59 protein-coding genes (2 of these 59 only partly in view) are annotated in these 54,715 nt (G+C 64.7%); 34 read left to right on the plus strand and 25 right to left on the minus strand.

Translation table 11 applies throughout. From position 1 onward, the window contains the following. The 4 genes from ACODSD_RS07845 to ACODSD_RS07860 all read left to right on the plus strand — a co-directional run. Positions 1–1,249, plus strand: the end of a protein-coding gene (locus ACODSD_RS07845) for a valine--tRNA ligase (RefSeq protein ID WP_488877116.1). 1,583 nt of this gene lie to the left of the window's left edge; 1,249 of the gene's 2,832 nt are visible here — the last part of the coding sequence; its start codon lies off the left edge, out of view; it ends in the stop codon at positions 1,247–1,249. Positions 1,250–1,426: 177 nt separating this feature from the next. Continuing rightward, complete coding sequence (locus ACODSD_RS07850) at positions 1,427–2,668, plus strand: AAA family ATPase (RefSeq protein WP_488877117.1); 1,242 nt, start codon at positions 1,427–1,429, stop codon at positions 2,666–2,668. Further along, positions 2,665–3,168 (plus strand): hypothetical protein, encoded by a 504-nt coding sequence (locus tag ACODSD_RS07855; protein ID WP_488877118.1) that lies wholly within the window; start codon positions 2,665–2,667, stop codon positions 3,166–3,168. The genes ACODSD_RS07850 and ACODSD_RS07855 overlap by 4 nt, the downstream gene beginning before the upstream one ends. A gap of 427 nt (positions 3,169–3,595) precedes the next feature. Next, a complete protein-coding gene (locus ACODSD_RS07860) occupies positions 3,596–4,108 on the plus strand; it encodes a hypothetical protein (RefSeq protein ID WP_488877119.1) in 513 nt (170 codons plus the stop codon). 211 nt (positions 4,109–4,319) lie between these two features. Here the strand turns inward: ACODSD_RS07860 and ACODSD_RS07865 are convergent, their stop codons facing one another. Then, a complete protein-coding gene (locus ACODSD_RS07865; protein WP_488877120.1) occupies positions 4,320–5,432 on the minus strand; it encodes a polyamine ABC transporter substrate-binding protein in 1,113 nt (370 codons plus the stop codon). 15 nt (positions 5,433–5,447) lie between these two features. Beyond that, positions 5,448–6,746, minus strand: coding sequence for an NAD(P)/FAD-dependent oxidoreductase (locus ACODSD_RS07870; RefSeq protein ID WP_488877121.1), 1,299 nt, complete (start codon positions 6,744–6,746; stop codon positions 5,448–5,450). A gap of 136 nt (positions 6,747–6,882) precedes the next feature. Between ACODSD_RS07870 and ACODSD_RS07875 the strand changes: the two genes are divergently transcribed. Next, entirely contained in the window at positions 6,883–7,740 is an 858-nt protein-coding gene (locus tag ACODSD_RS07875) for a LysR family transcriptional regulator (RefSeq protein ID WP_488877122.1), read from the plus strand. A 234-nt stretch (positions 7,741–7,974) separates the two neighbouring features. On the opposite strand, the gene ACODSD_RS07880 is transcribed toward ACODSD_RS07875, so the two are convergent. Beyond that, a complete protein-coding gene (locus ACODSD_RS07880; RefSeq protein ID WP_488877123.1) occupies positions 7,975–9,048 on the minus strand; it encodes an alkene reductase in 1,074 nt (357 codons plus the stop codon). A 102-nt stretch (positions 9,049–9,150) separates the two neighbouring features. Here ACODSD_RS07880 and ACODSD_RS07885 point away from each other — a divergent pair, with 102 nt between their 5' ends. Beyond that, positions 9,151–10,020, plus strand: a complete 870-nt coding sequence (locus ACODSD_RS07885) for a LysR family transcriptional regulator (protein ID WP_233246673.1) — start codon at positions 9,151–9,153, stop codon at positions 10,018–10,020. Here the strand turns inward: ACODSD_RS07885 and ACODSD_RS07890 are convergent. Both ACODSD_RS07890 and ACODSD_RS07895 read right to left on the minus strand, forming a co-directional pair. Then, positions 9,989–10,513, minus strand: a complete 525-nt coding sequence (locus ACODSD_RS07890) for a hypothetical protein (protein ID WP_488877124.1) — start codon at positions 10,511–10,513, stop codon at positions 9,989–9,991. The genes ACODSD_RS07885 and ACODSD_RS07890 overlap by 32 nt on opposite strands. Further along, the gene (locus tag ACODSD_RS07895) at positions 10,510–10,986 is read right to left on the minus strand and encodes a MarR family winged helix-turn-helix transcriptional regulator (protein ID WP_253315462.1); all 477 of its coding nucleotides are present in this window, start codon (positions 10,984–10,986) and stop codon (positions 10,510–10,512) included. The genes ACODSD_RS07890 and ACODSD_RS07895 overlap by 4 nt, the downstream gene beginning before the upstream one ends. A gap of 263 nt (positions 10,987–11,249) precedes the next feature. Between ACODSD_RS07895 and ACODSD_RS07900 the strand changes: the two genes are divergently transcribed. Together ACODSD_RS07900 and ACODSD_RS07905 are read left to right on the plus strand one after the other, a co-directional pair. Next, on the plus strand, positions 11,250–11,924 hold the full coding sequence (locus ACODSD_RS07900) for a hypothetical protein (protein WP_253315461.1): 675 nt from the start codon (positions 11,250–11,252) through the stop codon (positions 11,922–11,924). A 447-nt stretch (positions 11,925–12,371) separates the two neighbouring features. Beyond that, the gene (locus ACODSD_RS07905; protein WP_107801776.1) at positions 12,372–12,647 is read left to right on the plus strand and encodes a hypothetical protein; all 276 of its coding nucleotides are present in this window, start codon (positions 12,372–12,374) and stop codon (positions 12,645–12,647) included. Between the two features lie 4 nt (positions 12,648–12,651). Here ACODSD_RS07905 and ACODSD_RS07910 read toward each other — a convergent pair whose 3' ends face one another. Beyond that, positions 12,652–13,557 (minus strand): LysR substrate-binding domain-containing protein, encoded by a 906-nt coding sequence (locus ACODSD_RS07910; protein ID WP_253315460.1) that lies wholly within the window; start codon positions 13,555–13,557, stop codon positions 12,652–12,654. A 120-nt stretch (positions 13,558–13,677) separates the two neighbouring features. On the opposite strand from ACODSD_RS07910, the gene ACODSD_RS07915 reads away from it, so the two are divergent. After that, on the plus strand, positions 13,678–14,604 hold the full coding sequence (locus ACODSD_RS07915) for a DMT family transporter (protein WP_107799322.1): 927 nt from the start codon (positions 13,678–13,680) through the stop codon (positions 14,602–14,604). Between the two features lie 18 nt (positions 14,605–14,622). Here ACODSD_RS07915 and ACODSD_RS07920 read toward each other — a convergent pair whose 3' ends face one another. Both ACODSD_RS07920 and ACODSD_RS07925 read right to left on the minus strand, forming a co-directional pair. Then, entirely contained in the window at positions 14,623–15,171 is a 549-nt protein-coding gene (locus tag ACODSD_RS07920; protein WP_107799321.1) for a disulfide bond formation protein B, read from the minus strand. A gap of 10 nt (positions 15,172–15,181) precedes the next feature. Continuing rightward, the gene (locus ACODSD_RS07925; RefSeq protein ID WP_158274275.1) at positions 15,182–15,337 is read right to left on the minus strand and encodes a DUF5993 family protein; all 156 of its coding nucleotides are present in this window, start codon (positions 15,335–15,337) and stop codon (positions 15,182–15,184) included. Between the two features lie 266 nt (positions 15,338–15,603). Between ACODSD_RS07925 and ACODSD_RS07930 the strand changes: the two genes are divergently transcribed. The 15 genes from ACODSD_RS07930 (at position 15,604) to ACODSD_RS08000 (ending at position 31,150) form a co-directional block, all read left to right on the plus strand. Then, complete coding sequence (locus tag ACODSD_RS07930) at positions 15,604–18,945, plus strand: ATP-binding protein (RefSeq protein ID WP_488877125.1); 3,342 nt, start codon at positions 15,604–15,606, stop codon at positions 18,943–18,945. Next, positions 18,921–19,835 (plus strand): response regulator, encoded by a 915-nt coding sequence (locus ACODSD_RS07935; RefSeq protein WP_488877126.1) that lies wholly within the window; start codon positions 18,921–18,923, stop codon positions 19,833–19,835. Before ACODSD_RS07930 ends, ACODSD_RS07935 begins: the two co-directional genes overlap by 25 nt. 130 nt (positions 19,836–19,965) lie before the next feature. Further along, the gene (gene urtA, locus ACODSD_RS07940) at positions 19,966–21,231 is read left to right on the plus strand and encodes an urea ABC transporter substrate-binding protein (RefSeq protein WP_488877127.1); all 1,266 of its coding nucleotides are present in this window, start codon (positions 19,966–19,968) and stop codon (positions 21,229–21,231) included. Between the two features lie 18 nt (positions 21,232–21,249). After that, complete coding sequence (urtB, locus tag ACODSD_RS07945; RefSeq protein WP_488877128.1) at positions 21,250–22,830, plus strand: urea ABC transporter permease subunit UrtB; 1,581 nt, start codon at positions 21,250–21,252, stop codon at positions 22,828–22,830. An 8-nt stretch (positions 22,831–22,838) separates the two neighbouring features. After that, entirely contained in the window at positions 22,839–23,939 is a 1,101-nt protein-coding gene (gene urtC / locus ACODSD_RS07950; protein WP_488877129.1) for an urea ABC transporter permease subunit UrtC, read from the plus strand. Positions 23,940–23,976: 37 nt separating this feature from the next. Next, positions 23,977–24,810: an urea ABC transporter ATP-binding protein UrtD gene (gene urtD, locus ACODSD_RS07955; RefSeq protein ID WP_488877130.1), complete on the plus strand. Its 834-nt coding sequence runs from the start codon at positions 23,977–23,979 to the stop codon at positions 24,808–24,810. 1 nt (position 24,811) lies between these two features. Continuing rightward, positions 24,812–25,510 (plus strand): urea ABC transporter ATP-binding subunit UrtE, encoded by a 699-nt coding sequence (gene urtE / locus ACODSD_RS07960; protein ID WP_488877131.1) that lies wholly within the window; start codon positions 24,812–24,814, stop codon positions 25,508–25,510. A 3-nt stretch (positions 25,511–25,513) separates the two neighbouring features. Then, the gene (locus ACODSD_RS07965) at positions 25,514–26,356 is read left to right on the plus strand and encodes an urease accessory protein UreD (protein WP_488877132.1); all 843 of its coding nucleotides are present in this window, start codon (positions 25,514–25,516) and stop codon (positions 26,354–26,356) included. A 27-nt stretch (positions 26,357–26,383) separates the two neighbouring features. After that, entirely contained in the window at positions 26,384–26,686 is a 303-nt protein-coding gene (gene ureA / locus ACODSD_RS07970; protein WP_107799313.1) for an urease subunit gamma, read from the plus strand. A 10-nt stretch (positions 26,687–26,696) separates the two neighbouring features. Further along, complete coding sequence (locus ACODSD_RS07975; RefSeq protein WP_488877133.1) at positions 26,697–27,002, plus strand: urease subunit beta; 306 nt, start codon at positions 26,697–26,699, stop codon at positions 27,000–27,002. Next, on the plus strand, positions 26,999–28,699 hold the full coding sequence (ureC, locus tag ACODSD_RS07980) for an urease subunit alpha (protein ID WP_107799311.1): 1,701 nt from the start codon (positions 26,999–27,001) through the stop codon (positions 28,697–28,699). Before ACODSD_RS07975 ends, ureC begins: the two co-directional genes overlap by 4 nt. A 9-nt stretch (positions 28,700–28,708) precedes the next feature. After that, entirely contained in the window at positions 28,709–29,203 is a 495-nt protein-coding gene (gene ureE / locus ACODSD_RS07985; protein WP_486637097.1) for an urease accessory protein UreE, read from the plus strand. Further along, positions 29,200–29,880 carry an urease accessory protein UreF gene (locus ACODSD_RS07990; RefSeq protein WP_107799309.1) on the plus strand — a complete coding sequence of 227 codons (681 nt, stop codon included), beginning with the start codon at positions 29,200–29,202 and terminating at the stop codon, positions 29,878–29,880. The genes ureE and ACODSD_RS07990 overlap by 4 nt, the downstream gene beginning before the upstream one ends. 30 nt (positions 29,881–29,910) lie before the next feature. Then, a complete protein-coding gene (gene ureG / locus ACODSD_RS07995; protein WP_235088850.1) occupies positions 29,911–30,576 on the plus strand; it encodes an urease accessory protein UreG in 666 nt (221 codons plus the stop codon). After that, positions 30,560–31,150: a HupE/UreJ family protein gene (locus tag ACODSD_RS08000; protein WP_488877134.1), complete on the plus strand. Its 591-nt coding sequence runs from the start codon at positions 30,560–30,562 to the stop codon at positions 31,148–31,150. Before ureG ends, ACODSD_RS08000 begins: the two co-directional genes overlap by 17 nt. A 144-nt stretch (positions 31,151–31,294) precedes the next feature. Here the strand turns inward: ACODSD_RS08000 and ACODSD_RS08005 are convergent, their stop codons facing one another. From ACODSD_RS08005 to ACODSD_RS08020, 4 genes are all read right to left on the minus strand, one after another. Beyond that, positions 31,295–31,537 (minus strand): hypothetical protein, encoded by a 243-nt coding sequence (locus tag ACODSD_RS08005; RefSeq protein ID WP_488877135.1) that lies wholly within the window; start codon positions 31,535–31,537, stop codon positions 31,295–31,297. 8 nt (positions 31,538–31,545) lie between these two features. Then, positions 31,546–31,818, minus strand: coding sequence for a hypothetical protein (locus ACODSD_RS08010; RefSeq protein ID WP_107799305.1), 273 nt, complete (start codon positions 31,816–31,818; stop codon positions 31,546–31,548). Positions 31,819–31,938: 120 nt separating this feature from the next. Beyond that, entirely contained in the window at positions 31,939–32,385 is a 447-nt protein-coding gene (locus ACODSD_RS08015; RefSeq protein ID WP_107799304.1) for a hypothetical protein, read from the minus strand. Between the two features lie 166 nt (positions 32,386–32,551). Beyond that, complete coding sequence (locus ACODSD_RS08020; protein WP_107799303.1) at positions 32,552–33,076, minus strand: P-loop nucleotide/nucleoside kinase family protein; 525 nt, start codon at positions 33,074–33,076, stop codon at positions 32,552–32,554. Between the two features lie 227 nt (positions 33,077–33,303). Between ACODSD_RS08020 and ACODSD_RS08025 the strand changes: the two genes are divergently transcribed. Continuing rightward, positions 33,304–33,993, plus strand: a complete 690-nt coding sequence (locus tag ACODSD_RS08025) for an SOS response-associated peptidase (RefSeq protein WP_488877136.1) — start codon at positions 33,304–33,306, stop codon at positions 33,991–33,993. Positions 33,994–34,188: 195 nt separating this feature from the next. Here the strand turns inward: ACODSD_RS08025 and fumC are convergent, their stop codons facing one another. After that, positions 34,189–35,568, minus strand: coding sequence for a class II fumarate hydratase (fumC, locus tag ACODSD_RS08030; protein WP_488877137.1), 1,380 nt, complete (start codon positions 35,566–35,568; stop codon positions 34,189–34,191). 323 nt (positions 35,569–35,891) lie between these two features. Between fumC and acnA the strand changes: the two genes are divergently transcribed. Continuing rightward, positions 35,892–38,564 carry an aconitate hydratase AcnA gene (acnA, locus tag ACODSD_RS08035; RefSeq protein ID WP_235088844.1) on the plus strand — a complete coding sequence of 891 codons (2,673 nt, stop codon included), beginning with the start codon at positions 35,892–35,894 and terminating at the stop codon, positions 38,562–38,564. A gap of 77 nt (positions 38,565–38,641) precedes the next feature. Here acnA and ACODSD_RS08040 read toward each other — a convergent pair whose 3' ends face one another. After that, entirely contained in the window at positions 38,642–39,730 is a 1,089-nt protein-coding gene (locus ACODSD_RS08040; protein ID WP_107799299.1) for a polyamine ABC transporter substrate-binding protein, read from the minus strand. Between the two features lie 378 nt (positions 39,731–40,108). Here ACODSD_RS08040 and ACODSD_RS08045 point away from each other — a divergent pair, with 378 nt between their 5' ends. Continuing rightward, the gene (locus tag ACODSD_RS08045; RefSeq protein ID WP_253314659.1) at positions 40,109–41,659 is read left to right on the plus strand and encodes an APC family permease; all 1,551 of its coding nucleotides are present in this window, start codon (positions 40,109–40,111) and stop codon (positions 41,657–41,659) included. A 114-nt stretch (positions 41,660–41,773) separates the two neighbouring features. Here the strand turns inward: ACODSD_RS08045 and ACODSD_RS08050 are convergent, their stop codons facing one another. The 9 genes from ACODSD_RS08050 to ACODSD_RS08090 form a co-directional block, all read right to left on the minus strand. Then, complete coding sequence (locus ACODSD_RS08050; protein ID WP_227108124.1) at positions 41,774–43,405, minus strand: methyl-accepting chemotaxis protein; 1,632 nt, start codon at positions 43,403–43,405, stop codon at positions 41,774–41,776. A 255-nt stretch (positions 43,406–43,660) separates the two neighbouring features. Then, on the minus strand, positions 43,661–44,443 hold the full coding sequence (locus ACODSD_RS08055; protein WP_107799296.1) for a peptidylprolyl isomerase: 783 nt from the start codon (positions 44,441–44,443) through the stop codon (positions 43,661–43,663). A gap of 26 nt (positions 44,444–44,469) precedes the next feature. After that, on the minus strand, positions 44,470–45,258 hold the full coding sequence (locus ACODSD_RS08060) for a peptidylprolyl isomerase (protein ID WP_107799295.1): 789 nt from the start codon (positions 45,256–45,258) through the stop codon (positions 44,470–44,472). A gap of 29 nt (positions 45,259–45,287) precedes the next feature. Further along, entirely contained in the window at positions 45,288–45,554 is a 267-nt protein-coding gene (locus ACODSD_RS08065; RefSeq protein WP_081544784.1) for a BolA family protein, read from the minus strand. Then, positions 45,551–45,853 carry a YciI family protein gene (locus ACODSD_RS08070; RefSeq protein WP_488877138.1) on the minus strand — a complete coding sequence of 101 codons (303 nt, stop codon included), beginning with the start codon at positions 45,851–45,853 and terminating at the stop codon, positions 45,551–45,553. Before ACODSD_RS08070 ends, ACODSD_RS08065 begins: the two co-directional genes overlap by 4 nt. Further along, positions 45,853–46,386 carry a septation protein A gene (locus tag ACODSD_RS08075; RefSeq protein WP_107799293.1) on the minus strand — a complete coding sequence of 178 codons (534 nt, stop codon included), beginning with the start codon at positions 46,384–46,386 and terminating at the stop codon, positions 45,853–45,855. Before ACODSD_RS08075 ends, ACODSD_RS08070 begins: the two co-directional genes overlap by 1 nt. 115 nt (positions 46,387–46,501) lie before the next feature. Then, positions 46,502–47,452: an SPFH domain-containing protein gene (locus ACODSD_RS08080; RefSeq protein ID WP_488877139.1), complete on the minus strand. Its 951-nt coding sequence runs from the start codon at positions 47,450–47,452 to the stop codon at positions 46,502–46,504. A gap of 5 nt (positions 47,453–47,457) precedes the next feature. Then, positions 47,458–47,892, minus strand: coding sequence for an NfeD family protein (locus ACODSD_RS08085; RefSeq protein ID WP_107799291.1), 435 nt, complete (start codon positions 47,890–47,892; stop codon positions 47,458–47,460). Between the two features lie 147 nt (positions 47,893–48,039). After that, the gene (locus ACODSD_RS08090; RefSeq protein ID WP_255411645.1) at positions 48,040–48,168 is read right to left on the minus strand and encodes a hypothetical protein; all 129 of its coding nucleotides are present in this window, start codon (positions 48,166–48,168) and stop codon (positions 48,040–48,042) included. 116 nt (positions 48,169–48,284) lie between these two features. Here ACODSD_RS08090 and ACODSD_RS08095 point away from each other — a divergent pair, with 116 nt between their 5' ends. Together ACODSD_RS08095 and ACODSD_RS08100 are read left to right on the plus strand one after the other, a co-directional pair. Beyond that, positions 48,285–48,872 (plus strand): IMPACT family protein, encoded by a 588-nt coding sequence (locus ACODSD_RS08095; RefSeq protein WP_227108130.1) that lies wholly within the window; start codon positions 48,285–48,287, stop codon positions 48,870–48,872. Positions 48,873–48,930: 58 nt separating this feature from the next. Further along, entirely contained in the window at positions 48,931–49,860 is a 930-nt protein-coding gene (locus ACODSD_RS08100) for a DHH family phosphoesterase (RefSeq protein ID WP_107799289.1), read from the plus strand. 90 nt (positions 49,861–49,950) lie between these two features. On the opposite strand, the gene ACODSD_RS08105 is transcribed toward ACODSD_RS08100, so the two are convergent. After that, the gene (locus ACODSD_RS08105) at positions 49,951–50,613 is read right to left on the minus strand and encodes an HAD family hydrolase (protein WP_107799288.1); all 663 of its coding nucleotides are present in this window, start codon (positions 50,611–50,613) and stop codon (positions 49,951–49,953) included. 103 nt (positions 50,614–50,716) lie between these two features. Between ACODSD_RS08105 and ACODSD_RS08110 the strand changes: the two genes are divergently transcribed. Together ACODSD_RS08110 and ACODSD_RS08115 are read left to right on the plus strand one after the other, a co-directional pair. After that, positions 50,717–51,364, plus strand: a complete 648-nt coding sequence (locus ACODSD_RS08110; RefSeq protein WP_227108134.1) for a ParA family protein — start codon at positions 50,717–50,719, stop codon at positions 51,362–51,364. Between the two features lie 187 nt (positions 51,365–51,551). Next, entirely contained in the window at positions 51,552–52,502 is a 951-nt protein-coding gene (locus ACODSD_RS08115; protein ID WP_227108136.1) for a GMP reductase, read from the plus strand. 15 nt (positions 52,503–52,517) lie between these two features. Here the strand turns inward: ACODSD_RS08115 and ACODSD_RS08120 are convergent, their stop codons facing one another. Further along, the gene (locus ACODSD_RS08120) at positions 52,518–53,006 is read right to left on the minus strand and encodes a MaoC family dehydratase (protein WP_227108138.1); all 489 of its coding nucleotides are present in this window, start codon (positions 53,004–53,006) and stop codon (positions 52,518–52,520) included. Between the two features lie 97 nt (positions 53,007–53,103). On the opposite strand from ACODSD_RS08120, the gene ACODSD_RS08125 reads away from it, so the two are divergent. The 3 genes from ACODSD_RS08125 to ACODSD_RS08135 form a co-directional block, all read left to right on the plus strand. After that, positions 53,104–53,856: a copper homeostasis protein CutC gene (locus tag ACODSD_RS08125; protein WP_488877140.1), complete on the plus strand. Its 753-nt coding sequence runs from the start codon at positions 53,104–53,106 to the stop codon at positions 53,854–53,856. Between the two features lie 177 nt (positions 53,857–54,033). After that, positions 54,034–54,555: a cupin domain-containing protein gene (locus tag ACODSD_RS08130; RefSeq protein WP_253314655.1), complete on the plus strand. Its 522-nt coding sequence runs from the start codon at positions 54,034–54,036 to the stop codon at positions 54,553–54,555. A gap of 64 nt (positions 54,556–54,619) precedes the next feature. Beyond that, on the plus strand, positions 54,620–54,715 hold the start of the coding sequence (locus tag ACODSD_RS08135; RefSeq protein ID WP_227108141.1) for a type 2 periplasmic-binding domain-containing protein. It continues 708 nt past the right edge of the window; only the first 96 of its 804 coding nucleotides appear in the window; its start codon is at positions 54,620–54,622; its stop codon lies off the right edge, out of view.

The following is a 54,715-nucleotide window of genomic DNA, read 5'->3' on the forward strand; positions in this document are numbered from 1 at the left end:
CAAGCACTTCACCGGCAAGGTCCCGTTCCGCGACGTCTACATCCACGGCATGGTGCGCGACCACGAAGGCAAGAAGATGTCCAAGTCCGAGGGCAACGTCATCGACCCGGTGGACCTGATCGACGGCATCGCGCTGGAACCGCTGGTGGCCAAGCGCACCACCGGCCTGCGCCGCCCGGAAAAAGCCCCGGCCATCGCCAAGGCCACGGAAAAGCTGTTCCCGGAAGGCATCCCGGCTTACGGCACCGACGCGCTGCGCTTCACCATGGCCAGCTACGCCACTCTGGGCCGCAGCGTCAACTTCGACTTCAAACGCGCCGAAGGCTACCGCAACTTCTGCAACAAGCTGTGGAACGCCACCCGCTTCGTGATGATGAACGTGGAAGGCAAGGACTGTGGTCAGGACGAAAGCCTGCCGCTGGAATACTCCTTTGTTGACCAGTGGATCATCGGCCGCCTGCAACAGGCCGAGATCGACGTCACCAACGCGCTGGAAACCTACCGCTTCGACATCGCCGCCCAGACCATCTACGAATTCATCTGGAACGAATACTGCGACTGGTACGTGGAACTGGCCAAGGTGCAGCTGCAAACCGGCAACGAAGCCCAGCAGCGCGCCACCCGCCGCACCATCGTCCGCGTGCTGGAAGTGGCGCTGCGCCTGACCCACCCGCTGATGCCCTTCATCACCGAAGAGCTGTGGCAGACCGTGGCCCCGCTGGCCAACGCCAAGACCACCCCGTCCATCATGCTGGCCCCGTGGCCGGTGGCGGACGCCGGCAAGATCAACGCCGCCGCCAACGCCCGGATGGACGCGTTCAAGGACATGGTCAACGCGGTGCGCAATCTGCGCGGCGAAATGGGCATCGGCCCGGCCGTCAAAGCGCCGCTGTTCATCGAAACCGGCGACGCCACGGTGGCGGACTTCGTGCCCTACCTGAAACTGCTGGCGCGGCTGACCGAAGGTTCCATCGTTGCCGCGCTGCCGGAAGACGACGCCCCGGTGGCCATCTCCGGCGACGCCCGCCTGATGCTGAAGGTGGAAGTGGACAAGGCGGCGGAAACCGCGCGCCTGACGAAGGAGCAGGGCAAGGCGGAAGCCGAACTGGCCAAGCTCACCGCCAAGCTGGAAAAGCCGGGCTATGTCGACAAAGCCCCGGCCCACCTGGTGGAGCGAGACAAGGCGCAGTTGGCCGAGTTGAACGACAAGCTGGACAAGATCAAGGTGCAGTTGGCCAAGCTGGGATGACCGGTTAGATTAATCAAAAATGCCCACCGTTAGGTGGGCATTTTTAGTATCCTGGTTATGTGGTTTTTGAGTGGCATCAGTTTTGTTGTTTACGATGAAAAAGTGGATAATGTTTTGTTGGTGTTTTCTTAATTTGGCCTTGCTGTAGGGTTTGTTAATTTAATTAAGGGGGTCTTAATGCTAAAAGAGCTTCGATTGGAGAGTTGGAAGAGTTTTAAGAGCTCCTCAATATTTATAGATAAAATTACAACCTTAATTGGAACCAACTCAAGTGGAAAATCCAATTGTTTAGATGCTATTTCTTTTTTAAATAGAATAGCTCAGGGCATGTCCTTAACCTCGGCACTTAAGGGTGAGGGGGCTATTGCAGGTGTGCGAGGAGGGCTTGAGTGGGCTCCGTTGCAGCCAAATAATAAATTTACTATTACAGTGGTGTGTGAAAGTCCTGCAGATGTCAGGACGGACTATGTGTACAGTATTGAGGCAATGGTTGCTGATAATAAGTGTGAGCTGGTTCGCGAGAGTCTGAAAAGAATAAAGTATAGGCCTACAACGAGGAATAATCCTTACGAAATAAATTTATATTGGACTGACCCTTGCCAGGAAGATGATCCTTTTATTAATGCTAGATTATATAATGAAAAAAGTGGATCTTTAAAAAAAGTAGGAAAATCTAGTTCTATTCTTTCTCAGCTGGCTCAACAGGTGACACGCCAGGAGATAAATGAAGGTATTAGCATAGTTCAAGATTGCTTGATGAGTGTTTTTGTTTTGGATCCAATTCCGTCTCATATGAGAGGGTTTTCTGCATTGTCAGATAAGCTTGAAAATGATGCGTCCAATATTGCGGGAGTTATCGCCGCATTGCCTGATAAGGCGGATGTCGAAAAAAAACTATCCGAGTATTTGAGGGAACTGCCTGAAAAAGATATCTCTAGGATTTATGCGGAGACAGTTGGGAAGTTTAATGCTGATGCGATGTTGTATTGTGAGGAAGCGTGGAATTCTAGCGGTCAGTCGCATACCGTGGATGCAAGAGGTATGTCTGATGGAACTCTACGTTTTTTGGCTATTGCAACTGCTTTACTTACTCGGCCAAGAGGAAGCCTGTTAATTGTAGAAGAGATTGATAATGGATTGCATCCATCTCGAGCTGGCTTGTTGGTGAAAATGCTTCAGCAAATTGGGGGTGAGAACGAAGTAGATGTTCTGTTTACTACGCATAACCCTGCCTTGTTAGATGCTATTGGCCCAACGGGGATACCATATATTATGGTTGCTCATCGGGATAACTCCTCGTATAGCAAAATTACACCCTTAGAAGAGCTTGAGCCTCTTGCGAAGATGATCTCATCTGGTTCAATTGGAAAGTTGTCGGCATCTGGGATGATAGAGAAAATGCTGAGGGGTGGGAATTGAAAAAGGTTATTGTTTTTGATACGTCAATATTGTGTTGTTGGCTAAGAGTCTCGGGTAAAGAGACATGCGGTCCTCTTGGGGATGTGTGGAATAAAGAACGTATAGATGTATATCTTGAGGAGTGCGCTGGGGCAACCTTTGTTTTGCCGCTGGCTGCAATTATAGAGACAGGTAATCATATAAGCCAAGCACCAAACCATCGTTATGAATGTGCTGTGGAGTTCTGTACTCTTATTTCTAAGTCGGTGAATGAGAATGAGCCTTGGGCTGCATTTAGGCAGCAAGACGTGCTGTGGGGTGAGGACAAGTTGTTGGAGCTTGCTGCGTCTTGGCCAGAGAAGGCTGCGGGAAAAGTTAGTCTTGGTGATGCGATGATTATTGATGTGGCTAATTATTATGCAAATATTGGTTATGAAGTAAAGCTATTGACAGGGGATGAAGGGCTTAAGGCCTATCAGCCAATTATTCCGCTTCAACCGCCGAGAAGGCGTCGAAAATAGCTTTGATATTTATTTGTAATTCTAGGATAAGTGCATTCATAAGGGTGTTGCTTTCTTTAGGTTTTGTGAATTAAATGTGTGGGGTTTTATTTGAGCCTGTGCTGTTCAATTAGAGCCAGGTTGCGTTAGAGGGAAACTTCTCTTGTTGTACCGCCCCCGCTTGACTCCCCCCGCCATCTAGCCAACAATGGTCCCCGCGCTGCCACACAAACAGCGCCGGGACTGGTCTCCTGAGTTTGTATCTTGGCGGACACGCCGCGAAAGCGGCATTTTCGTGTCCGGTTGCTATTGCTTTGCCTAAAATCTGGGCGGGCCATGGCAGGGGTGCCCCATGGGCGCGCCGGACCAAGATACCGGTGAGACCAGCCTTGTCATGTGCCCGCCTTGCCGCGTCTATCGGCCAGGCCCTTCATTCAAGGAGGTTGCAATGGCGAAGTCAGTCCGTCCGATGCCCAACATCGAATCCACTCCATCCCATTCCAAGGATCCCGCCGTCCAGCAGGACAGCGTTCCCCCGCAACAGCCGGCGCTGCGGCGCTCGCAGTACCGCTGTGTTTCCGTGGAAACCAAGGCAACCCGCCTGCCTTTTGTCCGCTTCATTCCGGGCCGCAATCATCCGCATTACTGGCAACCAGCCGAACCCGAGGATTACGCCGAGGCCTGCATGCTGGGCCGCCAGTACGCCGCGCACCTGGCGCTGTGGCTGAAAAGCAATGAGCTGGACGCCGGCCGCGGCCTGCTGCTGCGCATTGCCAGGGATATGGATCACAGCGACCGCAGCCACCGCAACGGCTTGCGCCGCGGCTTTTTCAACTATCTGGAGATCTTGCTGGGCGTGGCCGGGCGGCAGTTGAACCTGTACCGCCACGTGGAGGCGATGCACCAGTTGCAGCGCAGCCGGGATCTGATGGCGTGGCTGGAGGGCAAGCGCAAGCCCTGAGCCGCCGGAAGCTTGAGTGAAGAAACCCGCCGCGAGGCGGGTTTCTGCTTAGAACGTGTTTACGATCTCGCGAGCTAAGGTGAGACAAGGCGAAAACCGCTGAGAAAGCGGAGTGTACACACGGTATATGAGCATTTCGAAGGGGTACTCACCGTGTAACGTTCCACAACGCGCAGCAGATCGTAAACAGGTTCTTAGGTCTTTGTCAGGCTTACTTGTTGATCTTAAGCCGTGACCACAGCCGGCTTTGCAAGCTCATGATGGATTGGGGCAGCGGCTTGATCAGGGTCATATTCTTCAGTTCGGCTTCCGGCGGGTAAAGGATGGGGTCGTTGAGCAGGGCCGGGTTCACGTATTTGCGCGCCGCCTTATTGGCCGTCGGGTAGAAGGTTTCATTGGTGATCGCCGCGTTCACCTTGGGGTCCTCGATATAATTGACCCACTTCATCGCCAGCGCGGGATTCTTGGCGTCCTTGGGGATGGCCATCACGTCAAAGGCGAGCAAGCCGCCTTCCTTGACGTTGGCGAAGCGGATCGAATAGGGCTTTTTGGCCTCGCTGGCCCGCTTGCTGGCGATATAGACATCGCCGGAAAACCCCAGGGCCACGCAGATATCGCCGTTGGCGAGGTCATTGATGTAGCCGGAGGTGTTGAAGCGGGAGATATAGGGCCTGACCTTTTTGAGCAGCGCGTAGGCGTCCTCGTAATCCTTGGGGTTGGCGCTGCTCGGGTCTCGGCCCAGGTATTGCAAGGCGGCGGCGAAGACGTTGACCGGCCCGTCGACCACCGACAAGCCGCATTTCGACACCTTGGCCGCCAATTGCGGGTTGAACAGAACCGCCCAGGAGTTCATCTTGACGTCGCTGCCCAGCGCCTGGCTGACTTTCTGCTGGTTGTAACCGATGCCGACGGTCACATAAGCCCAGGGCACGCCGTAGAGGTTGCCGGGATCGGCGCCTTCAATCAGCTTCATCAGCACCGGGTCCAGATGCTTCAGATTGCCTATCTTGCTCTTGTCCAGCTTCTGGTAGATGCCGGTCTTGATTTGCCGCGCGAGAAAATTGGAGGTGGGCACCACCACATCGTATCCGGCGTTGCCCAGCAATAATTTGGCTTCCAAGGTGGTATTGCTGTCGTAATTGTCGTAGCGCACCTTGGCGTTCTGCAGTTTTTCAAAATTGGCGATGGTGTCCTTGGCGATGTAGTCCGACCAGTTGTAGACGTTCAGGATTTCGCCTGCATGAACGGGCGCGGCCAGCAAGCCGCTCAGCAGCAGGCCGGCGCGGGCGAGGGCGGTTCTTGATCGTGTTGTCCATTTCTCCATGATGCGTCTCCTTGCTTAGATTTCACTGCTGGACTTAAAGCGTTCGTAAGCGATTTTCAGGCTGGCGCCGATGTCCAGAAACGGCCTGGGCGGCAGCCAGCCCGGCGAACCGTGGGCGAGGACGTGGGTCAGCATCTCGCTGGAAACGCCCGAGGCGTATTCGGCCAGCAGCTTGCCCCAGAGCGTGCCGCGCGCCAGGCCGGAGCCATTGCAGCCGGACACGGCGAACAGATTGGGGGCCATTTGTTTGAACAAGGGCCTGCCGCCGCGCGTGCCGCCGAGGTGGCCGGACCAGCTAAAGGCGATGGCCTGCTCGTCCAGCCAGGGAAAGCGCCGCTGCAAGCCGGATAGATGGCGCTGGCGTCGGGCGTGCAAGTCCGCCGCGGCCAGATCCCGGCGACGGAATTCCAGGGTGTTGCGTATCATCAAGCGCTTGTCCCGCGTCAGCCTGACGGTGGCGCCGGTCAGAGCCGCGGACAGCATGCCCCAGGGGCGAGGGTTGCCGATGGCGGCCAGTTCCGGCGGGCTCAAGGGCCGGGTCAAGGAGGCGCTGAGCTCCAGCGGCAGCACGTGCGCGCCTTGGAGGCCGGCTCTGCCGGCGAAGGCGCCGGCGCAAACAATGATATGGTCGGCGCGGATGACCCGCCCGTTGCCATGGGCCTCCAGCGCGCCAAGCGACCCGCTCCGAATTTGGCTGACGTTGAACTGCTCATACACCTCCACTTGGGCGGGCAAGGCGGCCAACAGGCCCTGGACATATTTGGCGGGTTGAATCAGGGCGTTGCCGCCTGCGCAGTGTATGGCCAGCTGGTAAAAGTCCGTGCCCAAGGCATGGGCGAGCGATGCGCCCTGGCATAGCGTGGCTTGCGCGCCCACGGCTTCCAGCGTTTCCAGGAGGCGCGCGGGGCTGGACATTTTTCTGATATCGCTCACGCCAATGTAATAACCGGCGGCGTCGTAATCGCAGTCTATGTGGAATTGTTCAATGTATTGGGCAAGGAGTTGGCTGGCGGCCATGCCGAAGCGGGTTTCATGCCGGTAGTTTTCAAACCCGGCTTGTCGCCAATATTCGCCGTCGTCGGGTTTTTCATGGCAGACGACAAAGCCGGAGTTGCGCGAGGAGGCCCCTTGTCCCAATAATTGACGCTCCACGAGGGTGATGTGGGCGGAGGGGTTTAGCGTGGCCAGATTGATGGCGCAAGAAATGCCCGAGATTCCGCCGCCGATAATCAGGAAATGGGTTTTTAGGTTTTTGTTCAAGCTGGGGAAGGTCTTGCTTGATTCCGTGGTTTCAATCCAGCCGCATTGATTCATTGCTTGCCCTGCTTATGGGGTATTGCCGATTTTTCTAGTGTAAGCAGCGGTTTGCGGCCATGACCAACAATTTGTTTTCATCCTATCATTCCGGGATTTCATGCTCATGATCATTCGTCCGCCCAATATTCAGTCCTTGCAAACCTTTCTGGTGTTGAGCGAGTGCAGCTCGTTCACGGCGGCGGCGGAGCGGCTTCATCTGACCCAAAGCGCGGTCAGCCGGCAGATTCAATTGCTTGAAGAACATTATGGCGTGACTTTGTTCAAGCGGAGCGCGCGCAAGATCGAGCTGACCGCGGAGGGCGTGGGGCTGCTGCATTCGGCGGAATTGATTTTTCGCGAGCTGGGCAATGTGGAGAAGCGCTATTCCAAAAAAATCAGGCCGTTTCGTTTGAAGATCTACGCTTCATTGGCCATGAGGCTGTTTATCCCGCTGCTGAATCAATTTGCCGCGGATAACCCTGGGATGAGTTTGGCGGTGGAGACGGAAACCGATTTGATTTATGGCGACTTGGCGCAATACGACGCCTTTGTCAGTTATAAGGACGCCGCGGCAATCACGCAGGAGGATTGGCTCTTATTCGCCGAATCCCTGATTCCGGTCTGTCATCCGCAATCCGTGTGCGCCAAGCCCTTGCCGACCCGGCTTGAGCAATTGCCGGACTATACGCTGCTGCACGGTTCGATGAACGGCATGGATTGGGAGCGCTGGTCTTTAAGCAAGAATCTGTGGCTGGACCCATCGCAGGCGCAAATCTTTTTCAATCTGGATGAATTGGCGATTGAAGCCGCCTTGCAAGGGGCGGGCATTGCCATGACGGATCAGCGGCTGGTGCAAGGGCTGCTGGAAGACGGTTCGCTCTGCTCCCCGTTTCCGAGCGCTTTGCAAACCGATAACGCCTATGTGTTGACCTTCAAAAAAGGCGGAGACGCCCATCCCAACGCCGCCGTGGTAAAGCGCTGGTTGCAGCGGCACTTGTGCGCGGATCATTAAAGCCATCCGGAGAGCCATCCGGCTTGGAGCGCGAACCGCTTCCATGGCCCGCCGTCACGGAACGCAGAGCGCGCCGGCGGGTATCGCCTACGGCGTCTCCCTCCCTGGAAGCGGCCGCTCGCCATGGGTAGGGTGGGAGGAGCGCAGCGATACCCACGCGGAAGGCTGTTGATGGGCCTTGGGGCGCTTTGGATGCGCGGCTTTCAAGGCCGCATCGTCCTATTGAAACAGGCTCTAAGCCGGCTGCGCGTCGCTCAGGGCGGGGTAGTCGGTATAACCCTGCTCGTTCCCGCCGTAGAAGCTGTTCTTGTCGGCCTCGTTCAGCGGCGCATTCCGCTTGAGCCGTTCCACAAAGTCCGGATTGGCCAACACCATGGCGCCGTAGGATTCCAGCTCCGCCAGGCCGGCGGCGATATCGGCGCCGATCTGCTCGCGCGGGCGGCCCGGGCGGTTGAGGATCAGCGCGCCTTGCCAGCGTTGGCGCAGATCGGCCAGCAAGGCCTCGTCGCCCAGGTGCATCAGGTGCAGGTAGGCCAGTCCCAGCTTGTTCAGTTCGCTCACCAGATAGCGGTATAGCGCCGGGCCTTGTTCGCCTTCATCTATGCCCCAGATGCTCAGGCCGGGCGATAGACGGATGGCGGTTCTGTCCGGGCCGATTTCCTCGGCGATGGCGGTGGCCACTTCGATGGCGAAACGGGCGCGGTTTTCCAGGGAGCCGCCGTATTCGTCGTCGCGGGTGTTGGCGCTGGGCGCGAGGAATTGCTGGACCAGGTAGGCGTTGGCGCCGTGGATTTCCACGCCGTCGGCGCCGGCTTCAATGGCGCGGCGGGCGGCGTGGCGGAAGTCCTGCACCGTCTGGCGCACTTGTTCGGTGCTCAGCGCGCGCGGGCTGGGAATCGGCTGCATCCCCGTGGCGGTGAACATGCCGGCGCCCGGGGCGATGGCGGAGGGCGCGACGCCCAGCTCATGGCGCGGGGTGTTGTCCGGGTGGCTCATGCGGCCGGCGTGCATCAGCTGGATGAAGATACGCCCGCCCTGGGCATGGACGGCGTCCGTGGTGTGTTTCCAGCCGGCGACGTGGGCGTCGGTGTAGATGCCGGGGGTGGCGAGGTAGCCTTGGCCTTCGTCGGACGGCTGGGTGCCTTCGCTGATGATCAGGCCGAGGCCGGCGCGCTGGGCGTAATAACGGGCGGCCAGCGGGCTCGGGCTACCGTCCGCCTGGGCGCGGGAACGGGTCATCGGGGCCATGACCAGGCGGTTGCTCAGGGTGAGGCCGGCGAGGCGGGCGGGGTCGAATACGGTGTTCATTGCGCTTTCTCCTATTGGTGGGGTGCTCTCATCATCGCCGGCTTTATTTGTGAGATAAATAGGGTATTTTGGATAATACTGATCCATTTTTGGAGCAATGATGTGGAATTGCTAAACGATATGGCTTTGTTCGTCGAGGTGGTCAAGGCCAAGGGCTTCCGCAATGCGGCGGAGGCGATCGGGGTGCCGAACTCCACGCTGTCGCGGCGGATTGCCGCGCTGGAGAAGTCGATAGGGCTGCGCTTGCTGCACCGCACCACTCGCCGGATAGAGCTGACCGAGGCTGGGCTGCTTTACTACGAGCGCTGCCGGCGCATCGTCGACGAGGCCCGGCTGGCGCACGAGCAATTGGGCGAGATGCTGGCCCAGCCCAGCGGGGTGTTGCGCGCCTCGCTACCGGTAGATTTCGCCGTGACCTATCTGGCGCCGATGATCGCCGAGTTTGCGCGGCTCCATCCCGGCATCGATTTCGATTTGGACCTGACTCCCCGGCGCGTCGATCTGGTGAGCGAGCCTTTCGACGTGGCGGTGCGCATGGGGACGCCGGAAAGTTCGCAATTGATCGCGCGGACCTTGGGCGCGCTGACGCCCGGGCTGTACGCCTCGCCCGGCTATCTGGCCCGCGCGGGCGAGCCGGCAAGCCCGGCGGAGCTGGCGGGGCATCAGTGCCTGAGCGTGCTGAAGCCCGACGCCTGGACCTTCCACGGCGAAGGGCGGGAGCTCGCCGTTGCGGCGGGCGGGCGCTTCGCCTTGAACAGCATAGGCCTGGCCAAGCGGCTGGCGACGCTGGACATGGGCATTGTGCTGATGCCGGCGGAGATTGTCGCGGACGAGGTGGCCAGCGGCGGCCTGCGCCGGATCATGCCCGGCTGGCACGGCACGCCGGTGCCGGTGTACGCGCTGACGGAAACCCGTTTGCTGCCGGCCAAGACCCAGCGCTTCATCGAGTTTTTACAGCAGCGCCTGCGTTGACGCCATGGCCGTCCGCCGTGAAGCGGCCGCGAGCGCCGGGTCGCCAAACGCCGACGGCGGCGGTGATCACGATCAGCAGGATGTTGAGCCCGCCGCCTATCGCCTCGCGCAGGGTGGCGGCCTGAAAGTCCGCGCCCAGCTCGCCGCCCGCACCCTCAAGCAGCGCGGCTTGGGCCAGTTGATTGGCCATGTCCACCGCCGGCACCACCACGAAGCTGGCGTTGAGCAGGATCAGCAGCGTCAGGCCCAGCTTGAGCTGAAAGAAGCGGTTGCGCGGGCCGTAACGCCGGTAGCCCAGCAGCAGGCCGCTGATCAACATCAGCCACAGGCCGGGCACGGTCAGCGCCCAGGTGCCGATATGGATGTACTGTCGCGTCTGCGCCAGCAGGGCCGGGGCGGCCGGGGCGGTTTCGGACAGCACGATCCAGGCCAGAATGCTGCCCAGGAACAGGGCCAGCGCGATGAAGTGGATGAGTTTGAGGAAGCGGTTCATTTCTCTTCTCCAATGGGCGGGCTGAGCGTCTCCAGCACGCGCAGCAGTTGTTGCAGGGTTTGGCGGGCGGCGTCGAAGTCCGCGTCGGGCAGCTGTTGCGCCAGTTGCGCGGTCCACCGCGCCTGGCAATCTTGGGTGCCGGCCACGGTGCGTTCGCCCTTGGCGCTCAGTCGGTACAGCGGAGAGCGGGCGTGTTGGGGGTTGGGCAGCACGTCGAAATAGCCTTCCTCCACCAGCTTGTACAGCTGTTTTTGCGCGCCTTGGCGGCTGATGCCCATGCGGGCGGCGATTTGCGGCGCGGTTTGCGGGCCGTCGGCCAGGCCCACCGCGCCGAGCACCTGCCAGCGCGCGCTATTGATGCCCAGGTGGGCCACCAGTTGGTCGCCTCTTTCCAGCAGGGCGCCGTTCAGGCGGAAGATCAGCAACATCAGCTCGGTGATGTCTTGAGGGCGATGGTTTTGTTGGGTGGACATGGGGTTTCTCTATTTGACAACCGGTTGCCATTATTGACAACTAGTTGTCAGACTGCAAGCTCATTTTGGTCTAGGCATGAATACGGTTGCTTGGAGGCGGCGAGGCAGGGCGGGGGCTTCAGGCCGGGCGGGCGCGTTCATTGGGCGGCAATGGATGATGAATGCGTATGTACTTGTAAATACAGTCAAAAATGAAAATGTAATTTCTATGTTAGCATCGTCGGCTTCCTAAAAAGCTCTGTTCAAAGCCAATGAAAAAATGCTTGCCCTTCTTGATGTTGCTCAGCCTGCACGCCCATGCCGATGATGAGGCGCTGCGCCAGATGTTCAATTGCGACGGCAGTTTCTTTCGCTACATCGCCCAGCCCGGCAAGGCTGTTCCCGGCCTGCCGGTGACGGTGGAAAACGGCCGCGCCGCGTTGCGGATGCAGCCTGTCCGCGATCAGGCGCTGGAGATGGAGGAGGACGTCAGCGGCGCGTCCGAAGGCTTGACGTCGCTGCTGCGCCATTCCGCCATCGATCAGCCGGTGGCGTTGACGCCGCAGTGGGCCTTGCGCGATTACGTGGAAGAACACTTCCACAACACCAATGGTCCGATGGACGTCAACGGGGTGTTGGAGTCCTATAACTGGGGTTTCCGCTTGCTGGGGCAGCGGGATATGACGCTCCAGCAATTCGTCGCCCAGCGGCCGGATCTGACATTCAGCTGCGACAAGGAAAAGGGCGGCGTCTGTACGTTGTACCGCCAATGGGACAAGGGCGCGTGGAAAACCATCAAGCCCGAGCAGCAGTACGCGGACGTGCCGCGTTTGTTGTTGACGGCCTCCAAGTCCGACCCCCGGCATTTCTCGCTGGAGTGTTCCTTGCTGGTGGAGGGCGAGCGTCTGCCGCCGGGCTTGATCAAGGCCTTGCAACCGGATTGGGCTTTGAATTTCTGAGAACCTGTTTACGATTTGCTGCGCGTCGTGAGGCGCGGCACGGCGAGTAGCGCTTCGAAATGCTCATATGCCGTGTGTACATTCCGCTTTCTCAGCGGTTTTCGCCTTGGCTCGCCTTAGCTCGCGAGATCGTAAACACGTTCTGAGAGCCGCTTTACGCTGCGCGTCTGTCCGTATGCTGACGCGATGCCCATGATGAATCCAGCCCCCGCGCGGGGCTTTTTTCATATGAGCGCGGCTTGGCCGGCGACGCCGAGCGGCTGGCCAAAGTCTGTTTGGCGATATGAAAATGATAAATGGGAATTTAGTTTGAAATATGAATTACGTAGTAATAACTAAAGCCTTGCCCTGGCGCGGAAGCCCTTGCTATACCGGCATTGGGCGGGGCAAGCGAAGCGGGCTCCGTGTTGTTTCCAGTGTTGGATAACTCATTACGGGAGCATGATCATGTCTGAACAATTGCTGGGTGGTTGGTCCGGTTTCCAGCCGGTGGATGAAAAAGACCGCAAGGTTTTCCATCAGGCCACGGAAGGTTTGCTGGGCGTGAAATACGTGCCGCTGGCGGTGTCCACGCAAGTGGTGGCCGGAGAGAACTATATTTTCCTGGCCAGCGCGGAGGTGGTGTATCCCGGCGCGCAGCCGCATCTGGTGGCGGTGTACATCTACCAGCCGCTGGGCGGCAAGCCGCCGCATGTGACCCGCATCGAGAACGTGCGTCTGTAAGCCCTTAGCCAAGACGCTGTTGCGCAACAAGCCCGCCGTCCGGCGGGCTTTTGTTTTGGGTCGCCGCGGCTTGTTCCAGCAGCCATTGTTTGAAGACGCCCATTTCCGGGTCGCGCATGAGATCCGGACGGTGTATCAGGTAATAAGCGAGGGCGCTGCGCAGCGGCGGCGCCGGCAGTTCCCGCAGCCGGCCGGCGGCCAGTTCGGCTTGCAGCAAGGAGCGCCGCGCCAGCGCGTAGCCGCGGCCGGCCAGCGCGGCCTCTATGGCGGCGTTGGAGTCCACGCAGACCACGCCTTGTTCGCAGTCCAGTTCCAGGCCGGCGGCGCGGCTCCACAGCCGCCAGTCGCCGCGGTGTTCGTCGTGCAGCAGCCGCTCGCCGCCGAGGGCGTCCAGCCGCGCCGGCAGCGCGGGCGCGCATACCGGCGTCAGTTCGTCGTCCAGCAGCTTGCAGGCGCTGAGGCCGGGGTAATCGCCCAGGCCGTGGCGCACGGCGAAGTGGATGTTTTCGGCGGCGAGGTCGACCACGCGGTTGCCGGTGCTGACGTGGACGTCGATCCGCGGGTGCTCGCGCATGAAGCCCTGCAGCCGGGGCAGCAGCCATTGCGCGCCAAACGAGGGGGTGCAGCTGAGCAGGATTACGCGGCGGGCGCCGGTCAGCCGCGCGGTGGCGTGGTCTATCAGGTCCAGCGCTTGCCGGCAGGCGGCCAGGTAGTCGCGGCCGGCGGCGTTGAGCGTCAGGCCGCGCGCGCGGCGCTCGAACAGCGGCTGGCCCAGGCAGTCTTCCAGCTTGCGCAGTTGCTGGGAGACCGCGCCGGGGGTGACGTGCAGTTCTTCGGCGGCCAGCTTGACGCTGAGCCGGCGCGCGGCGGCTTCGAAGAAGCGCAGGGATTCCAGCGGCGGTTTGGGCATATGAGTTTAGATTTTCTAAATTGTCAGGCAGGAAAAATCGTTTGTTTGCGGCATCTATGCGGTTGATGATTTCAGTATCTGGTTTAGCAAAGTTAAATACAAGGCGAAGGGAGAGGCATCATGGGAATGGCGAGCTTGAGTCGTTTGCTGTTGTTGGCGGCCTTGTGGGGCGGCAGCTTTTTGTTCATGCGCATCGCCGCGCCGGCGCTGGGCGCCTTGCCGACGGCGTTTGGCCGGGTGGCGCTGGGGGCGGCGGGCCTGCTGGGGCTGATCGCCTTGTTGCGGGTGGGGCTGTCCTTCAAGGGCAAGCTGGCCGCCACCTTGCTGCTGGGGGTGATCAATTCCGGCTTGCCCTTTCTCTTGTTCGCGCTGGCGGCCCGGGTGTTGCCGGCCGGCTATAGCGCGATCCTGAACGCCAGCACGCCGCTGATGGGGGTGTTGATCGGCGCGGCGGCGTTTGGGGAGCGCATTAGCGCCAACAAGCTGGCCGGCGTGCTGATCGGTCTGGCCGGCGTGGCGGTGCTGACGCAGACGGGCCCGCTGGCGACGGGAACGGCGGCTTTGTGGGGCGTGGCGGCCTGCCTGGCGGCCACCGCCTGTTACGGCCTGGCCGGTTTTCTGACCAAGCGCTGGATTGCGGACCGCGGCGGGCTGGACAGCCGCGTGGTGGCTCTGGGCAGCCAGTTGGGCGCGGTCTTGCTGCTATTGCCCTTGATGGCCTGGCAGGCGAGCTCCCAGCCGCTGGGGTGGCCGGAGGCGGGGGCGGAGGTGTGGCTGGCGATGCTGGCCTTGGGCCTGCTGTGCACGTCGCTGGCCTATGTCTTGTATTTCCGACTGATCGCCGACGTCGGCCCGCTGAAGGCGCTGACGGTGACGTTTCTGATTCCGCCTTTCGGCATTTTCTGGAGCTGGCTGGCGCTGGGAGAGACGGCGACGCTGTCCCAGGCGCTGGGCGGCGCCTTGATCGCGCTGGCGCTGTGGCTGGTGCTGCGGCCGGAAGCGCCGGCGGCGCGCGCCGCCGCGCCGGACGAGGATTGGTCGATCTAGCGGCGGCGCGGCGCGGGCTTAATTGAGCAGCAGATAGCTGATCGGGCTTTCTCCGCAAGCCGCCAGCCCGCATTCCAGGAATACGGACAGGGCGTTGCCCAGCAGCAGGGCCATGGTCAGGGCGACGCCGGCCTTGGCCAGCCGGCCCAGCTGCGCCGGGGGCTGACGGTCGAAGCTGTGTTCGCGCTGGCACTGCATCAGCAGCAGGCCGCAGCCGATGAAGACGGCGAAAAAGGCGATGGCGGCCCAGGTGTAGAAATGCAGGCCCAGGATGGGCGGGCCGAAGCCGGCGTCGCCGGGGGCGATGTGCAGCAGCACTTGACGGCCGGCCACGGCGAAGCCGGCGGCGGCGGCCAGCAGCATCATGCCGTAATGGCCGGGCTTGTCGCCCAGCAGCACATTGGCGGCCAGCGCCACCGCGATGGCGCACAAGGCCACGCGTTGCAGCAGGCAGAGCGGGCAGGGCAGCTCATGCTGGGCGAACTGGAAGTAGAAGGCGACCAGCAGCATCAGGTTGATCAGCAGCAGGCCCAGTTGGTTCAACTTGTCGGTGAGGTTGTGCGTCATGTCGGGCTCCTCACAGCGAAATGGGCAGACTGCTGGTGGCGTGGAACTTGAACCAGTACAGCGTGAGCGCGAAGGCCAGGCCCCAGCAGGCGTAGGCCCATTGGCGCTTGCGCAGGATCAAGGCCAGCAATGAGGCGGCCAATAGCAGAAACAGCAGGGTATCCATCGGGAATTCCTTAATGTGGCGGGCCGGCGGAGCCGGCCTGGGTGGTGGTTGCCAATCAATATTAGCGCTTGCTTAATGTTGTGTGAATAGCTTGTTTGCAGGCGGCGGCGCGAAATTCTCCACTGAATCAGTACATTCGCCATTCGTATCGTATAAAACGGCGCGCAGGGAGGCGATGGGAAGCGGCGGCCTTTTGCCGCGCGCGGCGGCGCTTGGCAGGCTTTTTGCATTAAAGCAGTTGTTAGCATCACCTCAAGGCCGCCGCCATGTCCGCTTCCCATCCCGCGCCGCTTTACGCGGTGAAAGTTCGCCGCGATTACAACAGTTGGGTGGCGCGCGAGTCGCTGGAAGACTATGCCTTGCGCTATACCCCGCAGAGCTTTCGGCGCTGGTCGCCGTGGCGGGTGGCGCACACCGCGCTGGGCGGCGCCGCCGCTTTTCTGGTGTTGGAGGCGGTGGGCGCGGCGATGCTGACGGCGGGCGGCTTCGTCAATGCGGCCTGGGCCATTCTGGCGGTGGGGCTGGTGATTCTGCTGGCCGGCCTGCCTATCAGCGTCTACGCCGCCCGCTACGGCGTGGACATGGATCTGCTGACCCGCGGCGCCGGCTTCGGCTATCTGGGTTCCGCCGTCACCTCTTTGCTGTACGCGGCCTTCACCTTTATTTTCTTCGCGCTGGAAGCGGCCATCATGGCCTATGCGCTGGAGTTGGGCTTTGGCCTGCCGCCGGCCTGGGGCTATGTGCTGTGCACCGTGGCGGTGCTGCCGCTGGTGGCCCACGGCGTCACCGCCATCAGCCGGCTGCAAGTCTGGACCCAGCCGCTGTGGCTGGGCTTGTTGTTGCTGCCCTATGGTTTCGTGCTGGCGCGCCAGCCGGAGGCCTTGAGCGGCTTTTGGCACTACGCCGGGGCGGAAGGCGGTGCGGGCGGCTTTGATCTGCGTCGTTTTGGTGCGGCTTTCGGCATCGGCATCGCCTTGATCGCGCAGATGGGGGAGCAGGCGGACTATCTGCGCTTCATGCCGCCGCCCGCCACCGGCCAGCGCCGCCGCTGGTGGCTGGCCTGCCTGGCCGGCGGCCCGGGCTGGGTATTGCCCGGCATGCTGAAGATGCTGGGCGGCGCGCTGCTGGCCTGGCTGGTTCTGGACCATGGTCAGGCCGGCGGGCCGGCGCCGGATCCGGCGCGCCTGTATTGGTTCGGCTACGCCCGGATCTGGGGCGACGGCCGGCTGGCGCTGGCGGCGACGGTGCTGTTCGTGCTGCTGTCGCAGCTGAAGATCAATGTCACCAACGCCTACGCCGGTTCGCTGGCCTGGTCCAATTTCTTCGCGCGGCTGACCCATAGCCATCCGGGGCGGGTGGTGTGGGTGGCTTTCAATCTCTTGATCGCGCTCTTGCTGATGGAGCTGGAGATTTTCCAGGCGCTGGCGCACGTGCTGGCGCTGTTCGCCAATCTGGCCATTGCCTGGATGGTGACTGTGGCGGCGGATTTGGCCATCAACAAGCCGCTGGGGCTGAGCCCGCCGGGCATTGAGTTCCGCCGCGGCTATCTTTACGACGTCAATCCGGTGGGGCTGGGTTCGCTGCTCCTGGCCTCGGCGGTTTCGGTGTCGGCGCACCTGGGGGCGCTGGGCGAGCAGATGCAGCCGCTGGCCCCCTTCCTGTCCTTGCTGACCGCCTTGCTGGCCACGCCGGCGCTGGCCTGGCTCAGCGGCGGCCGTTATTACCTGGCGCGACAGCCGGCGTCGCCGCCGGCTCCGCCGCAGCGCTGCGCATTGTGCCGCCGCCTGTACGAGCCGCCGGACATGGTCAGTTGCCCGGCGTATCGCGGCTGGATCTGCTCCCTGTGCTGCACGCTGGACGCGCGCTGCGAGGACCGCTGCAAGCCCAAGGCGCGGCTGGACAAGCAGTGGCGCGCCTGGCTGAGCCGGCTGCTGCCGCGGGGCTGCCGGCCGTATCTGCAACGCGGCCTGGCCGATTATCTGCTGCTGATGACGCCCATGCTGGCGGGGCTGGGCCTGCTTATGGCCGGCTTGTCCTTTTGGGCGCGGAGCCGCCCGGCCTTGGAGGGGCTGGCGGCGCGGCTGCCGCAATTGGGCGCGGGCCTGCTGCTGGGTTGCAGCGTGCTGGCCTGGTGGCTGGTCTTGTTGCGGCAGAGCCGGCAGGTGGCGCAGCAGGAATCCAAGCGGCAGACCCAGCGCTTATTGCGCGAGATCGCTTCCCACCGCCGCACCGACGCCTTGCTGCAAAAGGCGCGCCGCGACGCGGAGCAGGCCAATCAGGCCAAGAGCCGCTACGTGAGCACGCTCAGTCATGAGCTGCGCACGCCGCTGAACAGCATGCTGGGCTATGCGCAGATCCTGGACGGGGACCCGGAGATTCCGCCGTCGAAACGGCCGGCGCTGGCGGTGATCCGCCGCAGCGGGGATCACCTGCTGTCGGTGATCGAGGGCACGCTGGATCTGGCGCGGATAGAAAGCGGCCGGCTCAGCCTGGAGCCGCGGCCGCTAGACTTCGCCGCGCTGATCGGCCAATTGACGGCGATGTTCCAGCTGCAGGCGCGGGACAAGGGCCTAGGCTTCCGCTTCCTGCCGCAAGGCGAGTGGCCGGCGCTGGTGCGCGCCGACGAACGGCGGCTGCGGCAGATTCTGATCAATTTGCTGGGCAACGCGGTCAAGTTCACCGCGCATGGCGAGGTCAGCCTGGGCCTGCGTTATCAGGGCGAGGTGGCGTGTTTTGACATTGCCGACACCGGGCCCGGCATCGCGCCGGAGGAGGCCGAGCGCGTGTTCGAGCCGTTTGAGCGCGGCGGCGGGGCCGCCGGCCAGAGCGGCAGCGGGCTGGGCCTGACCATTGCGGGCATGCTGACCTCGCTGATGGGCGGGGAGCTGAGGCTGGACAGCCGGCCGGGCGGGGGCTGCGTGTTCACGCTGCGCCTGTTCCTGCCGCGGCTGGGCGCCGCGCCGGCGGCGCCCTTGTCGGCGCGCGTCGGCTACCAGGGCCGGCGGCGGCGGGTGCTGCTGGTGGACAACCATGAGCAGGACCGGGAGATGCTGGCCAGCGCCTTGCGGCCTTTGGGTTTCGAGGTGGAGCAGGCGGCCGGCGGCCAGGCTTGCCTGGACTGGCTGGAGCAGGCGCGGACGTTGCCGGATCTGGTGTGCATGGATCTGGCGATGCCGGGCCTGGACGGCTGGGAAACCCTGCGGCGCATCCGTCGCCGGCACGGCGACGCGCCTGCGCTGGCGGTGATTTCCGCCAACGCCTTCGAGCGAGGGCAGGACAACGACGCGGGCATCCGCGCCGAGGATTTCTTCGTCAAGCCCATCCGCGTCGAGCAGCTGCTGGACTGGATAGGCCGACGCTTGCAGCTGGAGTGGCTGAGCGGGGAGGAGCCGGCGCTGCGCTGGCCGCCGGAGGAGGCGCTGGACGAGTTGCGGCAGGCTTTGCGGCGCGGCTATCTGCGCGGCGCGCGCGCCGCCCTGCTGCGCTTGGAGGTGGGCGCGCTGGGGGCGGACCCGGCTTACGGACCGTTTCTGGCGCGGGCGCGGAGCCTGCTGGACGGCTGCCGGCTGGACGAGTTGCTGCGATGGCTGCCGGGAGCGCCGGCGTGAGCGCGCCGCGGCCGGAGCGGGCGACGGCGCTGATCGTGGACGATCAGCCGGAAAACCTGGCCTTGCTGCACGATGCGCTGGACCTGGCCGGCTACCGGGTCTTGCTGGCCACGGACGGCGCGGCGGCCTTGGGCCGCGCCGCCGAGTGCCGGCCGGACATCATTCTGCTGGACGCGTTGATGCCGGGCATGGACGGTTTCGAGACGGCGCGGCGCTTGAAGGCGGGGGCGGAAACGCAGGCGATTCCCATCGTGTTCATGACCGGGCTCAGCGACAGCGAGCACGTGCTGGCGGCGTTTGCCGCCGGCGGCGCGGATTACGTGATCAAGCCGCTGCGGCCGGCGGAGGTGCTGGCGCGGCTGGCCGCCCATATCGGCAGCGCGCGCCAGCTGTGCCGGGCGCGGCAGGCGCTGGAGGCTTCGGGGCAGGCCTTGCTGGCGGCGGACCCGGCCAGCGGCCGGCCGCTGTGGCTGACCGAGCGAGCGCGCGGCCTGCTGCAAGCCCACGGCTGGTCCGAGGCGGCGCTGGCGGCGCGTTGGCGGCCCTGGCTGGCCCAGGCCGCGGCGGGGGCCAGCCTGACCTTGGAGGAAGGCGACGGCGCGGCCTTGCTGGCGCGGCGGCTGGCCGGGGACGAGTGCCTGCTGGCCTTGAGCGAGGCGGGAGACGGCGCGGCGCCGCGGCGCCTGATGCGGGCGCTGGGGCTGACTCCGCGCCAGGCCGAGGTGCTGCATTGGCTGAGCCTGGGCAAGACCAACCGCGATATCGGCGACATCCTCGGCATGAGTCCGCGCACCGTCAACAAGCATCTGGAGCATGTGTTCGCCCGCCTGGGGGTGGAAACCCGCACCTCGGCCGCGGCGCTGGCCTTGCGCAACGCCGGCGGCGGGTGACGGGGCATACGTCATGTAACGTATTCCGGCCGGGCGGGCCGGGGCTTAGTCTGATCCTGCAGTGCAACAATTCCTCGCCGGGCCGGCCGGACGGCCTCCCGGCGCTTCAGGATCGCCCCAGGAGCTTCCCATGTTGATTCGCCCTCATGTCTTGTCTTCCCTTGCGCTGAGCCTGGCGCTGAGCGGCTTCGGCGCCGCGCCGGCTCTCGCCGCCGACACCATCAAGGTGGGGGTGCTGCACTCCCTGTCCGGCACCATGGCCATTTCCGAAACCTCGCTCAAGAATATGGCGCTGTTCGCCATCGACCAGATCAACGCCGAAGGCGGGGTCTTGGGCAAGAAGCTGGAGCCGGTGGTGGTGGACCCGGCGTCCAACTGGCCGCTGTTCGCGGAGAAGGCGCGCCAATTGCTGAGCCGCGACAAGGTGGCGGCGACCTTCGGTTGTTGGACTTCGGTGTCGCGCAAATCGGTGTTGCCGGTGTTCGAGGAACTGAACGGCCTGCTGTTCTACCCGGTGCAGTACGAGGGCGAGGAAATGTCGCCCAATGTGTTCTACACCGGCGCCGCGCCCAATCAGCAGGCGATCCCGGCGGTGGAATACCTGATGAGCAAGGAGGGCGGCGGCGCGCGGCGCTTCTTCCTGTTAGGCACGGATTACGTCTATCCGCGCACCACCAACAAGATTCTGCGCGCCTTCCTCAAAACCAAGGGGGTCAAGGACGCGGACATCCAGGAGGCCTACACCCCGTTTGGCCATAACGATTACCAGACCATCGTCGCCAACATCAAGAAGTTCGCCGCCGGCGGCAAGACCGCGGTGGTGTCCACCATCAACGGCGACTCCAATGTGCCGTTCTACAAGGAGCTGGGCAATCAGGGCCTGAAGGCGGCCGAGGTACCGGTGATGGCGTTCTCGGTGGGCGAGGAGGAGCTGAAGGGCATCGACGCCAAACCGCTGGCCGGCCATCTGGCGGCCTGGAATTACTTCATGAGCGTGAGAAATCCGGTCAACGCCAAGTGGGTGGCGGACTATCGCGCCTGGGCGCGCAAGAAGGGCGTTGCCGGGGCAGACAAGCTGGTGACCAACGATCCGATGGAGGCGACCTATGTAGGGGTCCGGCTGTGGGCGCAGGCTGTGCGCAAGGCCGGCGGCACCGATACGGCCGCGGTGAGCAAGGCCCTGGCCGGGCTGCGGATGGACGCGCCGTCCGGCTTCAAGCTGGAAATGGACGCCCGCAACCATCATTTGCGCAAGCCGGTGATGATTGGCGAGATTCAGCCCAACGGGCAGTTCTCGGTGGTGTGGAAGAGCCGGAGCGTGGTGCGCGCCCAGCCGTGGAGCCCGTATCTGCCCGGCAACGACAAGCGGCCGGACACCCCGGTGAAAAGCAAGTGAGCCGGAAAGGAGCCCGCCATGTCCTGGAGTAAAGCCCTGCCTTGGGCGCTGGCGCTGTGGTGCGCCGCGGCCGGCGCCGGCCCCTTGGCCGAGCTGGCCGGCGCCGATCCGGCCGAACGCGCCGGCTTGATTGAAAGCTGGGCGCCGCGCCCGGACGCCGAGCGCCGCGCGGCGGTGGCCGCCTTGGAGCAGGGCCGGCTATTGCAGTCCGCCGACGGTATGCGCGTGCTGTGGCAGCGGCCGGACGGCGCGCTTGGCGACGCGGTGTCCGGCCAGCCGGCGGCGGGCGACGCCGCCAGCCTGGAACCGCTGCCGTTGAACAACCGGCTGCGCGGCGCCCTGGCGGTGTTTCACGCGGTCGACGAACTGGCCGCGGCGGACCCCGGGCGGCGGCTGGCCGCGGTCCGCGCGCTGGGCGACAGCGGGAACCCGGCGCTGCTGCCCTTGCTAAGGGAACGCTTGGCGCGGGAGGGCGACGCCGAGCTGCGGCGCGCGCTGGAACGGGCCGGCGCCCGCCTGTCGCTGAGCAGTCCGGACCCGGCGCAGCGGCGGGCCGCCGCCATGGCGCTGGCGGACAGCGGCGATCCGGCGGCCTTGGCCTTGCTGGCGCCCTTGACCGACGCCGCCGCGGAAAACGATGCCGAAGTGCGCGCCGCCGCGATGAGGGCGCAAGCGGCCATCCGCGCCAGCGTGCGGATAGACAATCTGCTGGGCGCGGCCTTCGCCGGCCTCAGCCTGGGTTCGGTGCTGCTGCTGGCGGCCTTGGGCCTGGCCGTCACTTACGGCCTGCTGGGCGTGATCAATATGGCGCACGGCGAGATGCTGATGCTGGGGGCCTATGTCGCCTACGCGGCGCAAAGCCTGTTCCACAGCCGCTGGCCGGCCGCCGCCGACGCCTATCTGGCGCTGGCCCTGCCGGCGGCCTTCCTGCTGACCGCCGCCGTGGGCATGGCGCTGGAGAGGCTGGTGATCCGCCACCTCTACGGCCGCCCGCTGGAAACGCTGCTGGCCACTTGGGGCATCAGCCTGGTGTTGATGCAGCTGGTGCGGACCTTGTTCGGCGCGCAAAACGTGGCGGTGGCCAACCCCGGCTGGCTGAACGGCGGCTGGGCCTTGAGCCCGGCGCTGACGCTGCCCTACAACCGCATCGCCGTCATTCTGTTCTCCGCGCTGACGCTGGGCCTGGTCTGGCTGGCGCTGAACCGCAGCCGGCTGGGCCTGTTCGTGCGCGCGGTGACTCAGAACCGGCGCATGGCGGACAGCCTGGGCGTGGCCACCGGGCGGGTGGACATGTTGGCCTTCGGCCTGGGCAGCGGCATCGCCGGCCTGGGCGGGGTGGCGCTGAGCCAGATCGGCAATGTCGGCCCGGACCTGGGTCAGGGCTATATCGTCGACAGCTTCATGGTGGTGGTGCTGGGCGGCGTGGGTCAGCTGGCCGGCGCGGCATGGGGCGCGCTGGGCCTGGGCGTGGCCAACAAGCTGTTGGAGCCGGCGCTGGGCGCGGTGCTGGGCAAGATTCTGATCCTGGCCGGCATCATTCTGTTCATCCAAAAACGTCCGCAAGGCCTGTTCGCCCTCAAGGGCCGGGCCGTGGATTAGGAGCCGCCATGCATCTTCCTTACTCTTTGCGGCTCTTGTCCGGCCTGGGCCGACGGCGCTGGGGCGCGGCGGCGCTGGTGCTGGTCTGGCTCGGTCTGCTGGCCTTGCCCTTGCTGCATGTGTTCGCGCCGGCGGACAGCGGCTGGCGGGTGTCGGCCTATGTTCTGACGCTGGCGGGCAAGATTCTGTGCTACGCGGTGCTGGCCTTGGCCTTGGACCTGGTCTGGGGCTATGCCGGCTTGCTCAGCCTGGGCCACGGCCTGTTCTTCGCGCTGGGCGGCTACGGCATGGGCATGTATCTGATGCGTCAGATCGGCGGCGATGGCGTCTACCAGAGCGCGCTGCCGGATTTCATGGTGTCGCTGGACTGGCGGACGCTGCCGTGGTTCTGGCAGGGCAGCGAACACCTGGCCTGGGCCCTGTGCCTGGCGGTGGGCGCGCCTGGATTGTTGGCGCTGGGCTTTGGCTGGCTGGCTTTCCGTTCCCGCATCCGCGGCGTGTATTTTTCCATCATCACCCAGGCGCTGACCTATGCGGCGATGCTGCTGTTCTTCCGCAACGAAACCGGCTTTGGCGGCAATAACGGCTTTACCGGCTTCAAGCGCATCCTGGGCTTCGGCATCGCCGAGCCGGCCACCCGCGCCTGGCTGTTCGTCCTCAGCGCGCTCCTGCTGTCGCTGGCTTTGCTGGGGGCGTTCCGGCTGACGCGCGGCAAGTTCGGCCGTGTGCTCACCGCGGTGCGCGACGCCGAGTCGCGGCTGATGTTCTGCGGCTACCGGCCGCAAGACTACAAGCTGGCGGTATGGGTGTTGTCCGCCATGCTCTGCGGCCTGGCCGGGGCCTTGTACGTGCCGCAGGCCGGCATCATCAATCCGGGCGAGATGTCGCCGGGCAATTCGATCGAGGCCGCCGTCTGGGTGGCGGTGGGCGGCCGTGGCACCTTGATCGGACCGGTGCTGGGCGCCGTCTTGGTCAATGCCGCCAAGAGCTGGTTCACCGTGGCCTTTCCGGAGTACTGGCTGTTCTTTCTGGGCGGGCTGTTCATCGCCGGCACCCTGTTGCTGCCGCGCGGCTTGATGGGCTGGCTGGCGCGGGGGCGCGGCGCTTGAGGCGGCCGCGCGTTTATTGATTTCCCGGATATGCGACATGAATACAACAAGGGAGAATCCCGTTCCGCGCGGACAGTGGGAGGGCGAGGCGGTGGGCTTGTCCCGGCCATTGACGCCGGGGCTGGACATTCGGCATGGACAGATATTATATCTTGACGATGTCATAGTTGATTTCGACGGTTACCGCGCGCTGAACCGTTTGACGCTGTCGATCGCCGTCGGCGAATTGCGCGTGGTGATCGGCCCCAACGGCGCCGGCAAGACCACGATGATGGATGTGATCACCGGCAAGACCCGGCCGGACGCCGGCAGCGTGTTCTTCGGCCAGACCCTGGACCTGCGCAGATACGACGAGGCCGAGATCGCCCAACTGGGCATAGGGCGCAAATTCCAGAAGCCCACGGTGTTCGAGGCGATGACGGTGGCGGACAACCTGGAGCTGGCGCTGGCCGGAGACCGCTCGGTGCGCGCCAGCCTGCGCGCGCGGCTGGGCGCGGCTCAGCGCCGCCGCGTCGACGAACTGCTGGAACGGGTGCGGCTGCAGGAGCAGCGCGGCCGGCTGGCCGGCCTGCTGTCGCACGGCCAAAAGCAATGGCTGGAGATTGGCATGCTGCTTGCTCAGCAACCCAAGCTGCTCTTGCTGGACGAGCCGGTGGCCGGCATGAGCGACGCCGAAACCGAACAGACCGCGGAGCTGCTGCTGAGCCTGAAGGGCGAGCACTCCCTGATGGTGGTGGAACACGATATGGATTTCGTCGCCAGCCTGGGCGGCCGGGTGACGGTGCTGGCCGAAGGCGCGGTGCTGGCGGAGGGGACGCTGCGGCAGGTGCAGGCGGACGAGCGGGTGATCGAAGTGTATCTGGGGCGCTGACATGCTGGAAATCGACGGACTGGAACAGTATTACGGCGGCAGCCGCATCCTGCGCGGGATCAGCCTGCGCGCCGAGACGGGGCGGATCTCCTGCCTGCTGGGGCGCAACGGCGCGGGCAAGAGCACGCTGCTCAAATGCCTGAGCGGGCAATTGCCGATACGCGGCGGGCGCATGCGCTGGCGCGGCGAGGACGTCGCGGCGCTGGCGCCGCATCAGCGCGCGGCGCGCGGCATCGCCTATGTGCCGCAGGGGCGCGAAATCTTTCCGCGGCTGACGGTGGAGGAAAATCTGCGCCTGGGTCTGGCGCGCTTCTCCGGCGCGGCCGGCCGCCGCTTGCCGGACAGCGTGTTCGAGATGTTTCCGGTGCTGTACGAGATGCGCGGCCGCCGCGGCGGCGACCTGTCCGGCGGCCAGCAGCAGCAATTGGCGATTGGCCGCGCCTTGGCCGGGCGGCCGTCGCTGCTGATGTTGGACGAGCCGACCGAAGGCATTCAGCCCTCCGTCATCAAGCAGATCGGCGCGGCGATCCGCCAATTGGCGGCCGGGGGCGAGATGACCATCCTGCTGGTGGAACAGTATTACGACTTCGCCGAGGCGCTGGCGGACCGCTACCTGGTGATGGCGCGCGGCGAAGTGGTGCAAAGCGGCCTGGGCGGGGACATGCGGGCGGACGGCGTGCGCGGGCTGCTGGCGATCTGAGCGATGCGACGCGATGCCGCCGCCGTCGGCCTGCCGCCGCCCTGGGCCGCCGAACTGGAGCTGAGCTACCGGCGCCGCGACGGACGCACCATTCCGGTGCGGCGGCGGCATTGCGGCCCCTTGCGGGTGCAGCGCCACTTCACCGACGACGCCGGCCAGTGCCAGCACATCATCGTGCATCCGCCGGGGGGCATGGCCGGCGGCGACAGCCTGAGCCTGACGGTGACTTTGGAGGAGGGCGCGGAGGTGTTGCTGACCAGCCCCGGCGCCGCCAAGTGGTACGACGGTTTCGGCCGCCCGGCCAGCCAGCGGCTGGAGCTGTCTTTGGCCGCCGGCGCGCGGTTGGAATGGCTGCCGCTGGAAACCATTCTGTTCGCCGGCGCCGAGGTGAGCTTGCAAGGCCGCGTCCAGCTGCTGGGCGACGCCGCGCTGCTGTATGGCGACGTGCTCTGCCTGGGGCGGCCGGCCTGCGGCGAGCGCTTCGACCGCGGTCTCTGGCGTCAAAGCCTGGACATAGAACGCGACGGTCGCTTGATCTGGTGCGAGCGCGCCGCCTTGGCCGGCGGCGACCGCATGCTGGACGCGGCGGTCGGAATGGGCGGCCAGACCGCGGTCGGCCTGCTGCTGTGGGCCGGGCCGGCGCTGCCGGAGGCCTTGCATCAGGCGGTATTGGCGCTGCCGCTGGCGGGCCGCGCCGCCGCCAGCCAACTGCCCGACGTCTGGCTGGCGCGCTTCATCGGCGACAGCGCCGAAGCCGCCCATCATTGGCTGCGGCGGGCGCGGCGCTTGCTTTACCCGTTCACCCACGGCCGCGCGGCGCAGGAGCCGCGCATCTGGGCGACTTGACCCTTCAATGAGAAATGGGACTTCACGATGGAATTGACGCCCAGAGAAAAAGACAAGCTCTTGATCTTCACCGCCGGCCTGCTGGCGGAACGCCGCCGCGCGCGCGGCCTGAAGCTGAATTATCCGGAGGCGGTGGCCTATATCAGCGCCGCCGTCATGGAGGGCGCGCGCGACGGGCGCAGCGTGGCGGAGCTGATGCATTACGGCGCCACCTTGCTGGGCCGCGAGGACGTGATGGACGGCGTGGCCGAGATGATCGCCGACATCCAGGTGGAAGCCACTTTTCCGGACGGCACCAAGCTGGTCACCGTCCACCAGCCCATTGTATGAGGAGGCCGCGATGATTCCCGGACAGATCCAGGCCGCCGAGGGCGAGATCGAGCTCAACGCCGGCCGCCGCACCCTGACGCTGACGGTGGCCAATACCGGCGACAGGCCGATCCAGGTGGGCTCGCATTATCACTTCGCCGAAACCAACGACGCCTTGCAGTTTGACCGCGAGGCCGCCCGCGGTTGCCGGCTGAACATCGCCGCGGGCACCGCGGTGCGCTTCGAGCCCGGGCAGGTCCGCAGCGTGGAGCTGGTGGAGCTGGCCGGCCGGCGCCGGGTGTACGGCTTTCAGGGCAAGGTGATGGGGGCCTTATGAAAATCAGCAGACAGGCGTACGCCGAGATGTTCGGCCCCACCGTCGGCGACCGGGTGCGCTTGGCCGATACCGAATTGTGGGTGGAAGTGGAGCGCGACTACACCGTGTACGGCGAGGAGGTGAAGTTCGGTGGCGGCAAGGTGATACGCGACGGCATGGGCCAGGGCCAGGGCCTGGCGGCGGAGGTGGCCGACACGGTGCTGACCAATGCGCTGATCCTGGATCACTGGGGCATCGTCAAGGCCGACATCGGCCTCAAGGACGGCCGCATCGCCGCCATCGGCAAGGCCGGCAATCCGGACATCCAGCCCGGCGTCGACATCGCCATCGGCGCCGCCACCGAAATCATCGCCGCCGAAGGCATGATCGTCACTGCCGGCGGCATCGACAGCCATATCCATTTCATCTGCCCGCAGCAGATCGAAGACGCCCTGATGTCCGGCGTCACCACCATGATAGGCGGCGGCACCGGGCCGGCCACCGGCAGCAAGGCCACCACCTGCACGCCGGGGCCGTGGCATCTGGCGCGGATGCTGGAAGCGGCGGAAGCCTTTCCGATGAATCTGGGCTTCACCGGCAAGGGCAACGCCAGCCTGCCGGAGCCGCTGCGCGAGCAAGTGCGCGCCGGCGCCATCGGCCTCAAGCTGCACGAAGACTGGGGCAGCACCCCGGCGGCGATAGACAACTGTCTGACGGTGGCGGACGAGATGGACGTGCAAGTGGCCATCCACACCGACACCCTGAACGAATCCGGCTTCGTCGAGGCCACGCTGGCCGCGTTCAAGGGCCGCGCCATCCACACCTATCACACCGAGGGCGCCGGCGGCGGCCACGCGCCGGACATCATCAAGGCCTGCGGCCACGCCAATGTGCTGCCCAGCTCCACCAATCCCACCCGGCCGTTCACGGTCAACACCATAGACGAGCACCTGGACATGTTGATGGTCTGCCATCACCTGGACCCGGGCATCGCCGAGGACGTGGCCTTCGCCGAAAGCCGCATCCGGCGCGAAACCATCGCCGCCGAGGACATCCTGCACGATCTGGGCGCCTTCGCGATGATGTCCTCGGACAGCCAGGCGATGGGGCGGGTGGGGGAAACCATACTGCGCTGCTGGCAGACGGCGGACAAGATGCGGCGCCAGCGCGGCCCCTTGCCGGGCGACGGCCCCGGCCACAGCAATTTCCGGGTCAAGCGCTACCTGGCCAAGTACACCATCAACCCGGCCCTGACCCACGGCATCGCCCACGAGGTGGGCAGCGTCGAAGCCGGCAAGCTGGCCGATCTGGTGCTGTGGCGGCCGGCCTTCTTCGCGGTCAAACCCAGCCTGATCCTCAAGGGCGGCGTCATCGCCGCCGCCGCGATGGGCGATCCCAACGCCAGCATTCCGACGCCGCAGCCGGTGCATTACCGGCCGATGTTCGGCAGCTGCGGCGCGGCGGTGGCGCGCGGCAGCGTCACCTTTGTGTCGCAGGCGGCGCTGCAGGCCGGCGTCGGCGCGGAACTGGGCCTGCGCAAGCGGCTGGTGGCGGTGCGGGGCTGCCGTCAGCTGAGCAAGGCCGATCTGATCCACAACGATTATCTGCCGCATATCGAGGTGGACCCGCAAAACTACCAGGTGCGCGCCGACGGCGAATTGCTGTGGTGCGAACCGGCCGAGCGTCTGCCGCTGGCGCAGCGTTATTTCTTGTTTTGAGAGGATGCCATGTTGTTGTTGACACGCCGCGCCGACGATGCGAGCGCCTGGGACGATGAGTTGCTGATGAGTTACGAACTGCGCGGCAAGCGCCGGCTGCGCACCCGCAGCGCCGCCGGCGAAGACTGCGGCCTGTTTCTGGAACCGGGGCCGCCGCTGGCCGACGGTGAGGTGTTGCAGGCCGAGGATGGCCGCCGGGTGCGGGTGGCGGCCGCGGCGGAGGCCTTGCTGCATGTCTGTTGCGCCGACGCCGTCGCGCTGACCCGCGCCGCCTACCACCTGGGCAACCGCCATGTGCATCTGCAAGTGGGCGAGGGCTGGCTGCGGCTGCTGGACGACGAGGTGCTGGCGCGGATGCTGGAGCAGATGGGCGCGCAGGTGCGAAAAATCGACGCGCCGTTCCAGCCGGAGTCCGGCGCTTACGGCGGCGGCCACCATCACTCCCACGGCAAGGAGGCGGCCTTCCAGTATCCGCCGCGGCTGCATCAGTACGGCGCGGCATGAGCGCGCTGGCGCGGCTGCAACTGATGCGGCTGGCCAGCCCCGGCCTGCCTATCGGCGCGTATAGCTATTCGCAAGGGCTGGAGAGCGCGCTGGAGCTGGGCCTAGTGCATGATGCCGCCAGCGCCGCCGCCTGGCTGGGCGATGCGCTGCAAGGACCGCTGTCTCGTTTCGAAGCCGCGCTGCTGGCCCAGGCCTGGCGCGCGCTGGCCGCCGACGAGCAGCCGGCGCTGACGCGGATCAATCAGCAATTGCTGGCCAGCCGCGACAGCCGCGAACTGAGGCAGGAAACCGTGCAGATGGGGTATTCGCTGCGCCGCCTGCTGCAAGCGTTGCCGGAATGCGCCGGTTTGCCGTGGCCGGCCGGGCTGGAGCAGCCGGAGCTGGCGCTGCCGGCGGTTTGGGCGCAGGCGGCGCGCGCCTTGGGCGTGGACGAGGCCGGCGCGGTGGACGCGTATCTATGGGGCTGGCTGGAGAACCAGGTCACGGTTCTGCTCAAGGCGATGCCGATGGGGCAGACGGCCGGCCAGCAATTATTGTCGGCCTTGTTGCCGGCGGCGGCGGCCGCCGGCGCCGAGGCGCGGCGGCTGCCGGCGGACCAACTGAGCAATTTCGCCCCCGGCCTCGCCTGGGCGGCGATGAAGCATGAAACCCAGTACAGCAGGCTGTTCCGGTCTTGAGCCGGCGGCCGCTATCTCAAGGAGAAAGCAATGAACACGACAGGACTCGCCCAGGGGCGCGGGCCGTTGCGGGTGGGCATAGGCGGGCCGGTGGGCTCGGGCAAGACCCACCTGACCTGGGCGCTGTGCGCGGCGCTGCGCGACAAATACAATGTCGCCGCCGTCACCAACGACATCTACACCCAGGAAGACGCGCAATTCCTGGTCCAGCACCAGGCGCTGGCGGCGGATCGCATCATCGGCGTCGAGACCGGAGGCTGCCCGCACACCGCCATCCGCGAAGACGCGTCCATCAATCTGGAGGCGGTGGCGCGGCTGAACGCGCGCCATCCCGGCCTGGACCTGATCTTCATTGAAAGCGGCGGCGACAATCTGGCCGCCACCTTCAGCCCGGAGCTGTCCGATCTGACGCTGTACGTGATCGACGTGTCCGCCGGCGACAAGATTCCGCGCAAGGGCGGGCCGGGCATCTGCAAGTCGGACCTGCTGGTGATCAACAAGATTGATCTGGCGCCGCTGGTGGGGGCCTCGCTGGAGGTGATGGCGCGCGACGCCGGCCGCATGCGCGGCGAACGGCCCTTCGTGTTCTCCAATCTCAAGCTTGGCCAGGGGCTGAACGACATCATCGCCTTCATCGAAACCCAGGGCATGCTGCAACTTGAGGTCTCGGGAGCTGAAAATGACCTTTCTGCGTAAATTCACGCCGGGCGCGCTGGCGCTATTGCTGGCCAGCGGACTGGCCCAGGCCCACCCCGGCCACGCCGTCGCCGGCTTTTCCAGCGGCCTCGCGCATCCGCTTGGCGGGTTGGACCATTTGCTGGCCATGCTGGCGGTGGGTTTGTGGTCGTGGCGGCTGGGCGGCGCGGCTCGCTGGCAAGGGCCCTTGACCTTCATGGCCATGTTGGCCGCGGGCGGCGTGTTGGGCTGGCTGGGCGTGAGCGTGGCGGCGCTGGAAAGCGGCATCGCCGCCAGCGTGATCGCGCTGGGCCTGCTGCTGACCTTCGCCTTGCAGCCGCGGCGCGGCCTGGCCTTGGCGGCGATCACCGGCTTCGCCTTGCTGCACGGCGTCGCCCACGGCCAGGAAATGCCGCACGACGCCTCCGGCCTGGCTTACGCCGCCGGTTTCGTGCTGGCCTCCGGCCTGCTGCACGCGGCCGGCTTGCTGCTGGGACGGACGGAAACGCGCCTTGCCTTGGGCGAGCGGCTGGGGCGCGTCGCCGGCGGCGGCATCGCCGCGTGCGGAGTGTTGATGCTGGGCGGCTGGGTTTAAGCGGCTTCGTAAGCCGCTTCTAAGAACGTGTTTACGATCTCGCGAGCAAGAGCGAGACAAGGCGAAAACCGCTGAGAAATGAGTATTTCGAAGTGCTACTCGCCGCGCCCAGTTTCACGAAGCGCAGCAGATCGTAAACAGGTTCTAAGCGCGCGTCGCGGCGTCGCGGCCGGCCTGGGCCGCCCGCTCCCGGATCAGATCCAGCTCATTGTGGGCGTCCTGCGCCATCTCCGCCGCCAGCCGGCAGAGTTGGGCGATGTGCTCGCGCGTTTGAGAGTCAGCCGTTTCGTTCAGGCGTTCGATCGCGCGCATCAGCGAGGCCAGCGATTGCAGCGTGTCCATGGCGCTGGCGGCGACGGCGCGTTCCGCTTGAGTGGATAAGGGCATGGCGGCGTTCAAACGCTGAGCGCTTGCGGGCACACCTGGAGGCGCAGATTGGTGTGGCGCAGGCTGTAGCCGGTTTCCGCGCAGTAAAGCGCGCCGGTGTGGCGGTCCGCCCACAATCTCCGGCGCTGGATGCTGACCGCGCAGACCCGGCGCGGCAGCACGCCCTTGGGGGTGTGCAGCGCGGCCTTGACCACGGGCAGGGGTTTGAGCAGGCGCAGGCTCTCCACGGCGATGCAGCTGCCGTAGTCGGTAAGCCGGGGGCGAAGCGGCGGGAAGGTCATGCCAATCTCCATTCCTCACAAGGCGATCAGCATAGCCTATCAATAAAGATATTAAGCAACAATAACCACTAGGTTATCTACAGCGGAGTGTTGCGTATCGGCCCATGGCCGCGCGCCGGCTCATTCCGCCGCGCCGCCCGCCCAAGCGTCCGCCGGCTGTGGCTGAGGGGGCTCCTGAGTCAGCGCTTCCACCATGCCGCGCAGGCTGATCAGCGCTTTGCGGCTGAGAGTCTGCCCGCGCACGCCGCGATGCAGATCGTCGATCAACAACTGCAGCAAGGCGCGTTCCGACAGCGCGGCCTCGAACTCCGCCACCCGCGCGTGCAGCGGCGGCAGGGCGTCGATGTCGCCTTCCTGATCCAGCCAGTAGCGGGGCAGGTTCAGCCGGTTTTCGATGTGGCGGGCCAGGTGTTCTCCCATGCCGCGGCCGCTGGGGGCGTCCGAGAACAGGCGGTAGATTTGCGGAGGGCGGCGATCGATCAGCTCCGCGAGTCGGGAAACGGTTCCGTCAAAATCGCGTTCGATCAACAGGCCCAGCTTGTGGCGGCGGATTTCGGTGGTGTTCATGTTTGCTATTCAAGCCTAAATATATCCGGCTGGTAAGCTGTCATATGGTTATTGATTTATATATCCGACAGGCCATGCCTGGGGCGGAGGAGCGATCGCCGCCGCTTGCGCGGCCATGAAAAAACGCCGGCAAGCCGGCGTTTTTCGCAGGGGCGGCAGGCGCGTTTCAAGCCTCGGCGCTGAGATGGGCCACGACGTTGAAGCCTTCCTGCGGGCTGGGCGGCACGAAGTAGCGGGTGATGTGGTCGAACTCCGCTTCGCTGACGCTGAACGGGTGGGAGCCCTTGGCGTTGCGCTGGCGCAAGCGCGCCTTGCAGGCCTCGTCGCTGACGTCCAGATGGTGCAGCTGGTGGGCGGCGCCGCTGGACTCGATCAGCTCGCGCATCCAGCGACGGCTGTCCAGGGTGTTGGCCGGCATGTCCAGCACCACGGACAGGCCCTGCCGCAGCAGGGCGGAAACATGGGGCGCCAGCGCGTCTTTCAGCGACTGCGAGCGGCGCACATAGTCGGTCAGCGTGCGGATCTCGCCGGGATAGAGCTTGGCCAGCCAGTCGTCTTCGCTGATCAGCACGGTGCGGGGCTGATCGGACAGGCGGCGGGTCAGCGTGGACTTGCCCGCCGCGATTTTGCCGCAAACCAAGTGCAGTGTCGCCTCAGTGGCCGTATCTTTGAATTGTTCATTGCTTGGCATGACAGTCTCCTTGGGAGAGGGGCATATATGAAAAAACCCGCCGGTTGGGGCGGGTTGCCGGGCTTCGTCTGGCCGCGCGCCAACCCGCCTCAAAAAAAGGCGTCAATCCAATCTTGGCTGGAGAAGGGGGCGAAACGGCGCATAGTGGCCTTATGGTGGCCGCTTGGGCCGGCCTTGTCAAACCGCTGAGGCGGGCCGGCCGGCGCGATATCCGGTAGACTGGACCGATGTGCGTCAATTATCTATGTCCCCATCCGGATCAACTGCCGTTGTTCGGCGTGGAGGCCGGCGAGCTGCTTTGGCAAGAAGAGGCCTGGCAGGATTACGCCGCGCCCTTCATCGTGGCCGGCCGCCGGGGCCTGGAGCCGCGGCTGGGCAATTATGGCCTGGTGCCCAAGCGTCATCAGCCGGACGGCATGCGGCTGTCCACCACCAACGCGCGTTCGGAAACCGTGGCCGAACTGAAAAACTTCCGCTACCCGTGGCGGGCCGGCCAGCGTTGCCTGGTGCCGATGCGGGCCTTTTTCGAACCCTCGTATGAAAGCGGCCGCGCGGTGCGCTGGCGCATCGGCCTGGCCGACGACGCGCCGTTCGCGGTGGCCGGGCTGTGGCGGGCCTGGTCGGAACCGGACGGTTCGATCAGCCACGCTTTCACCCAATTGACGGTCAACGCCGAGGCGCACGCGCTGATGCGCCGCACCCACAAGCCGGAGGATGAGAAGCGTTCGCTGGTGATTGTGCGGCCGGAGGATTACCAGGCCTGGCTGACGGCGCGGAGGCCGGAGGACGCGCACCGCTTGCTGCGGCTGTATCCGGCGGAGGAGATGCGCGCCGAGGACGCGCCGCTGGCGCCGCGCCAGGGCGCGCCCAAGCCGGCGCCTCAGCCGCTGCCGCGAACCTTGGGTTTGTTCGACTGAACGCCGTATGAGCAAAGCCGCGAATGCTGGCGGGTATCGCTTATGGCTCCACCCACCCTACGCGCGGTGGTTTGCCATGGGTAGGGTGGGTGGAGCGTAGCGATATCCGCGCGGAGGACTGTCGCAGAAGCCTGGGGCAGCCAGGATGCGCGGTTTTCTGTGCGCCAAGCCAGGTTCAGCGCACTGAAAAAGAGCTTAGATCATCGCCTTCGGATCCACCCACTGATCAAACTGCTCCGCCGTCACATAACCCAGCTCCAGCGCCGCCTGCTTGAGGGTGCCGCCGTTGGCGTGGGCCAGCTTGGCGATGGCGGCGGCCTTGTCGTAGCCGATGTGCGGGTTGAGCGCGGTGACCAGCATCAGCGATTGCTCCAGCAATTGCTCGATGCGCGGGCGGTTGGCCAGCATGCCGCGCACGCAATGATGGTTGAGGCTGTCCATGCCGTCTGACAGCAGGCGCGCGCTTTGCAGGAAGTTGTGGACGATCAGCGGCTTGAACACGTTCAATTCGAAATTGCCGGAGGCTGCGCCGATGGACAGCGCCACGTCGTTGCCCAGCACCTGGCAGCACAACATGGTCATCGCCTCGCACTGAGTGGGGTTGACCTTGCCCGGCATGATGGAGCTGCCCGGCTCGTTTTCCGGGATCAGCAATTCGCCCAGGCCGCTGCGCGGGCCGGAGGCCAGCCAGCGGATGTCGTTGGCGATCTTGATCAGCGCCGTGGCCAGTTGCTTGAGCGCGCCGTGGGAGTGCACCAGCGCGTCGTGGCCGGCCAGCGCGGCGAACTTGTTGCCGGCGCTGGCGAAGGGCAGGCCGCAGGCGCGATTGAGCTCCGCGGCCACGCGCGGGCCGAACTCCGGATGGGTGTTGAGGCCGGTGCCGACGGCGGTGCCGCCCACGGCCAGCTGGTAGAGGCCGGGCAGCGCGGCGCGGACGGCGTGTTCGGCTTGCTCCAGCTGGTCCACCCAGCCGGACAGCTCCTGGCCCAGGGTCAGCGGAGTGGCGTCCTGCAAATGGGTGCGGCCTATCTTGACGATGTCGGCGAAGGCGGCCGCCTTGTCCGTCAGCGCGGCGCGCAGCCGGCCCAGCGCCGGCAGCAGCCTGTCGTGCACCGCGCGCGCGGCGGCCACGTGCATGGCGGTGGGGTAGATATCGTTGGAGGACTGGCCGCGGTTGACGTCGTCGTTGGGGTGGACGAGCCGGCCCGGGCCGCGCTCGCCGCCCAGCAGTTCGGACGCGCGGTTGGCCAGCACCTCGTTCATATTCATATTGCTCTGAGTGCCGGAGCCGGTTTGCCAGACCGACAGCGGGAAGGCGTCCGGATGTTTGCCGGCCAGGACTTCGTCGGCGGCGGCGACGACGGCGTCGGCCTTGTTCGCCGGCAGTTTGCCCAGTTCGCGGTTGGCCAGCGCGGCGGCGCGTTTGACCTGGGCCAGCGCCAGGATCAGTTCCGGCGGCATGGTTTCGCTGGAGATGGCGAAGTGGCCGAGCGAGCGCTGGGTCTGCGCGCCCCACAGCGCGTTGGCGGGGACTTCGATGTCGCCGAAGGAATCGTGTTCTATTCTGTGTGTCATGGCATGCCTTTCGCACGGGAATGAGGTTTCGATTGTATGCTAAATGCAAGTTAAGGGCTGAACCATTGACCCTTTTCCCGGTCTGAACATGAGGCGGAGCGCCTCGGACAGACCGCTTGTCGAGGCGCTCCCATGGTTTTCGCCCTTGAGTGCGTGTTTACGATCTCGCGAGACCAGGCGAAAACCGCTGAGAAAGCAAATGCGCAGGTGGCGCATGAGCGTTTCGAAGCGGGTTTCAAGGCCTTTGTCTAACATCCCGCCGCGGCGCGGCGGGTCGTAAACAGGTTCTTAGCTTGCATCTTGGCTTTCAACAGGAGTCCTTCATGTCGCTTCGTTCCGAATCCACTTTGCGTTCCTTTACCCTGGCCTCGGGCCAGTCCTGTCAATTCCATTCGCTGCCGGCGCTGGCGGAGCTGGGCGTCGGCGATGTCGGCCGGCTGCCGGTGTCGCTGCGCATCGTGCTGGAGTCTTTGCTGCGCCACCTGGACGGCCAGCGCGTAGCCGAGGAGCATGTGCGGCAGTTGGCCGGCTGGCGGCCGCAGGCGCCGCGCAGCGAGGAGATCCCCTTCGTGGTGGCGCGCATCGTGCTGCAGGATTTCACCGGCGTGCCGCTGCTGTGCGATCTGGCGGCGATGCGTTCGGTGGCCGAGCGCTTCGGCAAGCCGCCCAAGCGCATCGAACCGCTGGTGCCGGTGGACCTGGTGGTGGACCACTCGGTGCAGATCGACCACTTCCGCGAGAACAACGCCTTGGACCTTAACATGAAACTGGAATTCCGCCGCAACGCGGAACGCTACCGTTTCATCAAATGGGGGATGCAGGCCTTCGACACCTTCAAGGTGGTGCCGCCGGGCATCGGCATTGTGCACCAGGTGAACCTGGAGTATCTGGCGCGCGGAGTGTTGAGCAAGGGCGGGGTCTATTACCCGGACAGCCTGGTGGGCACGGATTCGCACACCACCATGATCAACGGCCTGGGCGTGGTGGGCTGGGGCGTGGGCGGCATCGAGGCGGAGGCCGGCATGTTGGGCCAGCCGGTGTATTTCCTGACGCCGGACGTGGTGGGCGTGCATTTGAAGGGCCGGCTGCGCGAGGGCGTGACCGCCACCGATCTGGTGCTGACCGTGACCGAGATGCTGCGCAAGGCGCAGGTGGTGGGCAAGTTCGTGGAGTTCTACGGCGCCGGCGCGGCCTCGCTGACTCTGCAGGATCGCGCCACGCTGGCGAACATGGCGCCGGAGTACGGCGCCACCATGGGCTTCTTCCCGCCGGACGAGCAGACCGCCGCCTATCTGACCGCCACCGGCCGCAGCGAGGCGGAAGTGGACGCGTTCCGCCGCTATTTCCAGGCGCAGCAAATGTTCGGCATGCCGCAGGAGGGCGAAATCGATTACAGCAGCGTGCTGGAGCTGGATCTGGCCACGGTCGCGCCCAGCGTGGCCGGCCCGCGCCGGCCGCAGGACCGCATCGCCCTGCCGGACTTGAAGACGCGTTTCAACGAGCTCTTGCACCAGCCGGCCAAAACCGGCGGTTACGGCAAGGAGGGCGCCGGCGGCTTCAGCGGCAAGCTGCGTCACGGTTCGGTGCTGATCGCGGCGATTACCTCTTGCACCAACACCTCCAACCCCGGGGTGATGCTGGCCGCCGGCCTGCTGGCGCAGAAGGCGGTGGCCAGCGGCCTGAGCGTGGCCGGTCACATCAAGACCTCGCTGGCCCCCGGCTCGCGGGTGGTGACCGACTACTTGGGCAAGGCGCATTTGCTGGCGCCGCTGGAGCAGCTGGGTTTCCGCGTAGCCGCCTACGGCTGCACCACCTGCATCGGCAACGCCGGCCCGCTGGAGCCGCAGCTGGAGAGCGAGGTCAGCGGGCAGGATTTGATCTGCGCGTCGGTGCTGTCCGGCAACCGCAATTTCGAGGCGCGCATTCATCCGGCGATCAAGGCCAACTTCCTGATGAGTCCGCCGCTGGTGGTGGCCTTCGCCATCGCCGGCCGGGTGGACATCGATCTGGAGCATGAGCCCTTGGGCGTCGGCGTGGACGGCAAGCCGGTGTATCTGCGCGATGTCTGGCCCAGCCAGCAGGAGGTGGGCGCCGCCTTGCTGCAAGCGACGGACGCGACCACGTATCGCCGCTTGTACCAGGATTTCGCCAGCGGCAACCCGCTGTGGAACGATATCGCCGCCAGCGCGGGCGAGGTCTACGGCTGGGAGGCGTCCAGCTATATCGCCGAACCGCCGTTCTTCCAGGATTTCGCGATGCAGCCCGCGCCGCAGCCGCCGATCCGCGGCGCGCGCGCCTTGGCGATCTTCGGGGATTCGGTGACCACCGACCACATCAGCCCGGCCGGTTCGATCAAGCCGAGCTCGCCGGCCGGCCTGTATCTGCAGGGGCAGGGCATCTCGCCCGGCGATTTCAACAGCTACGGCTCGCGGCGCGGCCATCACGAGGTGATGATGCGCGGCACTTTCGCCAATGTGCGCATCCGCAACCTGATGCTGGCGCCGGACGCCGACGGCAAGCCGGTGGAGGGCGGCCTGACCCTGCTGCAGCCGGACGGCGAGCAAATGGCCATCTACGACGCGGCGATGAGTTATGTGCGCGCCGGCACGCCCACGCTGATCTTCGCCGGCGAGGAGTACGGCACCGGCTCCAGCCGGGACTGGGCGGCCAAGGGCACGCGCCTGCTGGGCGTGCGCGCGGTGGTGGCCAAGAGCTTCGAACGCATTCACCGCTCCAATCTGGTGGGCATGGGGGTGTTGCCGCTGCAGTTCCTGGACGGGGACAGCGCCGCCGGCCTCAAGGGCGACGAAACCTTCGAGCTGCGCGGGCTGGAGGACGGCATCGCGCCGCAGCAGCGGGTGCATTTGCTGATCCGCGACGCCGCCGGTGGCGAACGCGAACTGCCCTTGCTGCTGCGCATCGACACGCCGGTGGAGGTGGATTACTACCGGCACGGCGGCATCCTGCCCTATGTGTTGCGCCAGTTGCTGGCTTGAGCGCCGACATCTGACCGCGTTTTAAAGCACAACAGCCGCTTTGAGCGGCTGTTGTGCTTTGGCGGAGCCGCGCGGCTTCAGCTGCGGCCCAGCTTGAAGTTCTGCCAGAAACGGCCGTAGATGCGCAGGGTTTCCTGACCCACGCTCTTTTGAATGAAGCTGTTTTTCAGGTCTTCGGAATTGGGGAAGATGGAGCGGTCGTTCAGGTACTGTTTGTTGACGAACTGCCGCGCCGGCAGGCTGCCCGGGGCGAAGGTCACGGTATTGGCGTTGTCCGCGGCGATCTTGGGTTCCAGGCTGTAGTTGATGAAGGACAGCGCGTTGGCCACGTTCTTGGCGTCCTTGGGGATGGCCATGCTGTCCACCCAGATGGCCACGCCCTGTTTGGGCATCAGCGGAACCACCTTGACGCCGTTCTTGGCGTCCGCGGCGCGGCGCTTGGCGATGTTGAGGTCGCCGCCATAGCCCATGGCCAGGCAGACTTCGCCGCTGGCCATGTCGTTGATGTAGCCGGAGGAGGAGATGCGGGTGACGCTGGCGCGCATGGCGTTGAGCTGCGGCATGATGGCGCGGTAGTCGGCTTCCTTGGTGCTGCCCGGGTCCTTGCCGAAGTAGTGCAGCGCCATCGGGAAGAATTCGGACGGGGAGTCCAGAATGCTGACGCCGCAGGATTTGAGCTTGGACACGTACTCAGGTTTGAACAGCAGATCCCATTCATTGGCCGGCAGCTTGCCGCCCAGCGCTTTTTTGACCTTTTCCTCATTGATGCCCAGGGTGATCACGCCCCAGAAATACGGCACCGCGTATTTATTGCCCGGATCGGACACTTCCATCATTTTCAGCAGCGCCGGGTCTATGTTCTTGTAGTTGGGGATCTTGCTCTTGTCCAGCGGCTGAAACAGCCCGGCCTTGATGCCCAGGCCCAGCACATTATTGGACGGCACCACCAGATCGAAGCCGGAGCGGCCGGTCATCAGCTTGGCGTTCAGGGTTTCCATGCTGTCGTAGACGCTGTAATTGACCTTGACGCCGGTTTGCTTGCTGAAGGCCGGCACGGTGGTGGGAGCGATGTAGTCGGACCAGTTGTAGACGTTGACGGTATTGGCTTGGGCGTGGGCGGCGCCGGCGAGGCCGAGCGCGAGCAGACAGTGCTTCCAGGTATTCATGTTCTCTTCCTTCTCTCTCTTTGCATGGTTCTTTCCTGCGCCGTATCGCCAACGCGCGGCAGATCGTAAGCAGGTTCTTATGCGGCGGCCGGTAGGCCCGGCTCTGGCGCAAGGCGCCGGCGCGGGGCCGGATCTTGCCGAGCCAGCATATCGCCCCGCGCTGGTGGCGTCTATTATTTTTGCCATTTGATGTTTTTGTGTTAATTATCTGCATACTCCATGCAACCACGCCTGACGCGCGCGGTCCTGCCATAAGCGGGACCGGCCGGCGGACACGGCGGGACGCGCGCATTCGCGACGGCGCTTGAGCGCCGACGCGGGCACATAACAAGGCGAGGGCCGACGTTGCGACGCGGCCCCGGACAAAGGAGATGCACCATGCGTAATGTTGACAACGCGCTGCCGGCCCCGGACGGGGGAGGCTTGAGCGCCAAGGGTTTGCCCGCCGGCTCCATCGGCATTCTCGGGCTGGTGGTGATCGGCATTTCCGTATGCGCGCCGGCGTACACGCTGACCGCCTCGCTGGGGCCGGCGGCCTCCCAGGTGGGCAAGCAGATGCCGGCGGTGTTTTTCGTCAGCTTCATTCCCATGCTGTTGGTGGCGATAGGCTACCGCGAGCTGAACCGCGAGATGCCGGACGCCGGGACGTCCTTCACCTGGGCCACGCGCGCCTTCGGGCCGTGGATAGGCTGGATCGCCGGCTGGGGGCTGGTGGTGTCCACGGTGCTGGTGCTGTCCAACACCGCCGCGGTGGCGATGGATTTCATGTATCTGGCCTTGGGCCAGGCGCTGGGGCGGCCGGACATCGCGGCCCTGCCTGACAACACGGTGGTGAACATCGTCTCCTGCCTTGGCTTCATGGCGGTGGCCACCTGGATTTCCTGTCGCGGCCTGCAATCCACCAAACGGGTGCAGTATGTGTTGGTGTCGTTCCAGGTGCTGGTGCTGGCCTGGTTCGCATGGGCGGCGTTCAGCGCCGCCGCCGACGGCGGCCATCCGTATTCCATTCCGGTGGAGTGGAGCTGGTTCAATCCCTTCGCCGTGGAAAGCTTTTCCCAATTCGCCGCCGGGGTGGCGGTGTCCATCTTCGCCTATTGGGGCTGGGACACGGTGGTGACCATCAGCGAGGAGACCACCGGCGACAAGCGCGCCAATCTGTCCGGCAAGGCCGCCACGCTGGTGATGGTGCTGCTGGTGGGCTCTTATGTGTTGATTAGCGCGGCGGTGGTGTCCTTCGCCGGCGTGGGCACGGACGCCACCGGCCTCGCCAACCCGGCCATCGCCGCCAATGTGTTCACCGCGCTGGCCGGGCCGGTGATGGGGCCGGCGGCCATTCTGCTGTCGCTGGCGGTGATGTCCAGTTCCGCGGCCTCCCTGCAGTCCACCTTTATGTCGCCGGCGCGCACCATGCTGGCGATGGGCCATTACCAGGCCTTGCCGGCCAGATACGCGGTGGTGGAGTCCCGCTTCAAGGCGCCGGCTTACGCCACCGTGGTGTCCGCGCTGGTGGCTTCGGCGTTTTACGCGGTGATGCGGGTCTTGAGCGAAAACGTGCTGTCCGACACCATTACCGCGCTGGGCATGATGGTGTGTTTCTATTACGGCCTGACGGCCTTTGCCTGCGTCTGGTATTTCCGCAAGCAGGCGCTGACTTCGGCGCGCCATTTCCTGTTGCGCGGCCTGTGCCCGGGGCTGGGCGGCGTCCTGCTGTTCGTCGCCCTGATCCGCACCACGCTGGACAGCATGGATCCGGCTTTCGGCAGCGGCTCGCATATCGGCGGCCTGGGTCTGGTGTTCATCCTGGGCGTGACGGTGGCCTTGGTCGGCCTGCTGCTCATGCTGTACATGTACCGCAAGCATCCGGCCTTCTTCCGCGGCGAGGTGCTGAAGAAGGGCACGCCGGTGTTCAGCTTCGACGAAAAAATCTGAGCATCTGTTTGCGATCTGCTGCGCGTCGGCGGGGTGGCGTTGAAACCCGCTGAGCGCGCGCAAATGAAAAGCCGCCCGGGAGGGCGGCTTTGATGTTTGACTCGCGCCGGCGGCTCAGATGCGGAAGAAACGCACCGCCTGATGCAGATTCTGGGCGATGTCGGACATCGAGCGCGAGCTGTCCGCCACATTGCTGACGATGGCGGTGTTTTCCTCGGCCATCTGCGCCACTTTCTCCATGTTCTGGGCAATCTCGGTGCTGGCCAGCTTTTGCTCCTGCACCGCGCTGACGATGGTGCCGGTGCTGTCGGTGGATTTGGCCACCGCCTGTTCGCCCTCTTGCAAGGCGGCTTCAACGGTGGAGACAAAGGATTGGCTGCTGCTCAGGGAGGCGAGGCTGCTGGTGATGGCATCTTCCAGTTCCACCGACTGGGTGCCCAGCACATGGGTGACCTGATCGATTTCCTTGGCGGATTCCGCCGAGCGTTCCGCCAGCACGCGCACTTCGTCGGCCACCACGGCGAAGCCGCGGCCCAGTTCGCCGGCGCGCGCGGCTTCGATGGCGGCGTTCAGCGCCAGCAGATTGGTCTGATCGGCGATGTCGCGCACCTGGCTGGTCATGCTGGTGATCTTGCGGGTGTTGGCGACGAAGTTCTTCACCGCTTCGGCGATGCCGTTGACCGCTTTCTCGACATTGTCGACTTCCTTGATCAGCAGGCTGAGCTGGGCGGTGCCGTTCTTGGCTGTGACCAGGCTGGTCTGCGCGTGTTCGCGCACTTCCTGGGCGGCTTCGGCCACGTGGCTGATGCTGACGGTGAGCTCTTCCACCGCGGCGGCGGAGCTGGCGGCGGCCTGGCTTTGCTGATGGGAGGCGGTCAGCACCTGATCGGCGGATTCGGACAGCTGGCCGGCCACGCTATTGGCTTCTTCCGCGCCTTGCTGGACGTTGCCGATGGCTTTCACCAGTTGTTCGCGCATATCGGCCAGCGCGGCGATAACCTGGGCCGGCTCGTCCTTGCCGTCCGGCTGCAGCTCGATGCGCAGATTGCCGGCGGCCACTTCGCGCGCGGCTTCCACCGCGCTGTTCAGCGGGCGGGTGATGGAACGGGTCAGCAGCCAGCCTATCAGCACGGCCGCGCCCAGGCAGATGGCGGTGATGGTCAGCGAGGTGGCGCGCACGGCGGTGGCGCTGGTTTCCGCGTCCTTGCGGCTGTCCTGGGCGCGGTCGGCCAGCGCCTTGCTGAGGGCTTCCACCTTTTGTTCCAGCTGGTGGATCAGCGGGCGGTGCTCCCCGACCATGAAGGCTTCCGCCTCCTTGTTCTGGTTGGCCATCGCCAGCGCCATCAGCTTTTTAGTGGGGGCGTCCAGCGCCTCCTGGGCCTGGCCCACGTCTTTGAGCAGGGCGGCGGTGGCCGGTATCGGCGGGAACTTGGTGAAGTGGTCTTCCAGCGCCTTTTCGGCGTTGTTGAAGGCCTTGATGGTCTGGTCGGTCTGCGCCTTGATCTCGGCCATCTTGGCCGGATCGGTTTCAATGATCAGATCGCGCGCGCCGATGCGCTGCTGCTGCAGGTGGTGATCCAGCTGAGCGACTATCAGCAAGGATTCCAGCCGGTTGTCGGTGATGTCCTCCATGCTGTCGCTGATGGAGGAGAGCCCGTTGAGCATGACCACACTCATGATCAGCACCAGGGCGATCAGCGCGCCGAAGGCGAGGGCGAGTCTTTGTCCAATGCGCAGGTTTTTCATCAGTTTGTCCCGTGGTGACTTTATTGTGGTGCTTCCAATTTAATATATTTATGAAGTGATCAAAAAGTGAATAATTACTTATAGGACAGCGGATAAATTTTTGGAGACGTTTTTGCGTCTTCGCGCAAAAACCATGGGCATGAGGCGGCGCGCCGGCGAGGCGGGCCGGGGCGCGGCGCGGCGGCGGCGCTTATGCGACGGGTATGAAAAAAGCGGACCGGGGTCCGCTTGCTCTGGCTTGCCGCGTTTTGCGGCTTACTTCTGGATTTGCGCCTTGGCTTTCAGCTCGGCGATCAGCTTTTCCACGCGGCCGCCCATGATGCGTTGGGTCAGTTGCGGGCGGATGTCGTCCAGCGCCGGCACATTGCGTTGCACGCGGGCGTCGTCCAGCTTGATCACGTGCCAGCCGAACTCGGTCTTCACCGGCTTGGCGGTCACTTCGCCTTTGGACAGCTTGGTCATGGCTTCGGAGAACGGCGCCACGAAGGTGCCGGCTTCCTGCCAGTCCAGATCGCCGCCCTTGTCCTTGCTGCCCGGATCCTGGGACTTCTCCTTGGCCAGCTTGTCGAAAGACTTGCCTTTCTTCAGCGCGTCGATCACCGCCTTGGCTTCGGCCTCGGTCTTCACCAGGATGTGGCGAGCGTGGTATTGCTTGGTTTCCGGCACGCTGGCCACCAGCTTGTCGTATTCGGCTTTCAGATCGGCGTCGCTGACCGGATTGGACTTTTCATAATCCTTGATCAGGCGGTTGGCCAGCGCCATCGCTTGCATATTGGCCAGTTCGGCGGCGAATTCCGGCGACTTGTCCAGACCCTTCTTCACGGCTTCCTGGCGCAGCACTTCGGCGGTGACCAGTTGATCCTTGACCATGTCGCGCGCTTGCGGGTTGGCCGGCTGGCCCTGGGCTTCCATCATCTTGACCACGGCGTCGATGCGGGCGTCGGTGATGGCCTGGCCGTTGACGACCGGGCCGGCAACCACGATGGCGCTGCCGGCGAAGGCGGCGACGAGGGCGCTGGTCAGCAAGATTTTACGCATATTCTTAGATGTCCTGATGGGTTGGTTTATTGGATCTTGGCCTTGGCGCGCAGGTCTTCCACTGCCTTGGCGATGGCTTCTTCTTGCAGTTGGCGGCCGATTTGCGGCTTGGCCTCATCCAGCGACGGAAGCTTGGCGTCACGAATGTCTTCCACCTTGAACACATGCCAGCCCAACGGGGACTGGTAGGGCTTGCCGCTGGTCTGGCCTTTGCGGATGTCTTTCAGCGCGGCGGCCAGCGGCGGGTCCATGCGGTTGAGGTTGCCCCAGCCCATTTCGCCGTTGCTTTGCTTGGCGTTGGGGTCGATGGAGCGGGTCTTCACCAGTTCGTCGAACTTGGCGCCTTTTTTCAGATCGGCGATCGCCTTCTGCGCGTCGGCCTCGCTCTTCAGCGTGATCTGGCGCGCGTGGACTTCCTTGCTACCGGTCTGCTGGGCGGCGAGCTTGTCGTAGACGCCCTTGATCTGGGCGTCGGTCACCGGCGCCTGTTTGGCGATGTCGGCGAACAGCGCTTCGCGCAGCATTTCATTGCGGATGTCGTCCAGGCGCTGGGTGAACAGCGGTTGCTTGTCCAGCTGGCGCTTGCGCGCTTCCTGCAGAATCACTTCGCGAGTGATCAGCGAGGTTTTCAATTGCTCGCGCAGCTCAGGGTTGTCCTGGGCCTTGCCGCCGCTGCTTTGCACGATGTTGGCGACGGCCGCGTCCAGTTCCTTCTTGTCGATGGCGGCGCCGTTGACCACGGCGATGGATTCCGCGGCGGCGGGCAGGGCGACGGAGGCGGCCAGCGCGAGGGCGGCGATGCGGGAAAGCTTCATGGGGTATCTATCCTTCTTATGGAATCAAGTCAGATTTCTTCTGGCGTGAACGCTCTGATGGCCAGAGCGTGCACCTTGGTTTGCATCAAGTCGCCCAGCGTTTCGTAGATCAGCCGGTGGCGATGCACGCGGCTCAATCCCTGAAAGCGGGCGCTGACGATGGTTAGCGTGTAATGTCCGCCGCCGTCGCGCGCGCCGGCGTGTCCGGCGTGCAAGGCGCTGTCGTCCTGGATGTCCAGGTGTTCCGGCGTCAAGGCCTGCAAGGCGGCGCTGAGCAGTTCAACCGTGGCGCTCATTGCGGAAACACCTTGAGGAAGGGTTTGACGCTGACGTCGGCGTAGACGCCGACCGCCACGTAGGGATCGGCGTCGGCCCAGGCCTGGGCGGCGTCCAGCGATTCGAATTCCGCGACGATCAGGCTGCCGCTGAAACCGGCCGGGCCGGGGCTGGCGCTGTCGATGGCGGGACAGGGGCCGGCCAGCACCAGGCGGCCGGCGTCCTGCAGCGCCTGCAAGCGCGCCAGGTGGGCCGGGCGGGCCTCCAGCCGGCGCGGCAGCGAATCTTCATGATCTTGGCCGATGATGGCGTAAAGCATTATTTCTTTTCCTCAATGTATTTGGCGAGGAACAGGCTTTGGGCGATGACGAAGGCCAGCATCAGGCCCAGGCCGCCAAACAGTTTGAAATTGACCCAGACGTCTTCGCTGAAGCGATAGGCGACAAAGAGGTTGAGCGCGCCCATGAAGGCGAAGAAGCCCACCCAGGCCCAGGTCAGCTTGCGCCAGACCGGGGCCGGCAATTGCAGCTGCTGGCCCATCATCAGCTTCAGGCCGTTCTTGCCCAGGAAGTCGCTGATCAGCAGGCCGGCGCCCATCACCCAGTACAGCACGGTGGGCTTCCACATGATGAAGTGCTTGTCGTGCAGCAGCAGGGTGGCGCCGCCCAGCACCACGATCAGGCCCAGGCTGACCCACTGCATGGTGTCCACCTTGCGGTGGCGCAGCCAGGTCCAGCCCACCAGCAAGGTGGTGGCGGCGATGGCGACGCCGGTGGCGATGAACATGTCGCGGCTCAGCCAGTAAGTGGCGAAGAACAGGACGACGGGAAACAGGTCGGTGAAGAATTTCATGCGCACGATTATGGGGGCGGCCCGGCGGATATTCAAGCCGGGCAAGGGTTGAAGAGTGAGGTGCGGGTTCTTGATCCGGCCGGCGCCCGCGCACGGGGCGCCGCCGGAGCGGCCTTTAGCGCGGGGCCTGGGTCTGCTTGACCACGCTCATCGCGCTGGCCACCAGCGAACCGACGTCGGCGACGTTGGCCGGCAGGATGATGGTGTTGTTTTCCTTGGCCAGTTTGCCGAAGGCGGCCACGTATTGTTCGGCCACTTTCAGGTTGACCGCTTCCAGGCCGCCCTCGGTGTGGATGGAGCTGGCCACGCGCTTGATCGCGTCGGCGGTGGCGTCCGCCACCAGGCGCAGCGCTTCGGCCTCGCCCAGCGCCTTGTTGATGGCGGCTTGCTTGTCGCCCTCGGAGTTGTTGATGGTGGCCTGCATCTCGCCCTGGGACTTTTGGATCGCCGCTTCGCGCGAGCCGTTGGCCAGGTTGATCTGCTCCATCTTCAAGCCTTCGGACTGGGCGATGCGCGCGCGCTTCTCCCGTTCCGCGGTGATCTGCGCCTGCATCGCGTGCAGGATGTCCTGCGGCGGCACCAGGTCCTTGATCTCGTAGCGCAGCACTTTCACGCCCCAGTTGACCGCGGCCTCGTCCAGCGCCGCCACCACGGTCTGGTTGATCTCGTCGCGTTCCTCAAAGGTCTTGTCCAGCTCCATCTTGCCGATCACCGAGCGCAGCGTGGTTTGCGACAGCTGGGTGATGGCGATGATGAAGTTGCTGGTGCCGTAGGAGGCGCGCTGGGCGTCGGTCACCTGGAAGTAGAGGATGCCGTCCACTTTCAGCTGGGTGTTGTCGCGGGTGATGCAGACCTGACTGGGCACGTCCAGCGGCACTTCCTTCAAGCTGTGCTTGTAGGCGATGCGGTCGATGAAGGGAATGATGATGTTGAGGCCGGGCGCCAGAGTGCCGTGATAGCGGCCGAGGCGTTCGACGATGTAGGCGTTCTGCTGCGGCACCACGGCTAGCGATTTGAACACGAAGACGATGACGGCGACGAGCAGGATCAGGGGCAGGAGTTCCATGGGTCTTATTGTTCCGGTTGGGTTGAACTGATTTTGAGCAGATTGCCGTCGCGGCCGACGATGTAGGCGGTGGCGCCGGCTTCCAGCGCGGCGCCGTCGACGGGAGACGCGTCCCAGGCCGCGCCGCGGTATTGCACGCGGACGTGGCCGGCGGGGGAGGCGTGGAGGATTTGCACCGGCTGGCCCAGATCGGGATCGTCTGCGCGCGGCTGGGCGGCGGCGGACGGATGACGGCGCTTGTAAGCGTAAACCAGCGCCACGCCGATCACCCCGGCAAGGCTGGCGATCACGTATTGGCTGGCCTCGGCCGCGCCCAGCCAAGCGGCAGCGCCGCCGCACAGCATGGCGACGGCGACGACCAGCAGGTAAAAGGTGCCGGAGAAGAACTCGGCGATCAGCGCGATCAGCGCGCTGGCAATCCAGATGGCGGTTAGCGGCAAAACAATGCCCTTGTCAAATTGAAGCGCTCATTTTCATGCCATCGCCGCAGAATGACAAGCGAGCGGGCGTCGACCGTCAAAAAAACAGGCGGACGCCTAGAACCGGTTTACGGTCTCGCTCTTGCTCGCGAGACCCTGAACCGGTTCTCAGACATGATCCTTGTCCGGCAGATAATGAGACAGGCGAGCCTCTTCCTCCTCATCCAGCCAGAATTTGTCCAGCATGAACCAGACTACGGCAAGCAGCGAAGCGAGCACGACAAGCAGGATGATCATGGCTTTGGCTCCTCTAAGGTGAACAAGGCGCATTCCCGTTTTCATTGTAGTGCTTGCCCGGGCGCTTTGCCGGCGCTGGGGTACAATCCACTCCTTCGGACAGTCAGAGGGGCGGAATGTTCCATTTGCAAGCGTCGGCCCAGGCCGAGATCGAAATCAAGAAGAGCCGCTTCATCGGCATCGTGCAGCCGGTGAGCAGCCGGGAAGAGGCGTTGGCGCGGCTGGCGGAGATCCGCGCGCAATGGCCGGACGCGCGCCATTATTGCGCGGTGCTGCTGTGCGGGGCGGATTCCATGCTGGACGACGACGGCGAGCCTTCCGGCACCGCGGCGCGGCCGATGTACAACGTGTTGCGGCATAAGGACGTTTGCGATGTGCTGGCGGTGGTGGTCCGTTATTTCGGCGGAATTAAATTGGGTGCGGGCGGCTTGGTCAGAGCCTACACTCAAGCTGTCAACGCCGCGATGGACGCGGCCAGCCTGACGGCGGTGGTGCCGCGCGGCGATTACGCGGCGACGGTGGATTTCGCCGGCGAGGCGCGGCTGCGCCATTTGTGCCAAGAACTGGGCGTGCCGGTATCGGCGCCCGTTTACGGCGAGCGGGTGAGCTTGACGCTGAGCCTGCCGCTCGCGGAGGCGGAGGCCTTGCTGGCGGCGTTGACGGACGGGATGGCCGGCGCGCTGGAGGTGTCGCCGGCCGACTGAGGCGCCGTACGGCGCGGGCGGGGCCGCGCCGGCCCTTCAAGAGGGAGAGAGGGAACTCATGTCGCAACAGCAATATCGCCTGGTGACGCGCAGCGATTTCGACGGACTGGTGTGCGCGGTGCTGCTCAACGAACTGAATATGATCAACGAGATCAAGTTCGCCCACCCCAAGGACATGCAGGACGGCAAGGTGGAGATCACCGAGAACGACATCACCACCAACCTGCCTTACGTGGCGGCGGCGCACCTGGTCATCGACCACCATCTTTCCGAAACCCTGCGCAATTCCAGCGCGGACAATTACGTGATCGACCCCAAAGCGCCGTCGGCGGCGCGGGTGGTGTACAAGCACTTTGGCGGCAAGCAGGTGTTTCCCAATATCAGCGACGAGATGATGGAGGCGGTGGACAAGGCGGATTCCGCGCAGTACACCTTGCAAGAAGTGCTGCATCCGTCCGGCTGGGTGTTGCTCAACTATCTGATGGACGCGCGCACCGGCCTGGGGCGCTTCAAGGAGTTCCGCATAAGCAATTACCAGCTGATGCTGGACTTGATCCGTTATTGCCGCGACCACAGCATCGATCAAATCCTGGCCTTGCCGGACGTGCAGGAGCGGGTGGAGCTGTACGCCAAGCACGAGGCGCTGGCCAAGGAGCAGATCCGGCGCTGTTCCCGCGTTTACGGCAATCTGGTGGTGTTGAACCTGCTGCATGAGGACGTGATCCATCCCACCAACCGCTTCATGATTTACGCGCTGTTCCCGGACTGCAATATCTCCATCCACCAGCTATGGGGCGTCAATCGGCAGAACACGGTGTTCGCGGTGGGCAAGTCCATCATCAACCGCAGCTCGCGCACCAATGTGGGCGCGCTGATGCTGCAGTACGGCGGCGGCGGCCATGAGGCGGCCGGCACCTGCCAGGTGGGCAACGACCAGGCCGAAGATGTGCGCGACGAGCTGGTCGCGCGCATCCGCGGCCACGGCTGAGCGCCGGTTGACAATGGTGCGGATTAAGGCGTGACAAGGCGGTGCGGCTGAACTCGCCGTGCCGCGCCTCATCACGCGCAGCCGCTCGTATCAGGCCAGCTGTTGCAGCACTTCCAGCGCCTGATGCAGATCCTGGCATACCGCCAGCGCGTGATGGGTCTGGTCCGCCGGCGGCGTGACCAGGTCCGGCACCAGAATCACCCGCATGCCGGCGGCGACGCCGGCGTGCAGGCCATAGATCGAGTCTTCCAGCACCACGCAGCGCAGCGGATCGACGCCCAGCTTGCGCGCGGCGGCTAGGTAGACGTCCGGCGCCGGCTTAGTGTGGGCGACTTCGTCGCCGGCCACCACGGTGTCGAAATAACGCGATAGCCCGGTGCGGCCCAGTTTGATGTCCGCCAGCTGACGCTGGGTGGACGTGGCCACCGCGCGCGGCAGGTTTTGTCCGCGCGCCCAGTCCAGCAGCGCTTCGATGCCGCGCTTCAGCGGAATCTCCTCATGTTCCAGCATCTGCCAGTAATGCCGGCGGCCCACATTCTGCAGCGCGACGGCGTCGTCCTGGCTGCCCAGCCTTTCACTGAGGAATTCGGTGCAGCGGCGCATGGACAGGCCCACCATGTCCAGCAGCAGCTGATCGCTGAGCGTCATGTCCAGTTCGTCGGCGGCGCGGCGCCAGGACTCCATGGAAATTCTTTCGGTGTCTATCATCAAACCATCCATGTCGAACAGGATGGCGTCATAGTTTTGCGGCATGCGGACTCCTTTTCCGGGCTTCGACCTTAACCCGATCGCCCGGCTGCGGCAAGCGCTTCCCCTCTGGTATAGTGGGCCATCGCAAACGGCAGAGGAGGCGGATGTGCAATCGGTATTGGTGGCCAACCCCAAGGGCGGCAGCGGCAAATCGACCTTGGCGACCAATCTGGCCGGCTATTACGCCGCGCGCGGCAAGCGCGTGATGCTGGGCGATGTGGACCGGCAGCAATCCTCGCTGGGCTGGCTGGCGCAACGCGACGCGGCGCTGCCTTCCATCGCCGGCTGGGAGGTCAAGGCCGGAGAAGCGGCGCGGCCGCCCAAGGGCACGGAGGTGGTGGTGCTGGACAGCGCCGCGGGCCTGCACGGCAAAAAGCTGGCGGCCCTGGTGTCCCGGGTGGAGCGCATCCTGGTGCCCATCCAGCCGTCGCCGTTCGACATGTGGGCGAGCGAGGCTTTTTTCGAACAGCTGCTGGAAGAGAAGGCCATCCGCAAGAACAAGGCCTTCATGGCGGTGGTGGGCATGCGGGTGGACCCGCGCACCCGCTCCGCGCGCGAACTGGAGAAATTCCTGGCGGAGCATCAGGTGCCGGTGCTGACCTGGCTGCGCGACACTCAGCTTTACGTGCAGGCGGCGTCCAGCGGCTTGTCCCTGTTCGACCTGCCGCCATCGCGCGCGCAGCGCGACCGCGAGGCTTGGCAGCCTCTGCTCAACTGGCTGGGCGAGGAGGACGGCAGCTGGTGCGACAAATGAAATGTTTTGTCTTGATCTGAAATAAAATTGCTTGACGTGAAGAAACCTGCGGCGTAAGGTGTGCCGGTAAGTGCGTGCGAGCCAAACGAGAGCGTCGCAGGGGACACTGTAAACGGGAGCCGTCGGGCTCCCGTTTATGTTTGGGGCCCCTTGTTTTTTGACTCTTTTCCGCTTTGGGAGCACACGCATGATCAAGACAGAACTCAATTACGGCGACGTTTACCTGGTGCCGAAAAAAACCGTGGTGGACAGCCGCAAGGAGTGCGACACCTCGGTGCAATTCGGCCCGCGCCGTTTCGACATGCCGGTTTACGCGTCGAACATGAAGTCGGTGGTCTGCGCCGAAACCAGCGAGCTCTTCGCCGCTCGGAACTGGTTCTACACCATGCACCGCTTCAATGTGGACGCGGTGGCCTTTACCCGCGCCATGCAGGACAAGGGCCTGTTCGCCTCCATCAGCGTCGGCGTCAACGACGACACGCTGGAACAGCTGGCCGCGCTCAAGCAGGCCGGCCTCACTCCTGAATACATGACGCTCGACATCGCCAACGCCTGGTGCGTGAAGGCGGAGCGCATGATCAAGCACATCAAGCAGACCTTCCCCGAGACCTTTCTGATCGGCGGCAACATCGCCACCGGCGAAGCCGCGCGCGATCTGGAAAGCTGGGGCTGCGACGCGATCAAGGCCGGCATCGCCGGCGGCCGCGTCTGCATCACCAAGAACAAGACCGGTTTCCACCGCCCGATGATTTCCACGGTGCAGGACTGTGTGGCCGCGGTGTCCGTGCCGGTGATCGCCGACGGCGGCATCGTCGAGCACGGCGATATCGCCAAGGCGCTGGCCTGCGGCGCCAGCATGGTCATGGCGGGCTCGCTGTTCGCCGGCTACGACGAATCCGCCGGCGAGATCGTCGAGATCAACGGCAAGCACTACAAGGAATACTTCGGCAGCGCCTCTCAGTTCAACAAGGGCGCCTACGTCAACGTGGAAGGCAAGAAGATTCTGGTTGAGTACAAGGGCAGCATCGGCAAGCTGCTGCGCGAACTGCAGGAAGACCTGCAGTCCTCGATCAGCTACGCCGGCGGCAACACCCTGCAGGCCTTGCGCGGGGCGGAACTGATCCAGGTTCGCCGCTGATCCGGGCGGCGCGGCTCAGGCGTGCTGCGCCGCCGGGTGCGGCGCTTCTTCTGCTTGCGGCTGGGCGCGGCATTGCGCCCAGATCGAGCACTCCAGCTGCATCGCCACCTCGTCGCGCTGATTGACGGTGGTCCAGCGCACCTTCACCACGCCGAAGCCGGGCTGGCTGTTGGAGCGGCGCTTGTCCAGCACCTCCACGGTGACGCGCAAGGCGTCGCCGGCGCGGGTGGGCTGGGGCCAACGCATCTTGTCGATCTGCATGCCGATCAAGCCGTTGGCCATCTTGCCCAGCTCGGTCTGGGTCACCAGCCGCATGCTCAGGCTGCTGGTCTGCCAGCCGCTGGCGGCCAGGCCGCCGAACAGGCTGTCCGCCGCGCGCTGCGGATCAGTGTGGAAGTATTGCGGATCATACTGCCGGGCGAAGCCGATCAACTCGTCCTCGCTCAATACATGGGTGGGGCTGTGGAACAGCTGTCCGGCTTTCAAATCTTCAAAATAGAGCATATCGACTTACGTTTGCGTCATCTCGAGCGCGCAGCTTAACGCGGCCGGCGAAACGGGTCAAAATCCCTGGTGCGTTCAGCCCAGCAAGGGGGATATTTTGTCGCAAGATAGACAGTTGGAAGTGTGCGCCGGCTCGCTGGCGTCTTGCCTGGCCGCCGCGCAGGGCGGCGCGGCCAGGGTGGAATTGTGCGCCAGCCTGGAAACCGGCGGGCTCACGCCGTCGCCTGGCATGATCGCGCTGGCGAGGCAGAGGCTGGACATTGGCCTGCATGTGATCGTGCGTCCGCGCGGCGGCGATTTTCTGTATTCGGACGAGGAGTTCGACGTGATGCGCCGCGACGTGCTGGCCTGCCGCGAACTGGGGGCGGACGGCGTGGTGTTGGGCCTGCTGACCGCGGACGGCGAGGTGGACGTGGCGCGCAGCCGAGAACTGGTCCAGCTGGCCGGGCCGATGACGACCACCTTTCATCGCGCCTTCGACATGGCGCGGGATCCCGAGCAGGCGCTGGAACAGATCATCGCCAGCGGCTGCCGGCGCTTGCTGAGCTCCGGCCAGGCGCCGGACGCGCTGGCGGGCGCGGCCCTGATCCGTCGGCTGAGCCGCCAGGCGGGCGGGCGGCTGATCCTGATGCCGGGCGGCGGCGTGCGGCCGGACAATCTGGCCGAACTCGCGCGCGCCACCGGCTGCCGCGAATTCCACGCCTCGGCCCGGGTCAAGGTGGCCAGCGCGATGCGCTACCGCCAGACCGGGATCAGCATGGGCGCGGCGGGTCAGGACGAGTACGACAGACGGGAAAGCTGCGCCGAAACCATACGGACCATGACGGATTTGCTGCGCGGCCTGGATTGACGCTTGTCGGACGGCACGCATTTGCAGGATGATGCTGACATTTCCCGGCCGCGGACCATTCAAGAGCCGCGGACCAAAACCTGAACCAAGGCGCGCCGACGCAGGCAGCGCAAGCCGTACGACCAGGAAGCGCAATGCAGGATCAGGGGTTTTGTCAGCGGTTTTAAGGAGCGCAAGATGAGCAAGCCGTCGCATGTGGTCAATATCGACCAAGTGGAAGCCGTGGACTACCGGGAGGGCGAAGGGTGGGGCGGCAGCTATCATCCGCTGACGCCGGCGCTGGACGCCTTGCCCGGCCGGCTGGGCGCCAATCTGACCCGTCTGCCGCCGGGGCATGCGGGCTGCCCCTTTCATTCCCACGCCCGCGAGGACGAGATTTTCTATGTGCTGTCCGGGCGCGGCGTGCTGCGACTGGGCGACAGCCTGCAGGAAATCGGGCCCGGCGACTGCATTTCCTGTCCGGCCGGCACCGGCGTCGCGCATCAAATCGCCAACCCCTTCGATCAGGACCTGGTCTACCTCGGCATCGGCGTCAACGACCCGCACGAGGTCTGCGTCTATCCGGACAGCGGCAAGGTGCTGGTCCGCCATCTGAAGCAGGTGGGGCGGCTGGAAAGCGCGCCGTACTACGACGGCGAGCCGGCGCGCCCCGGCATCTTCGACATGCTGGAGCGGGAACAGGCGCTGGTCCGGAAATAGCCGGCTTGGCATGCGGCCGCGGCATGAGCGATAACGGAACCATCGTTCCTCCATGGATAAGGCAATGAAGAGGCGGGCATTGAGCCGCGCGGCGGCGGTGTTGGCGCTGGCGTGGCCGCTGGGCGCGGCGGCGGAGCCCTTGTCGTTCTGCTATGAGGAT

The organism is Chromobacterium sp. FG22 (genome assembly GCF_057809415.1).

Coding starts and splice junctions, on each gene's coding strand:
- ACODSD_RS08050 (WP_227108124.1), bottom strand. CDS start 43,405: ATGAAAAACCTGCGCATTGGACAAAGACTCGCCCTCGCCTTCGGCGCG.
- urtC (WP_488877129.1), top strand. CDS start 22,839: ATGCATCTTCCTTACTCTTTGCGGCTCTTGTCCGGCCTGGGCCGACGG.
- ACODSD_RS08080 (WP_488877139.1), bottom strand. CDS start 47,452: ATGGAACTCCTGCCCCTGATCCTGCTCGTCGCCGTCATCGTCTTCGTG.
- ACODSD_RS08070 (WP_488877138.1), bottom strand. CDS start 45,853: ATGCTTTACGCCATCATCGGCCAAGATCATGAAGATTCGCTGCCGCGC.
- ACODSD_RS07975 (WP_488877133.1), top strand. CDS start 26,697: ATGATTCCCGGACAGATCCAGGCCGCCGAGGGCGAGATCGAGCTCAAC.
- ACODSD_RS07880 (WP_488877123.1), bottom strand. CDS start 9,048: ATGAACACCGTATTCGACCCCGCCCGCCTCGCCGGCCTCACCCTGAGC.
- ACODSD_RS07965 (WP_488877132.1), top strand. CDS start 25,514: ATGCGACGCGATGCCGCCGCCGTCGGCCTGCCGCCGCCCTGGGCCGCC.
- ACODSD_RS07905 (WP_107801776.1), top strand. CDS start 12,372: ATGTCTGAACAATTGCTGGGTGGTTGGTCCGGTTTCCAGCCGGTGGAT.
- ACODSD_RS07925 (WP_158274275.1), bottom strand. CDS start 15,337: ATGGATACCCTGCTGTTTCTGCTATTGGCCGCCTCATTGCTGGCCTTG.
- ACODSD_RS08065 (WP_081544784.1), bottom strand. CDS start 45,554: ATGAGCGCCACGGTTGAACTGCTCAGCGCCGCCTTGCAGGCCTTGACG.
- ureA (WP_107799313.1), top strand. CDS start 26,384: ATGGAATTGACGCCCAGAGAAAAAGACAAGCTCTTGATCTTCACCGCC.
- ACODSD_RS07870 (WP_488877121.1), bottom strand. CDS start 6,746: ATGAATCAATGCGGCTGGATTGAAACCACGGAATCAAGCAAGACCTTC.
- ACODSD_RS08055 (WP_107799296.1), bottom strand. CDS start 44,443: ATGCGTAAAATCTTGCTGACCAGCGCCCTCGTCGCCGCCTTCGCCGGC.
- ACODSD_RS07865 (WP_488877120.1), bottom strand. CDS start 5,432: ATGGAGAAATGGACAACACGATCAAGAACCGCCCTCGCCCGCGCCGGC.
- ACODSD_RS07935 (WP_488877126.1), top strand. CDS start 18,921: ATGGCTGCCGGGAGCGCCGGCGTGAGCGCGCCGCGGCCGGAGCGGGCG.
- ACODSD_RS07930 (WP_488877125.1), top strand. CDS start 15,604: ATGTCCGCTTCCCATCCCGCGCCGCTTTACGCGGTGAAAGTTCGCCGC.
- ACODSD_RS07910 (WP_253315460.1), bottom strand. CDS start 13,557: ATGCCCAAACCGCCGCTGGAATCCCTGCGCTTCTTCGAAGCCGCCGCG.
- ACODSD_RS08090 (WP_255411645.1), bottom strand. CDS start 48,168: ATGATCATCCTGCTTGTCGTGCTCGCTTCGCTGCTTGCCGTAGTCTGG.
- ACODSD_RS08120 (WP_227108138.1), bottom strand. CDS start 53,006: ATGCTCTATTTTGAAGATTTGAAAGCCGGACAGCTGTTCCACAGCCCC.
- ACODSD_RS08105 (WP_107799288.1), bottom strand. CDS start 50,613: ATGCCGCAAAACTATGACGCCATCCTGTTCGACATGGATGGTTTGATG.
- ACODSD_RS07990 (WP_107799309.1), top strand. CDS start 29,200: ATGAGCGCGCTGGCGCGGCTGCAACTGATGCGGCTGGCCAGCCCCGGC.
- ACODSD_RS08010 (WP_107799305.1), bottom strand. CDS start 31,818: ATGACCTTCCCGCCGCTTCGCCCCCGGCTTACCGACTACGGCAGCTGC.
- ACODSD_RS08000 (WP_488877134.1), top strand. CDS start 30,560: ATGACCTTTCTGCGTAAATTCACGCCGGGCGCGCTGGCGCTATTGCTG.
- ACODSD_RS08075 (WP_107799293.1), bottom strand. CDS start 46,386: ATGAAATTCTTCACCGACCTGTTTCCCGTCGTCCTGTTCTTCGCCACT.
- ACODSD_RS07890 (WP_488877124.1), bottom strand. CDS start 10,513: ATGAACCGCTTCCTCAAACTCATCCACTTCATCGCGCTGGCCCTGTTC.
- ACODSD_RS08025 (WP_488877136.1), top strand. CDS start 33,304: ATGTGCGTCAATTATCTATGTCCCCATCCGGATCAACTGCCGTTGTTC.
- ACODSD_RS08020 (WP_107799303.1), bottom strand. CDS start 33,076: ATGCCAAGCAATGAACAATTCAAAGATACGGCCACTGAGGCGACACTG.
- urtA (WP_488877127.1), top strand. CDS start 19,966: ATGTTGATTCGCCCTCATGTCTTGTCTTCCCTTGCGCTGAGCCTGGCG.
- urtE (WP_488877131.1), top strand. CDS start 24,812: ATGCTGGAAATCGACGGACTGGAACAGTATTACGGCGGCAGCCGCATC.
- ACODSD_RS08115 (WP_227108136.1), top strand. CDS start 51,552: ATGATCAAGACAGAACTCAATTACGGCGACGTTTACCTGGTGCCGAAA.
- ACODSD_RS08045 (WP_253314659.1), top strand. CDS start 40,109: ATGCGTAATGTTGACAACGCGCTGCCGGCCCCGGACGGGGGAGGCTTG.
- fumC (WP_488877137.1), bottom strand. CDS start 35,568: ATGACACACAGAATAGAACACGATTCCTTCGGCGACATCGAAGTCCCC.
- ACODSD_RS07860 (WP_488877119.1), top strand. CDS start 3,596: ATGGCGAAGTCAGTCCGTCCGATGCCCAACATCGAATCCACTCCATCC.
- ureG (WP_235088850.1), top strand. CDS start 29,911: ATGAACACGACAGGACTCGCCCAGGGGCGCGGGCCGTTGCGGGTGGGC.
- urtD (WP_488877130.1), top strand. CDS start 23,977: ATGAATACAACAAGGGAGAATCCCGTTCCGCGCGGACAGTGGGAGGGC.
- ACODSD_RS08005 (WP_488877135.1), bottom strand. CDS start 31,537: ATGCCCTTATCCACTCAAGCGGAACGCGCCGTCGCCGCCAGCGCCATG.
- ureE (WP_486637097.1), top strand. CDS start 28,709: ATGTTGTTGTTGACACGCCGCGCCGACGATGCGAGCGCCTGGGACGAT.
- ACODSD_RS07895 (WP_253315462.1), bottom strand. CDS start 10,986: ATGTCCACCCAACAAAACCATCGCCCTCAAGACATCACCGAGCTGATG.
- acnA (WP_235088844.1), top strand. CDS start 35,892: ATGTCGCTTCGTTCCGAATCCACTTTGCGTTCCTTTACCCTGGCCTCG.
- ACODSD_RS08015 (WP_107799304.1), bottom strand. CDS start 32,385: ATGAACACCACCGAAATCCGCCGCCACAAGCTGGGCCTGTTGATCGAA.
- ACODSD_RS07850 (WP_488877117.1), top strand. CDS start 1,427: ATGCTAAAAGAGCTTCGATTGGAGAGTTGGAAGAGTTTTAAGAGCTCC.
- ACODSD_RS08060 (WP_107799295.1), bottom strand. CDS start 45,258: ATGAAGCTTTCCCGCATCGCCGCCCTCGCGCTGGCCGCCTCCGTCGCC.
- ACODSD_RS08130 (WP_253314655.1), top strand. CDS start 54,034: ATGAGCAAGCCGTCGCATGTGGTCAATATCGACCAAGTGGAAGCCGTG.
- ACODSD_RS07920 (WP_107799321.1), bottom strand. CDS start 15,171: ATGACGCACAACCTCACCGACAAGTTGAACCAACTGGGCCTGCTGCTG.
- urtB (WP_488877128.1), top strand. CDS start 21,250: ATGTCCTGGAGTAAAGCCCTGCCTTGGGCGCTGGCGCTGTGGTGCGCC.
- ACODSD_RS08095 (WP_227108130.1), top strand. CDS start 48,285: ATGTTCCATTTGCAAGCGTCGGCCCAGGCCGAGATCGAAATCAAGAAG.
- ACODSD_RS07915 (WP_107799322.1), top strand. CDS start 13,678: ATGGGAATGGCGAGCTTGAGTCGTTTGCTGTTGTTGGCGGCCTTGTGG.
- ACODSD_RS08040 (WP_107799299.1), bottom strand. CDS start 39,730: ATGAATACCTGGAAGCACTGTCTGCTCGCGCTCGGCCTCGCCGGCGCC.
- ACODSD_RS08100 (WP_107799289.1), top strand. CDS start 48,931: ATGTCGCAACAGCAATATCGCCTGGTGACGCGCAGCGATTTCGACGGA.
- ureC (WP_107799311.1), top strand. CDS start 26,999: ATGAAAATCAGCAGACAGGCGTACGCCGAGATGTTCGGCCCCACCGTC.